This window comes from Klebsiella sp. JB_Kp004, assembly GCF_040065795.1.
GTDB lineage: Bacteria > Pseudomonadota > Gammaproteobacteria > Enterobacterales > Enterobacteriaceae > Klebsiella > Klebsiella quasipneumoniae.
The window spans coordinates 1-57,671 of sequence record NZ_JBEAKW010000002.1 but is presented as its reverse complement, the minus strand read 5'-3'; the positions used below and the strand labels follow the sequence as shown (position 1 = coordinate 57,671).

Sequence of the window (57,671 nt, the reverse complement as noted above, 5' to 3'; positions counted from 1 at the left end):
ACAGCACCATCGGCTCTTCAGAACCGCCGCGACTCAGGATGTTATCGAGGAACGACTGACCGGTTTCACGGTTGAAGATCCCCTCTTCTTCGAAGCGTGAGAAGGCGTCTGCCGCCAGCACGTCAGCCCACAGGTAGCTGTAGTAACCCGCCGCGTAACCGCCGGCGAAGATATGGCTGAAGGCGTGCGGGAAGCGGCCCCAGGTTGGGCCCGGCACCACGGCGACCTGCTTTTTAATCTCCGCGAGGGTCTCAAGGATTTTCGCCCCCTGCTCCGGCTTGTACTCCGCGTGCAGGCGGAAATCGAACAGGCCGAACTCCAGCTGGCGCAGAATAAACATCGCCGCCTGGTAGTTTTTCGCCGCCAGCATTTTCTCCAGCAGCGCCTGCGGCAGCGGTTCACCGGTTTCATAATGACCGGAGATAAAGGCCAGCGCTTCCGGCTCCCAGCACCAGTTTTCCATAAACTGGCTCGGCAGCTCGACCGCGTCCCACGGCACCCCGCTGATGCCGGAAACCCCGGCGGTATCGATGCGGGTCAGCATGTGGTGCAGACCGTGGCCAAACTCGTGGAACAGGGTGATCACTTCGTCGTGGGTGAACAGCGCCGGTTTGCCGTTGACCGGACGGTTGAAGTTACAGGTCAGGTAGGCGACTGGCTTCTGCAGGGAACCATCCAGCTTACGCATCTGGCCGACGCAGTCGTCCATCCACGCCCCGCCGCGCTTGTGCTCGCGGGCATACAGGTCGAGATAGAAGCTGCCGCGCAGCTCGTTGTGTTCGTCATACAGCTCGAAGAAGCGCACTTCCGGATGCCACACGTCGACATCGGTACGCTCTTTGGCGGTAATGCCGTAAATGCGCTTCACCACTTCGAACAGACCGTTAACGGCTTTGTTTTCCGGGAAATAGGGGCGCAGCTGCTCATCGCTGATGCTGTAGAGATGCTGTTTCTGTTTTTCGCTGTAGTAAGCGATGTCCCACGGCTGCAGCTCTTCGACGCCGAACTCGGCTTTAGCGAAAGCGCGCAGCTGGGCCAGCTCTTTTTCGCCCTGCGGACGGGCGCGTTTTGCCAGGTCGGTGAGGAAGTCGAGCACCTGCTGCGGATCCTCCGCCATTTTGGTGGCGAGGGATTTAAAGGCGTAGCTGTCAAAGCCCAGCAGCTGCGCCAGCTCGTGGCGCAGGGCGAGGATCTCCGCCATCACCGGGCTGTTATCCCATTTACCGGCGTTTGGCCCCTGGTCGGAGGCGCGCGTGGAGTAGGCGCGGTACATCTCTTCGCGCAGCGCCTGGTTGTCGCAGTAGGTCATCACCGGCAGGTAGCTCGGGATATCCAGGGTCAGCAGATACCCTTCCTGCTCTTTGGCCTGGGCCTGCGCCTGAGCGGCGGCCAGCGCGCTTTCCGGCATACCGGCCAGATCGGCGACGTCGGTCACCAGCTTGTTCCAGCCCATGGTGGCGTCAAGGACGTTGTTGCTGTACTGGTTGCCCAGCTCAGAGAGGCGCGCGGCGATTTCACCGTAGCGTTTCTGCGCCTCCGGCGGCAGGCCAATACCGGATAATTCGAAATCGCGCAGCGCGTTATCCACCGCTTTTTTCTGCGCGGTATTCAGCGTGGCGTAGTTATCGCCATCGCGCAGATCGCGGTAGGCTTTATACAGCCCTTCATGCTGGCCGACCCAGGTGCTGTACTCGGAGAGCAGCGGCAGCGTCTGTTCGTAGGCCTCACGCAGTTCCGGGCTGTTTTTTACCGAATTGAGATGGCTGACAGGCGAGAAGATGCGTCCCAGCACATCGTCCACTTCCGCCAGCGGCTGGCAAAGATTTTCCCAGCTATACGGCGCGCCGTGCGCCACTGCGCTTTCCACCGCGGCCCGGCAATCCTCCAGCGCTTTGGTGACCGCTGGGACCACGTGCTCTGGTTTGATCGCAGAAAAAGGCGGCAGGGAAAAAGGCGTCAGTAATGGATTGGTCATATGCGCTGTCCTGTTGAAAAGGGTGAGTGAAGCGCGCGTCCGGCGCTTATGCATGAGATCTAGAATGGGGGATAGTTGGGGGAATTTCAATGACGGGCGGTGCGTCAGCCTGGGTATTGCTGCGATAAGTCCGCCCGTTGCCGGAAAAGCGCGACACGCGGCGCAGCGTGTCGGAAACCGCATTAATGCCTTTTTTGCGCCATCTCCCAGGCCGCCGACAGATTCAGCCGCTGCCAGAACTGCTGTTCGGGGGTGGCGCCGGACAGCGGGTAGCCCGCCGGCAGCGCGGTGTTGACCATCAGCGCCAGGCGCTGGGCCGCAGACAGCTGCGGCAGGGCAGCCTCCAGCAGCACTTCCGCCCCCTCCGGCGCCTGCAGGCGCGGCTGCGGCCCCTTCTGCCGCGGCAGGTCGTAGGTCATGGCGAAACGAGTGAAATCACGCATCGCCGGATCGCGCCAGGGATCGTCTTTCACGCTGCTCTTCGCGCACTCGGCAAGCGACGTACCGCAGGCTTTCGCCAGCACGGCGCGCAGCTGATCGCGGGCTTCGTTAAATAATACCCGGTAGCGCGGATCGTTAAGATAATGGGCCACGTTGCGCTCGGCCACCATCCGCGAGCCGATCACGTCCAGCGGATAGTGGACGCCCAGCACAATGCGCGAGTAGCCATAGCGGGCGCCGCGCGCCACCAGCGCGTCGTAGCGCTCCGGGATCATCGCCGCCAGCAGCAACGCATCGGTATAGCCAGTGTTGGTGTGGCCGCTGGGGAACGAGCCGCCGTCGGCGGTATAGGGCTGGTTATCCTTCACCACCACGTCGTCCGGCACCAGGTGAATGGTGTTGCCCTGGACCAGGAACGGCCGCGGATTGTGGAAGTGCTTTTTCGCCTCGCCGGTGCTGACTTCCGAGGCTTTGATCAGCGCCGCCGCTTTCCCCAGCGCGCCCTGGTCATAGGCGGTCAGAAACGCGTTGCCCAGACGAGGCCCCAGCGCGTCGCTGAGGAAATAGAGGTAGCTAATCCCTTGCGCATCGGCCAGCGCCTGACGGCGGGTGGTCTGCACGGCGTCGCGGTTGATGGCGGTCACCGTCGCCAGATTCTGCTTCACGACGGTCTCCGGCAGACTGCTGAACGCCGACAATAGCGCAATATCCGCCTGCTGGTTTGCCCGGGTCTGGAAGTCGTAGCCGCTGGCCTTCAGCCAGGCGGTATCGGCCTGGGTTTTGTTTTGTTTCGTGTGCGCCAACCGATCGCGGGTCAGCGTCGCGGCATCCCCTTGCAGCGCGTGGCGCAACTGCGCCAGCGCCTGTTGCTCAAGATCGTCATACGCCTGGCTGGAGGCAGCCGGCGTCACGCTATTGGCGAGGGCCGCCGCCCTGTTCAGCGGGATGTCTTTAGCCAGAACCGGTTGCGCCAGCAGCAGCGCAACGGCCAGCAGCGAGAGTTGCTTTTTCATTATTTTTCCTTTTATTCAAACAATTACCTTGCCTGTATCCGACGCTAGCGCGCCCGTTTGACGCTTTTATGACAGCGTTATGTTTTGCAATGCTTTTGGCAGAAATGAAACAGCGCGGCGGCGCAGCGGTAATCTCGGCCGATCTGCGGTAAACTATCGGTTAACTTGTTTATTTCCCGGAATCTCTGCATCCATGCTCAGTTATCGCCACAGCTTTCACGCAGGCAACCACGCCGACGTCCTCAAACACACCGTTCAGAGCCTGATCATTGAAGCGCTGAAAGAGAAAGAAAAACCGTTTCTCTACCTGGACACCCACGCCGGCGCGGGCCGCTATCAGCTGAGCGGCGAGCACGCCGAGCGTACCGGCGAGTATCTCGAAGGCATCGCCCGCATCTGGCAGCAAGACGACCTGCCGGCAGAGCTTGAGCCCTATATTTCGGTGGTCGAACACTTCAACCGTAACGGCCAGCTGCGCTACTACCCGGGTTCTCCGCTGATCGCCCGCCAGCTGCTGCGCGAGCAGGACAGCCTGCAGATGACCGAGCTGCACCCGAGCGACTTCCCGCTGCTGCGCGCCGAGTTTCAGAAAGACAGCCGCGCGCGCGTCGATAAAGCCGATGGCTACCAGCAGCTGAAAGCCAAACTGCCGCCGGTCTCGCGCCGCGGTCTGATTCTGATCGACCCGCCGTACGAAATTAAAACCGACTATCAGGCGGTGGTGACCGGAATTAACGAAGGCTACAAACGCTTCGCCACCGGCACCTACGCGCTGTGGTACCCGGTGGTGCTGCGCGCGCAGATCAAACGCATGATCAAAGACTTAGAAGCCACTGGCATTCGCAAGATTCTGCAGATTGAGCTGGCGGTACGTCCTGACAGCGACCAGCGCGGCATGACCGCCTCCGGGATGATCGTCATCAACCCGCCGTGGAAGCTGGAGCAGCAGATGAACAATGTGCTGCCGTGGCTGCACAGCAAGCTGGTGCCGGCCGGTACCGGTCACACGACCGTCAGCTGGATCGTGCCGGAGTAATCGCAACCATCGGTGGAACCTTTTACGCCTCGCGTTACAATCGCGGCAATCAACGATTAAGGACATATGGGCATGAGCAAACATTATGATTACCTCGCCATCGGCGGCGGTAGCGGCGGTATCGCCTCGATTAACCGTGCGGCCATGTACGGCCAGAAGTGCGCGCTGATTGAAGCCAAAGCGCTGGGCGGCACCTGCGTCAACGTCGGCTGCGTGCCGAAAAAAGTGATGTGGCATGCGGCGCAGATCCGCGAAGCGATTCATCTTTACGGCCCGGACTACGGTTTCGATACCACCATCAACCATTTCGACTGGGAGAAGCTGGTCGCCAGCCGCAGCGCCTATATCGACCGCATTCATACCTCCTACGACAACGTGCTGGGTAAGAACAACGTCGACGTGATCAAAGGCTTTGCGCGCTTTGTCGATGCCCACACCGTGGAAGTGAACGGCGAGACCATTACGGCCGATCATATCCTGATCGCCACCGGCGGCCGTCCGAGCCACCCGACCATTCCGGGCGTGGAATACGGTATTGATTCCGACGGTTTCTTCGAACTGCCGGCGCTGCCGAAGCGCGTGGCGGTGGTCGGCGCGGGCTACATCGCCGTTGAGCTGGCGGGGGTGATTAACGGCCTCGGCGCTGAGACCCACCTGTTCGTGCGCAAGCACGCGCCGCTGCGCAGCTTCGATCCGCTGATCGTCGAAACGCTGGTGGAAGTGATGAACGCCGAAGGTCCGCAGCTGCATACCAACGCCATCCCGAAAGCGGTGGTGAAGCATGCCGACGGCAGCCTGACCCTTGAGCTGGAAGATGGCCGCAGCCAGACCGTTGACTGCCTGATCTGGGCGATTGGCCGCGAACCGGCGACCGATAACTTCAACCTGGCGGCTACCGGCGTGAAAACTGACGATAAAGGCTACATCGTCGTCGATAAGTTCCAGAACACCAGCGTGCCGGGCATCTACGCCGTGGGCGATAACACCGGTGCCGTTGAGCTGACCCCGGTGGCCGTGGCCGCAGGCCGTCGTCTCTCCGAACGCCTGTTTAACAACAAACCGGAAGAGCATCTGGACTACAACAACATTCCGACCGTGGTCTTCAGCCACCCGCCTATCGGCACCGTCGGCTTAACCGAGCCGCAGGCGCGCGAGCAGTATGGCGACGACGCCGTGAAGGTCTACAAATCCTCCTTCACCGCGATGTACACCGCCGTCACCTCGCACCGCCAGCCGTGCCGCATGAAGCTGGTGTGCGTCGGCCCGGAAGAGAAGATTGTCGGTATCCATGGCATCGGCTTCGGAATGGATGAGATGCTGCAGGGCTTTGCGGTGGCGTTGAAGATGGGCGCCACCAAAAAAGACTTCGACAACACCGTCGCCATTCACCCAACGGCGGCAGAAGAGTTTGTCACCATGCGCTAAGGCGCGCAGCCCCGTCTCCGGACGGGGCTTTTTTATTGCGCCGCCAGGTGACGCAGGATCTGGTGGCCGATATAGTTGCTCCAGTTAAAGCTGTTTTGCAGCACCACCACCGCATTCTGATTCGCTTTATCAAAACCGATATAGCTCGAATAGCCGCCGATGTACCCCACCTGATAGGTTAATTGCTGCTCGCCGAACGTGTCTGTTACCCAGGCGATATTCGCCGCTTCAATCCGTCGCGGATAATAGTCGACGCTAACGTCGCGGAACGCCTGGTCCAGCGCCGCCTGACCGGTGGGCGCGAAGTGGGCGCGGGCATAGTGAATCAGATCCCCGGCGTCGCTGTACAAACTCGCCGCGCCGACCATGTTATGACGGAACTGCCAGTCCGGCGTCAGCGCGCCGCGGGGTTTAAACTTCGGCTGATCGCCAGCATGGCCCAGCGCCCGCCACGGATAATCACGCAGCGTTTGCGGCAGGAAGCTGGTGTTCCCCATCGCCAGCGGGCGGAAGATCATCCGCGAGGCCAGCGTCTCAATCGATTCGCCAGTCTGGTACTGGAGAAGATAGCCGAGGATCGCGTAGCCGAGGTTGGAGTAACTCGGCGCCGGTTCCGCCGGGGCCTGGAAATTCTGCAGATAACTCAGTACGCCATCGGCATCGAGCTCATGGTAGAAGTTCTCGCCATCGTTGAGATAGGCCAGCAGGTGCTCAAGCGACAGCATATTCATCGGTTGCCGCGGCAGCCCTGAGGTATGCGTCACCAGCTGCAGCAAGGTTATCTTACGGGCATCCTCACTCAGCGCGGTACCCGGCGGCAGCAGGGTCTGCAGCGTGTCGTGCCAGTGGAAACGGCCCTCGTTCACCAGCATCGTGACCACTTCGGCGGTAACCCCTTTGCTCAGCGAGCCGAGGGCAAACAGCGTATGCGGGGTTATCGGGTAGCGATGTTGGTCATCAGTCACGCCGAAGCAGTGAAACTCCGCCGGGCCGTTATGATGAATAATTGCCACCACCATGCCGCTGACCTGCTTCTCGCGCATGTAATGCCTGACATAATCATCGACGGAAAGCCGCTGACCGTTGCGCCCTGTCAGACTGGTTTCATTGCTGGGCGGGCTCATTTGCGACAGCGTGCCGGAACAGCCTGAAATCAACAGTAATGCCAGTAGCACAAGGCCTAACCGTTTTTTCAAACTGCACCTGCCTGCCACACGTTATTTGGGATGGGATAAAAAATAGACGCGGGATCGTAGCGGCATTACCCCGCCAGTGCAAAGCGAATACGCTGAAAAATCGATAAGGCCCTGGCCCGTTCGCTACGCCACGCCGTTATTTCCATGGCGCATAAACGCCGGGCGCTGATTGAGCGCCATATACCAGCGCTCCACGGCCGGCATTTCCGGATGGGCAAAGGGCGTCATCTTCCAGCGATGCACCGACAGGCCCAGCACAATATCAGCCAGGGTGAAGTGCTCGCCGGCGACCCACGCCCCGGTCCGCTGCAGCTGCGCTTCGACAATGCGCACGCAGTGGGTCCAGGCGGCAATGCTCTCTTTAATCGCCGCCGGATCCTGAAAGCGGGGATCTTTACGCACCAGCCCCATAAAAGCATGGCGCCAGGCATTATTGAACTCGGTCGCCTGCCAGTCCATCCAGTGCTCCACCTCGGCGGCGGGCTGCGGCTCGGCGGGCAGCAGATCCCAGCGCTCCGCTTTTCGCGCCAGATAGCGGCAGATACTGTTCGACTCCCAGAGCACAAAGTCATCGTCCAGCAGCACCGGCACCAGGCTGTTAGGATTCAGGCGCTGAAAATCGGGGGTGTCCAGGGGCTTAAACCCGCTGCCGTAATCCTCCTGCTGGTACGCCAGCCCGATCTCCTCGCAGGTCCACAGCACTTTCCGTACATTGATTGAAGAGCGTTTGCCCAGAATTGTTAGCATCGTCAGCGATTCCTCAGCCATAAAAGAGAGTTCATTCACTCTACTCTATTGCCAGCCAGCAACAAGGCAGAGCGCTGGATAATGTGTATAGTTGATTCCAGCCTGTTTGCCGAAAAGGAACCCGACATGTTGACCCCTTTTACCGTTTTGATGCCTGCAAATATTCGTTTTGGCCGCGGTCAGGCCCAGAGCGCCGCCCCCTGGCTGGCGCAGCAGGGCGGTCCTGTTCTGCTGGTGCATGGCGCCAGCCCGCAGCGGGCGGCATTTCTCCGCCATCAGCTGGAGGCGCTGCAGCTGGCGGTCACGACGCTGGCGATAAGCCGCGAACCCTGGCTTATCGATATTGAGCAGGGCGTCCAGCTGGCGCGCGAGAAAGGGATCAGGGCGGTGGTCAGCCTCGGCGGCGGCGCGGTGATTGACGCCGGTAAGGCGATTGCGGCGCTGGCGCCCGCCACCGGCCCGCTGGTCGACTATCTGGAAGTCGTGGGAACCGGCCGTCAGCTGGAAGCCAGCCCGCTGCCGTTCGTGGCGATCCCCACCACCGCGGGCACAGGCGCGGAAGTCACTAAAAACGCGGTGATCAACGTCGTGGAACAGCAGCGGAAAGTGAGCCTGCGCGACGACCGGATGCTGCCTGACCTGGCTATTGTCGACCCGGCGCTAACCGACAACGCGCCGCGCAGCATCACCCTGAGCTCCGGCCTCGACGCCCTGACCCAGGTGATCGAGCCCTGGCTCTGCAGCCGGGCCATCCCTTTCACCGACGCCCTCTGTCAGCAGGCGATCCCGCGCGGCATCCGCGCGCTGAAGGTTCTGATGGAAAAAGAGTGCCCGGCCAGCCGCGACGAGATGGCCTGGGTCAGCCTGTGCGGCGGAGTGGCGCTGGCGAACGCCGGGCTGGGGGTGATCCACGGCCTCGCCGGCCCGCTGGGCGGCCTGAGCCGCGCCTCGCACGGCGCCTTATGCGGCAGCCTGCTGCCGTTTGGGCTGGCGCTGAATGAGTCGCAGATAAACGACCCCGCCCTGCGCCAGCGCTTCAACGACGTTCGCCGCTGGTTGGCCGACGGGCTGGAGGTCCCGGCGGATCGGGTCTGGGACAGCCTGCGGGAATGGAGCCATCGCGCCGGTCTCGGCACCCTGCGCGACCTCGGCGTGGCGCGCGACGCCCTGGAGCCGGCGGCGCTGGCCGCCAGCACCTCCTCGTCGATGAAGGCTAATCCGGTCAGCCTGAGCAGCGAACAGCTGCTGGAGATGCTGGAGGCGGCGTGGGAGTGAGCGCGCCGGGATAAAATTTTGTTGCATAATGAATGCTCCGAATTTTATCTTCACCTAATCGCGAACTTATTATTATTTATCAAGGTGTTAATTAGAAATCACCGCGTCCCCTGCCGGCGGAAAAGCGTGATCTAACGCACAGTTTACTTCACACTCACCGAAGCGACTGTCTACGCTTAAAAGACAAGGCCGGGTACGCCCGGCCGCGAACTCACGCTATCCGGAGGTCCGTATCGCTATGTTCAGCCAGAAATTACGCCACGTTGAAGACGACGAGTTAAGGATCGACATCGATCCCTGCTACGAAGCCGATCCGTACGAATTAAAGCTGGATGAGATGATTGACGCTGAACCGGAGCCTGAGGTGATCGAGGGGCTTCCGGCCTCCGATGCCCTCACCCCGGCGGATCGCTATCTTGAGCTGTTTACCAACGTGCAAAAATCACGCATTTTTGCCGACAGCAAAACTTTTCCCGACTGCGCGCCGAAACACGACCCGCTGGACATCCTGCGGAATTACCGGAAGGTCAAACGCCAGCCCGATTTCGACCTGCGGCAGTTCGTTGAGGATAATTTCTGGCTGCCGGAGAGCCATACCGACGTCTACACCTCCGACCCCAGCCTGACGCTGAAAGAGCATATCGATAAACTATGGCCGGTGTTGACCCGCGAGCCTCAGGATCATATCCCCTGGTCATCGCTGCTGGCGCTGCCGCAGGCCTATATCGTGCCCGGCGGTCGCTTTAGCGAAACCTATTACTGGGACTCTTATTTCACCATGCTGGGGCTGGCGGAGAGCGGCCGGGAAGATCTGCTGAAATGCATGGCCGATAACTTCGCCTGGCTGATTGAAACCTACGGTCACATTCCGAACGGCAACCGCACCTACTACCTCAGCCGCTCGCAGCCCCCGGTGTTCGCCCTGATGGTCGAACTCTTTGAAGAGGACGGCGTGCGCGGCGCGAAGCGCTATCTGGATCATCTGAAGATGGAGCATGCCTTCTGGATGGACGGCGCCGAGTCACTGATCCCGCATCAGGCGTATCGGCACGTAGTGCGCATGCCGGATGGCTCCCTGCTCAATCGCTACTGGGACGACCGGGACACGCCGCGGGATGAATCGTGGCGCGAGGACGTGGAGACCGCCCGACACTCCGGACGGCCGGCTAATGAAGTCTACCGCGACCTGCGGGCGGGCGCCGCGTCCGGCTGGGACTACTCCAGCCGCTGGCTGCGGGATATCACGCGACTGGCCAGTATCCGCACCACGCAGTTTATCCCCATCGACCTGAACGCCTTCCTGTTCAAGCTGGAGACGACCATCGCCAACCTCTCCGGCCTGAAGGGCGATCGCGAGACGGAAGCGGCCTTCCGCCAGAAGGCTCAGGATCGGCGGGCGGCGGTTAACCGCTATCTGTGGGACGATGAGAACGGCTGTTTTCGCGATTATGACTGGCGCCGCGAACAGCTGGCGCTGTTTTCCGCCGCCAGCATTGTCACCCTTTACGTCGGCCTGGCGACCCACGAACAGGCGGAACGCCTTGCCGATGCGGTGCGGGCCCGCCTGCTCACCCCCGGCGGGATCATGGCCACCGAATACGAGAGCGGCGAGCAGTGGGATAAACCCAACGGCTGGGCGCCGCTGCAGTGGATGGCGGTGCAGGGATTTAAACGCTACGGCCAGGATCCGCTGGGCGATGAGATCGCCTGGAGCTGGCTGCAGACGGTCAACCACTTCTACAAGCAGCACCACAAACTGATTGAGAAATACCATATCGCCACCGGCGTTCCGCATGAGGGCGGCGGCGGGGAGTATCCCCTGCAGGATGGCTTCGGCTGGACCAACGGCGTCGTGCGCCGGCTGATTGGCCTCTACGGCGAGCCAACCTAGTCGGGCTGTTCCCCGCGGCCTTCTCCTGCTATGTTCAGAGGATTCGCCCTGCCCGGAATGACGCTTATGCCTGAACTTCTGACGCCGCGCCTGCGCTGCTCACCGCTGCAGCTGGACGACTGGTCGTTTTTTCTTTCCCTGCAGCAGGATCCGCAGGTCATGCTTTACGTGGCCGACCCCAGGCCGCAGGCGGCCATCCGCGAGGCGTTCGATTCGCGGCTGCCGCCGTGGACGCCCGGGGATGAACACTGGCTGTGCCTGGTGGTGCGCGACAGGCTGACCCATACCCCGCTCGGCCTCACCGGTTACCAACATCATCAGCGCGACATTGCCGAGGTCGGCTTTCTCTTCGCCCCGGCGGCGCAGGGTCGTGGCTACGGCTACGAATCGCTGCGCGCGCTGTGCGACTACGCCTTCACCACCGGCGGCGTCCGCCGCCTGACCGCCAGCGTCACCGCCGGCAACGAGGCGTCCAGGCAGTTACTGCTCAAAGCCGGCTTCCGGCTGGAGGGGGAGCTGCGGGAGAACTACTGGCTCAACGGGCGCTGGCACAACGACTGGCTGTTCGGTCGGCTGCGCGCGGAGGGCGATGCGCCCTAGCGCACCGCCGCTCACGGTCTGACGACAGCGGGGTTCAGAGGAACATCCCTCCCGAGACTTCCACGCGCTGCGCGTTCATCCACGCCAGCTCATCGCTGAGCAGGGCGGCGATGGCGTCGCCGATATCATCCGGCAGCCCGACGCGCCCCAGCGCGGTCTGGGCGGCGATATGCCGATTCACCTCGGCGTTATCGCGCACCACCCCGCCGCCAAAGTCGGTCTCAATGGCCCCCGGCGCGATGATGTTCACCGATATCCCCCGTCCACCCAGCTCTTTCGCCTGATAGCGGGTCAGAACCTCCATCGCCCCCTTCATCGCGGCGTAGGCCGCATAGCCCGGCAGGGCAAAGCGCGCCAGGCCGCTGGAAACGTTGAGGATGCGCCCCCCGTCCTGCAGGAGGGGCAGCAGCCGCTGGGTCAGGAAAAACGGGCCTTTGAACTGAATGTTCATAAGCTCGTCAAACTGCGCTTCGCTGGTCTCGGCGAAGGGGACGTTGAGGCCGATCCCGGCGTTGTTCAGTAAATAATCAAAGGTGGTGCGTCCCCACTTCTGCACCAGCACCTGCGTCACCTCGCTGGCGAAAGCATCGAATGTTGAAGGATCGCCGACGTTCAGCGCCAATGCTGCCGCCTTCACCCCTTTTTGCTCAATCTCCGCCACCACCTCAAGCGCCGCCTGGCGGTTGCTGTGATAGGTCAGAAGAATGTCGGTTCCCTTCGCCGCCAGCTTCAACGCGGCGTTTTTACCCAGACCGCGGCTGCCGCCGGTCACTAAAGCGATACGTTGTGTCATCAGAAGACCCCTTTCAGGTTGCGTTGTGATTGTGTTCCAGCTTATTAACTGCCAGTGAAACAATAAATACGCTACATTACGTTTTACTGTTTCATTCACAACAACAATAGGCCATCGGCATGGATAAAATTCATGCAATGCAGTTATTCATTCGCATAGCGGATCTGGAGAGTTTCTCCCGCGCCGCCGAGACCCTGGCGCTGCCGAAAGGCAGCGTCTCGCGGCAGATTCAGGCTCTGGAAAGCCATCTTGGCGTGCGCCTCCTGCACCGCACCACCCGCCGGGTTCAGCTCACCCAGGATGGAATGGTCTACTACGAGCGGGCGAAGGATCTGCTGAGCAACCTCGACGAACTGGACGGTATGTTCCAGCACGATCCGGCGAGCATCAGCGGCCGGCTGCGGGTGGATATGCCGGTCGGTTTTGCCAAAAAGCTGGTGATCCCGCACCTGCCGGCTTTTTTGCAGCAGTATCCGGGCATCGAACTGGAGCTGAGCAGCAGCGACCGGCTGGTGGACGTGATCCGCGAGGGGTTTGACTGCGTGGTGCGCGTCGGCGCGCTCAAAGACTCCGGGCTTATCGCCCGCCCGCTGGGCAAGCTGACGCAAATTAACTGCGCCAGCCCGGACTACCTGACCCGTTTTGGCTACCCGCAATCCCTGGAGGATCTGGCGGATCATGCCCTGATCCACTACGCCAGCACCCTCGGGGTCCGTCCTTCCGGCTTCGAGGTGGTGATCGACGGCGCCGTGCGCTGGGTAAAAAGCGGCGGCATATTGACGGTCAACAGCACGGAAACCTATCAGGCGGCCTGTATCGCCGGGCTGGGAATTATTCAGGTGCCACGCACCGGCGTGCGCGAGGCGTTACGCGCCGGCGAACTGATTGAGATCCTGCCCCAGTACCGCGCTGAGCCGCTGCCGGTCTCGCTTATCTACCCGCACCGGCGCAATCTCTCCCGCCGCGTGCATCTGTTTATGGAGTGGCTGGGCGGGCTGATGAAAGATTACGTCGATTGATCCGCGCGGAGGGTGAACGAGGGGCGGGCAGATGCGTTCCTGCAGAATACGGCATTTAAGGTATACTTTTTGCTGAATCTCGCGGTAAAAAAGGAAGAAATCACGTATGACGCCGGAAAACGACGATCGACGCCCCCCACAGGAACCGGACACGCAGCCGGAGAAAAACAAAAGCCCCCTCGACGCTCTCAATGACACGGCCGTCGGGCAAAAAGCCAGCCAGGCGCTGAAGACCGTCACCGGAACGGCGGCCAAAGTGCAGCGCAACCCGGTAGTCGCCCACCTGATACGCGCCGCAGAGCGCTTCAACGACCGGCTGGGCAATCAGTTCGGCGCGGCCATCACCTACTTCTCGTTCCTGTCGATGATCCCGATCCTGATGGTCTCGTTTGCCGCCGCCGGCTTCGTGCTGGCCTGGCATCCGACCCTGCTGCAGGACATTTTCGACAAAATTCTGCAAAACGTCAGCGACCCGACGCTGGCGGCGACGCTGAAAAACACCATCAACACCGCGGTGCAGCAGCGCACCGCCGTCGGCCTCGTCGGCCTGCTGGTGGCGCTCTATTCCGGTATTAACTGGATGGGCAACCTGCGCGAAGCGATCCGCGCTCAGTCGCGCGACGTCTGGGAGCGCCGGCCGCAGGACGAGGAGAAAATCTGGATAAAATACTTCCGCGATCTTATCTCGCTGATCGGTCTGCTGGTGGCGCTGATTATTACGCTGTCGATCACCTCTGTCGCCGGTTCCGCCCAGCAGTTGATTATCTCCGCGCTGTATCTGGACAATATTGAATGGCTGAAACCCGCCTGGCGGCTGATCGGTCTCGCCATCTCGATTTTTGCCAACTATCTGCTCTTTTTCTGGATCTTCTGGCGGCTGCCGCGCCACCGTCCGCGGCGCAAAGCCCTGTTTCGCGGCACGCTTATCGCGGCGATTGGCTTTGAAATCATCAAAATCGTCATGACCTGGACGCTGCCGGCGCTGGTGAAATCCCCTTCCGGGGCGGCGTTCGGATCGGTGCTGGGGCTGATGGCCTTTTTCTATTTCTTTGCCCGCCTGACGCTGTTCTGCGCCGCGTGGATCGCCACCGCGGAGTATAAAGACGACCGGCGGATGCCGGGCAAAACCCACCGCTGAGGTATTGCGAGGATGAATAAAAGAGGCAAAATTCATCCTCGCGCTTGATTTCAGCAGATAAATCCAGGACGTAACTTTTATTTAACGAAAAACTGGTTTTATTCTCTATCTTTTTAATTGTGTGAAGCATTTCATAGAACTCTTTTTTCTGGCGTAAAAATTATCCGCTTTTTGCCTCTTTTTTGCTCATTTTCCGCGTTTGTTACAGATTGAAATGTCCCGATGGCTGTGGCTATATGGCTTTTCGTTCGCGCAAAAATAAGAAAGATCTATGCAAGCCACAGCCACCACACTCGAAAACACGCAGGAAACCGCCCCGGTCAACTCACGCAATAAAGTCGTTGTCGCCTCGCTCATTGGCACCGCCATTGAGTTTTTCGACTTCTACATCTATGCCACTGCCGCGGTCATCGTCTTCCCGCATATCTTCTTCCCGCAGGGCGATGCCGCCGCGGCCACCCTGCAGTCGCTGGCCACCTTCGCCATCGCCTTCGTCGCCCGGCCAATCGGCTCCGCGCTGTTTGGCCACTTCGGCGATCGCGTCGGCCGGAAGGTCACCCTGGTGGCCTCGCTGTTAACCATGGGGATCTCCACTGTGGTAATCGGCCTGCTGCCCGGCTATGAAAGCATTGGCATTGTCGCGCCGATGCTGCTGGCGCTGGCGCGCTTCGGTCAGGGACTTGGCCTCGGAGGGGAATGGGGCGGCGCAGCGCTGCTGGCAACGGAAAACGCCCCGGCGCGCAAGCGCGCCCTGTATGGCTCCTTCCCGCAGCTGGGCGCGCCGATCGGCTTCTTCTTCGCCAACGGCACCTTCCTGCTGCTCTCCTGGCTGTTAACCGATCAGCAGTTTATGGAGTGGGGCTGGCGCGTGCCGTTTATCTTCTCCGCGGTGCTGGTGATCATCGGTCTGTATGTTCGCGTTTCGCTGCATGAGACCCCGGTCTTCGCCAAAGTGGCGGCGGCGAAAAAACAGGTCAAAATCCCGCTGGGTACCCTGTTGACCAAACACGTCCGCGTGACGGTGCTGGGCACCTTCATCATGCTGGCAACCTATACCCTGTTCTACATCATGACCGTCTACTCGATGACCTTCAGCACCGGCGCGGCGCCGAATGGCCTGGGCCTGCCGCGTAACGAAGTGCTGTGGATGCTGATGATGGCGGTGATTGGCTTTGGCGTGATGGTGCCGATCGCCGGCCTGCTGGCGGACGCCTTTGGTCGTCGTAAGAGCATGATTATCATCACCACGATGATTATTTTGTTCGCCCTGTTCGCCTTTAAACCGCTGCTGGGTTCCGGTAACCCGCTGCTGGTCTTTGCCTTCCTGCTGCTGGGCTTAAGCCTGATGGGACTGACCTTTGGCCCGATGGGCGCGCTGCTGCCGGAGCTGTTCCCGACGGAAGTGCGCTACACCGGGGCGTCGTTCTCCTATAACGTGTCGTCGATCCTCGGCGCCTCGGTCGCGCCGTACATTGCCGCCTGGCTGCAGGGCAACTATGGCCTCGCGGCGGTCGGCACCTATCTGGCGGCGATGGCGGCGCTGACGCTGATCGCCCTGCTGCTGACCCACGAGACCCGCCACCAGTCGTTGTGATCCTTCGCCCTGACGCCGCTGGCGTCAGGGCTCTCCCCTACTTTTTCATCTGCGACAATATGGTCCGGCACTGGTTGCTATCGCCCTCCGCCGGGGAGATCAGCGCCAGCAGCGCGGCAGCCGGCGTCACCAGAGTAGCCAGCGCCGCCGCTACCGCGCCGCGGACAATCAGCGGCCCGGCCTTCACCCCCGCCTGCGGCGATTTAAAGGTGCCGCGAACATACAGCGGGGAACGCAGAGTGATCACCCGAAAGCCTTTGCTTTCCGGATCGATGGTCAGGTCCAGCTGCTCGGAGGCGAAGCTGGCGGTCCCGGTCACATTGATCAGCGCGTTTTCCGTATCGAAGGCAAAAATCTGCGGCCGGGCGACGCCGTTGGTCACGTCGATATTGGCCGCCGCGCAGTTCACCCGAACCTCCTCATCGCCAAAAATCTGGCCGATCAGGTAGTTGCCGACGTTAAGGCCGAGAATTTCCATCAGGTTGCGACTGATCAGGCCGTCATTCATCAGCAGCTTCAGGTTGCCGTTGCTGTTGCCGAGCAGGGCCGCCACCGAGTTGCCGCTGCCGCGCAGCTGAACGTCGCCATTCATCTCGCCGAGGGTTTTCTGCATCATCTCGACGTTCGGCATCAGCGCCTTCAGCTTCAGTCGCCGCGCCTGCAGATTGGCCTCACCCTGCAGCGGCTTTTTATCGCCCTGCAGGTGCACGCTGCCGGCAATCGACCCGTTGGCCAGGCCAAAGCGCACCGGCTGCAGGCGCAGGTCGCCATCCTCCAGGATCACGTGGGTCGCCAGATCGCTGATCGGCAGCGTACCGCCGTGCTCAATTCTCCGGCCCTTAAAGCGCACATCGGCATCCATCACCTGCCATTTATCGGTTTCAAAGCGGTCCGCCGGCAGCACTTTACCCGCCGGCTGCGGCCGATCGCCCGCCTGGCGCGCAGCGCTTTTCTTCGTCCCTTTGCCGGAGTCGACGCCGATTAACGGCCCGAGATCCGCCAGCCGCAGCTGCTTCGACTCCATGTCGCCGCTGAGCTTCGGCCGCGGTTTGCCAGTGGTATAGGTCAGAGAGCCATGAATGTCGCTATCGCCGATCCGGCCGTTAAAATTCTGATAGTCAAAGCGCATGCTGTTTTTCTGCTTAAAGTCGGCGCGCAGACGGCCGTCGGTGGAGAACGACGGCGTCTCCGGCAACAGCACGCCGGTCAGGTCGTAGAGATCGCGCAGCGAATCGCCGGCGAATTTCAGCCGCAGGTCAATGCCGCCGACGTTGAGCGGATCGCTGACCGTGCCGCTGAACGCCACCCGCGTATTGCCGGAGCGGAAGTCGCCCTGCAGCGGGAAAGGCGTGCTTGCGCTGCGCAGAGCCAGCATGCCGCCGATTTTACCGTTGCCGGTGACCGGCTGGTCCTTATAGCGGCCCTTCAGCGACAGGCCAAAGACGTAGTCGCCTGGTTTCGCCGCGCTATGCCGATCCTTCGTGCCAGTGACTTCGCTGAACGGCAGCGGTTTGCCGAGGGGATCGACGAGGATGGTGATATCGCTGCGGGTGATCTTGTCATCAATGGCGATAGTCCCGCGATCGAAGAGAATGTTATCGAGGCGGAAAGACCAGCTGGAGGGGGCGCTGTCCCCCGAGGCACGCTGATCGCCAGCCAGCTGAAAGGTCCAGTTATTGTTGTCTTCCGCCAGGCGGATCAGCCGCACGTCGGGCTGTTCCAGCTTGATCCACGGCAGATACACCGTTTTGCTCAGCAGCGCCAGCGGGGCGAGGGTCGCCTCCACCCGCGGCAGGTGGATCATGGTCACCTGGGGAATGGCCGGCGGGTTGCCCAGCACGATATCTTCCGCGTGCACATGGGGCCACGGGATCCAGCTGCGCCAGCCGCGCTCCTCCGGCTGCCGCTCCCAGACCACGCCGAGATCGCCGCGGATGGCGAACGGGCGGTTCAGCTCGGCAGATACTTTCTGATTAATCGTCGGCTTCAGCCGGTTCCAGTCGAAGGTGGCCAACACGATAAAGAAGAGAACGATCAGCAACAGTATCGTTCCTGTGATGATAACCAACGTTTTACGGGTTCTGCTCATCCCTACTCCGCTCCTTTTGCATCACGTCAGTCCTGAATATAGTCAAAAAGCGGCGTTTCTCCTGGAAATGCGCTTTTCGTCACATTACGCGCGTCAGGTCAAAAAAATAATGGAACGATGTTTTAATATGATTGACCAGCAAAACAGCGCAGCGCACACTAGCGCTTATATCGATTCCATTGCAGGTTCTGGCTATGTCTAAAAAAATTGCCGTCATTGGCGAATGCATGATTGAGCTGTCAGAGAAGAACGGGGCCGTTAACCGCGGCTTTGGCGGCGATACCTTAAACACCTCGGTCTATATCGCGCGGCAGACGGATGCCAGCGCGCTGAGCGTCCACTACGTCACCGCGCTGGGAACCGATGCGTTCAGCCAGCAGATGCTCGACAGTTGGCAGCAGGAAAACGTCAACACCAGCCTGATCCAGCGGATGGCCGACCGCCTGCCGGGGCTGTATTACATTGAAACCGATGACGCCGGCGAGCGCACCTTCTACTACTGGCGCAACGAGGCGGCGGCAAAATTCTGGCTGGAGAACGATCGCGCGGCGGCGATTTGCGAAGAGCTGGCCACGTTCGACTATCTCTACCTGAGCGGCATCAGCCTCGCCATTCTCAGCCCGGCCAGTCGTGCCAGGCTGTTCACGCTGCTGCGTGAGTGCCGCGGCAACGGCGGCAAGGTGATCTTCGACAACAACTATCGCCCGCGCCTGTGGGCCAGCCAGGCGGAGACGCAGCAGGTCTATCAGGAGATGCTCGCCTGCACCGATATCGCGTTTCTGACCCTCGATGATGAAGACGCGCTGTGGGGGGAAAAACCGGTCGCCGAGGTGATCGCCCGCACCCACGCCGCCGGCGTGGAAGAGGTGGTGGTGAAGCGCGGAGCGGATGCCTGCCTGGTCTCGGTGAGCGGGCAACCGCTGCGGGAAGTGCCGGCCGTCAAACTGGCCAAAGAGAAAGTGGTGGATACCACCGCCGCCGGCGACTCCTTCAGCGCCGGCTATCTGGCCGTGCGCTTGACCGGCGGCGATGCTGAATCCGCCGCCAGACGCGGACATCTGACCGCCAGCACGGTGATCCAGTATCGCGGGGCGATCATCCCCCGGGAAGCAATGCCGCAATAATCCTCACCTGTAAGCGCTCTCCGGCCGCCGCTGGCGCGCCGGAGAGGCATCAGGTTACTGCCCCGACGGGATGTCGCTGGCCTCGCTGTGGGCGTCAACCGTATCGGCGCTGCCGCTGGTCGCTGCGGTCGCCGGACTCGGCGCCATCAGTTTTTCCCACGTGGCCTGCAGCTCCTTCATGTTGTATTCCGGTTCGCCTTTCGGCTGCTGCAACACCAGCGCCATATCCTGAGACAGTTGCTGACGCAGGTACTGGTTCAGCATGTCCACCGTCAGGGAGTTGAGGAACTCCTGACGCAGCTTCTGGTACTGCTCCGGCGCAATATCCACCACCTGATTTTGCAGGGAGCGCATGCGCTGGCTCATCAGAATGTCGGTATCGGTGCGCGCATAGGTGGCAAACAGCTTCTGCAGCTCGAGGCTTTTCTGAGCGATAAGCGCATCAAACTCCTCCTGCGGCAGGCCGTTGTCGCGCACTTTCGCCAGCTCGCGCGAGACCACGCTCAGGTTGTTATTCAGGCGCTCGCCCGGCGATTCGATATTGATGGCGCACTGCGCGCGCTGATAGAGCACCCGGCAGTCAAAACCAAGACCAATATCCTTGACGTTATTTTTGCTCAGGCTCTGCTGCACGTGCCAGAACAGCGCTTCGCGGGCGAGGTCGTCGCGCCAGTAGCGCTGCAGCGCCGCGGAGTCGCGGATCGGCTGCCAGGGGGCGTCCCACATGATGGACAGTTTGTCCTGGCGCACGGCGCTGGTCATGATGCTGACCGGCACGGTGGGCAGCGGCGATAAGGTCGGCACCGCCGCGGGCGTTTCCCGCTTGCCCTTCAGATCGCCAAAGGTTTTGCTGATTTGCTCAGCGACGCTACGGCTGTCGACGTTACCCACCACGATCAGCGTCATGGCGTCGGGGGTGTACCATTTTTGATAAAAGTCTTTCAGATGCGCCACGTCGATCGGCTGCTTCAGCGGCGCGGCGGGATCGTGGCCCAGCATGGTGGAGCCCTTGAGGCGATAGCGCCACCAGCCCTCTTTGGTATCCAGCGGCCAGGTCGCCACCATGTCGTTGCCCTGCAGCGCGTGATTGATCGATTCAGGCGTAATGGTCAGTTTACCGCTGGCGTCCGCCAGCCAGCTCAGCGCCTCTTTCAGCAGATCGTTGCGGTTATTCGGCAGGCTGAGATTAAACATCGTGTAATCGTAGGAGACGATGGCCGGCGGCAGAGGACGCTTCGGGTCAATACTCTGCTGCCACAGCGAGCGTGCCTGCATCGTCGGCAGGCTGCCGCTTTGCGTCAACGCCAGACGGGGAATAAAACGGCTGAAACCGCTCTGCTGAGTGCTTTCGCTCAGCGAGCCAATATTCACGGACAGACGGACTTCGATACGGTCGCTGGGACGCTGCGGCGTGGCCAGCACCTGCCACGACAACCCATTCGCTAAGGTCCCTTGTTGCCAGGCCGGATCAGGCTGGAGCGCTTCTGCCTGCACATAACCGGCCGCCGCTACCATCAGCAAACCGCCCGTTAAGAGTTTAATTGTTGTGCCCTGCATGTGAACCCCTGATGAACATTCCTGGTTACAACAGCATCCCACTGACGGGCTGCCGAAAAAAGTGAGAGTGAAATACGTCGGTTAGACCACACGGAGACGAAAATGTCGCATGACAACGTAAAATAATCATTTCGTGTCATTCCCGCCGGGCGGAAATGACCTCTAATTATGCGCAGGAGCCCGTACTCCAGCAAGGGAGTACGGGCCTAAGAGGAGGATTTAAGAGGATAATTCGTGCGTTTTGTTCGCGGGAACACGGTTATTCAGCACATCATCCATCTGTTTGGCATCGAGTTCTTTAACCCATTTCGCTACTACCACCGTGGCGACGCCGTTACCTACCAGGTTAGTCAGCGCACGGGCTTCGGACATAAAGCGGTCAATACCGAGGATCAGCGCCAGGCCAGCCACCGGCAAATGCCCGACGGCCGAGATGGTCGCCGCCAGCACGATGAAGCCGCTGCCGGTCACTCCCGCCGCCCCTTTCGAAGAGAGCAGCAGCACCACCAGCAGGGTGATTTGATGGAAAATATCCATATGGCTGTTGGTCGCCTGGGCGATAAAGACCGCCGCCATCGTCAGATAGATAGAGGTGCCGTCGAGGTTGAACGAATAGCCGGTTGGGATCACCAGACCCACCACCGATTTACGACAGCCGAGCTTCTCCATCTTGTCGAGCATGCGCGGCAGCGCCGATTCGGATGAGGAGGTCCCCAGCACGATCAGCAGCTCTTCGCGGATATAGCGGATAAATTTAAAGATGCTGAAGCCGGTGGCTTTGGCGATTGACCCCAGCACCACCACCACGAACAGGATACAGGTGATATAGAAGCAGATGATCAGCTGGCCCAGCTGCACCAGGGTGCCGACGCCATATTTACCGATGGTGAAGGCCATAGCCCCGAAGGCGCCGATCGGCGCCAGGCGCATGATCATATTGATGATGCCGAAGATGACCTGCGAGAAACTTTCAATGACGTTGAAAATCAGCTGGCCCTTGCTGCCCAGACGATGCAGGGCAAAGCCAAACAGAACGGCGAACAGCAGAACCTGAAGGATGTTGCCGCTGGCGAAGGCGCCAATGACGCTGCCCGGGATCACATCCAGTAAAAAGGCCACTACCCCCTGGTCTTTCGCCTGCTCAGCGTACACCGCCACCGCTTTCGCATCGAGCGTCGACGGGTCGACGTTCATCCCGGCCCCCGGCTGCACCACGTTGACAATAACCAGACCGATAATCAGCGCGATGGTGCTGACCACTTCGAAATAGAGCAACGCCACCGCCCCGGTACGGCCAACGGCTTTCATGCTCTCCATTCCGGCGATCCCCGTCACGACGGTACAGAAGATAACCGGAGCAATCACCATTTTAATCAGCTTAACGAAGGCGTCGCCGAAGGGTTTCATTTGCGCGCCCAGTTCCGGGTAAAAATGGCCCAGCAGAATACCGATCGCTATGGCCGTCAGAACCTGGACATAGAGGCTTTTAAAGATAGAGGTTTTCATAGGGTGTCCTTTGGGAATAACCACAGAGCAAGAAGGGATATTTGACGTCTGTGGCTTAAAAATAACACCCTGGAAACATTTCAGAAATAACTAACGCCGAAAGTGCAACGCGATTGTTAAAATCTTTGAGCTGACTCGCACAAGTCAACAAAACATTTACAAATTTGCATCTTCGCGGACCGGAGATAAATAGCGGGCGCTGAACGCCTCCTGCGGTAAAGCGCAACCGAACAGGTGGCCCTGGAGCACCTCGACGCCGGCGGCTTGCAACCAGCGATACTGGTCTTCCGTTTCCACCCCTTCCGCCACAATGCGCAGCGACAGGCCGCGCGCGAGCTGGATTATCGCCGGCACCATGCTGACATCCTCCGGCAGCATATCGATGAATACCTTATCAATTTTCAGAATATCCACCGGCAGAGCCTTCATCTGCTGCAGCTGGTGCAACCCGGCATAACCCATGCCAAAATCATCCAGCGCAATCCGCACGCCGGCCTCGCGCAGAGGCCGCAACCGCGCCATCACATCCTGCGGATCGTCCATCCGGCAGCTCTCCGTCACCTCAAGGATGAGGGTGCCCGGCGCAATGCGGTAGCGGGCGATCAGCTTCAGCATCTCCTCGCCACGGTCGTGCTCCAGCAGCTGGAGCAGGGAAACATTGACCGACAGCGGCAGCATAATGCCCTGGCTTTGCCAGGCGGCCAGCTGGCGGCAGGCCTCTTCCATCACCCAGTAGCCGACCGGGATAATCAGCCCGCAGGACTCAATGCGCTCAATCAGCGCCGGCGGTAGCGACCAGCTGCCATCCGCCTGCCGCTGGCGCAGCAGCACCTCGGCGCCGCAGAGCTCGCCGCTGGCGCAGGCCACCTGCGGCTGCAGCCAGATCGCGAACTGCTGGTTGTCGAGGGCGGTCATAATTTCGTGCTCTTCCATCAGGCGGCGCTGAGCCTTTTCCATCTGCTCGGGATCGAAGAACTCAATCTGATTTTTACCTTTGCGTCTTGCGGTGACCGCGGCCGAGACCGCGCGCCGGTAAAACTGTTCGGCGCTGAGACCGGGATGGAACATGGCGATCCCCACGCTGGCGTAGGGCCGCAGCTGCAGACCATGCAGCGGTAAACGTTCATTAATAATAGTGAGCACTTGCTTACTTATCGTCACCGCCTGCCAGGATTCGGCGAGGCCATCGGCGAGAATGGCGAAGTCATAGCCGCTTACCTGGGCCAGCACCATCTGCGGCGGGATCGCGGCGCGCAGCTTCTCCACCAGCGTCAGGAGCAGCATTTCGCGCTGGCTCTCCTTGAGCACGCCGGCGGCGTCCTGCAGGGTTTCACAGGCGACGACGATCAGCGCGGCGCTCTGCGGGCGGGCCACCGTCTGCTCCAGCATCGCCAGCAAAAAGGCTTTATTCGGCAGCTCGGAGACCGGGAAGCGGGTCGACTGGATGGACAGCTCATCATGCTGGCGCACCAGGCTCTGCTGGTTGCGGTTATAGCTGCGCACCAGCATGCCGATCTCGTCGTCATGGTGCAGGCGCGGGAGGGTCAGCTGATGGCCAAGACGCTCCTGCTGGGAGAGATCGTTCAGCTCGCGGGCGATACGCCGCAGGGGGCGAACCATCAGCCGGTTGATGCACCAGGTGAGCGCCACCGTCAGCATCAGCACCAGAAGTAAGTAAGCAGTCACTAACGTAGCAAGGGCGCTCATGACGAATTTATACATGCGATAGGAGTCGGCCTGCAGCACCAGATAGGCCAGCGGCTGCGGGTTGGCCGGCCGCTCCAGCGAATAAATGGGCAGCGAAATCTGCACCGGCAGCTCAAACAGCCGGGTGATGGTCACCGGCACCGACCGCTCAGGGATAAACCGCATCCGCAGCGCCTGGAACTGGTTGGGCAAGACGACATCCGCCCGGCTGACGATGCCAGCAGGCTGGATACGGCTTAAAATGGCTTCCGCTTCCGGAATATCGGCTTTCAGAATAGCCGCAGACAGCGGTTCGCGAACGGATCGCGCGATACTTTCTAACTGCGTGGCCGTGGTAAAGCGACTCTGTTGCACAAAGTGAAACAGCAAAATAGTGCAAAAAACCAATACAAAGGCCATGGACACGCTCGCGACCATCGCCATCTGTTTGATTGTAAGTGAACGGCTGACGCGCAACGGTGTTCTCCACTGATACTGAATGCATACCCGGCATTAATCCTTCAATCCCGGTCGTTTCAGGCTGATTATATACTTAAATCCTTCGCCCACGCCCGCGAGGGATGAAGTGACGGGATAGCTCCGCGCGGTGGCGCAGACGCCGGAGAGACCTCCCCGGCGGCCGACGGTGGGCAACGCCTCACGAGTATACGCGAAGCGCGCCGTGGAGTGGTGCTCTGTGACGTAATTCAGCCTATTCTGCTACCAGTCGGCGTAAGGCACCAGCGGCTGGGGCGGCATATCCAGATCCCCCTGCCAGCCGGCCGCCGAATAGCGCACGTAAAGCAGCGCATGGCTCGGGGTGTAGTCCTTCGCCTGCTGAATATCGACCGCGGCGCCAACGAACCAGTTGCTGGTCACCCGCCGCTCCACCAGCGCTCTGGCGGTGTAACCGAATCCCTGGCTGCTGCCGCCCTCCTCCGTCAGTTCGCTGGCGCGCTGTCGGTAGTCGGACGGGATCAGGTTCAGCAGCGGATAGCGGGCTTGCGTCTGGGTACGCGAATGGGACCATGATACCGATCCGCCGAGTTCCCAGGACCAGTTCTCCGTGCGCTGTCGCCAGGTCACCGGCACAGCGAACGAGAGATACTCCTGCGGGCTGTAATAGCCACCCTGGCCGAGGGTGTAGCCGCTGAGATCTTTGTCGTAGTGCCAGATCATATTGTTGAGGCCGACGGTGACGCGACGATTATTCTCGTTAATCACCTTATAGTAGTAGCCGGTCATCCAGCGCACGCGCCAGTTATCCGCCACGTTTTTACCGGTCAGCGAGTCGGCCCCCAGCGAGGACCAGATACCGTGCGCTTCGCCCCGGTCATAGCTGAGGCTCACACCGCCGCCGTCGGCGCGAACGCCGCCCCAGGTGGTACCGGTATGGCTGTTGCTGTCTTTCTGCCCGCCAAAGGAGAGCAGCGAGCTGGAGATGGGACGCCGGTGCACGTTGACCGTGTATCCCACCGGCCCGACGTCGCTGCTGTAGCTCAGGCCGCCGACCACATCGACGACATTGAAGCCCATCGGCGTGGTGCCGATATCGCCGCTCCAGGTGTCATTCTTCCAGCCGACCGCTACGCTGGCCCCACTGTCGGTCTGATTTTTACTGCCGCTGGTACAGGCGATCTCCCCGCAGGTGCCCCAGCTGGGCGAGTAGCTCCCGTCGCTGTGGGTGGAAAAGCTGCCGGCATCCATATTGACCAGGTCGGTGCGGAAGAACATCCGGCCATCCGCCAGCGGGGCATCCACCTGCAGCATGGTGGTATGCGCCTTGAGGTCGGAATAGCCGCCGGTGCCGCTGGATCCCCAGAAGTCGTGTTCCAGGGTGACGTTCAGATCCTGCTGGCGATAAAGGTCGGCGGCATCGCTGCGGATCCCGCGCTTCAGCCAGTCATCCCGGCTGTCGTTGCGCGTCAGCCGGGTAAAGGTATCGTTATCCTGCGGCGGCGCGGGGGTGATGCCGGAGGCCACCATCGCCTCCCGGTAGTGGGTCAGCGCCTGCTGCGGCTCCCCGTTCCGGGTGGCAAAGCGCGCGGCATCGCGCAACACCAGCGCGCTCTCCATCGAGGGCGGCTGCGCCTTCGCCTGCGGCACAATCTGGTTAAAAATCTGTTGGGCGTCAGCGGTATCGCCAAGGCCGGCTCGCGCCAGGGCGACCCGCCGCTGCATATTCATGGATTCGGCCTCTGCGCCTTTCAGCTGCATGACCTGCGCCCGGGCGGCCTGTTTATCGCCCTCGGCCAGATAGACTTCCGCAAGGCCGAGGCGCGCATCGCCGTTGTCGGCTTCCTGACGCAGCACCCGCTGATAGTCGGCAATCGCCGTCTGGTTGTCCCCGCGCTGCTGGGCCCAGTCGGCCAGCGTCAGGTCATAGCGCACCGAGGCCGGCTGCTGTTTGATGAGGGCGATCGCCTGCGCTTCCTCGCCGCTGTCGCGCAGCTGGTTCGCCTGGCGCAGCACCCGGTCGCTTTGCAGACGCGCCTCCAGTTCACGAATGTTATCCGTCCATGCGCTGCGCGGCAGGGCGGCGATTTGCGCCAGCGCCAGATCGTCCTGGTCGTTCCCCGACAGGTAAAGCCCCGAGGCGTAGACCCGTTCAGCATCCTGCGGCTGGCGGTTGACCATCGCCCGCATCAGCGCATCGGCTTCCTGCCGTTCGCCGGCGCTGACCAGATCCCGCGCCAGACGATAGGTGATCCACACGCTGTCCGGATCGAGCGCCAGGCGCCGACGCTGAACTTCCGCCGCCTGCGCCCAGTTGCCCTGACTCTCCAGAGCCTGCGCCTGTTTCTCCAGCCGGTCGTTGTTCAGGCTGCGTTCGATATCATCGATGCTGCGCCGCTGGGCGGCAGGAAGACCAGCGATCCAGGCGCTGGCTTTCTCGGGCGATTCAGCGCGATAGAGGTTGGCCAGGCCGCGCACCGCCAGATTATTCCCGCGATCCAGGCGCAACGCCTGCTGATAATAGCGCTCCGCCGCCGCCGACGCTTCGCGCGCCGCCGCGACGTCGCCCAGCCCCAGCACGGCATAGCTGTCGGTCCGATCGACCCGCTGCGCCTGGGCATAATAATTCTGCGCCTGTGAAAGCTGACCGGCCTTCAGGGCGTTATCCCCCTGCTTGATCAGCAGCCAGTAGCGGTTGGTTTGCAGCAGGCTGTCCCATTTGCCGCGATTCGGGCTGTCGGGATCCATGGCAATCGCTTTATTGAGCTGGGCCACCGCCCGCGCGCGGTCGCCGCGCTGGGAATAGGCCTGGCCGAGGGCGCCCACCGCATCGCTGTCGCGGCTGTCGGCCTGAACGGCTTTCTGCAGATCCGCCACCGCCTGCGAGGTATTTCCGGATTTGACCGCCGCCAGCCCTTCCGAGCGGGCGCGGAACGTCGGATCCTGCAGCTGCGCCTGCTGCTGGTCAAGCAGGACGCGGGCGTTCGCCGCCACCGAGCCGGTAGGAAACTGCAGCAGGAATTGCTGCAACGCCTGCACGCTGGCTTTGCTCACCGGCATGCTTTTCACTTCGCTGAACCACATATCGGCGGCGATACCGCGTCCTGAGGCTGAGCGGGCCATTTCCGCCAGATAGGCGAACCCTTCCTGCGGTTTGTTATCGGCAAACATCTGCTTCGCCAGCGCCGTCAGCAGGCTGACGTTGCCCGGCGCGCTGGCGTTCAGTTTTTTCAGCTGGCTGACGCCTTCGCTATGACGGGCCGGCAGGCGCGCCACCAACGTCCAGTATTCAATAGCGGCATCAACATCATCCGGCACGCCGCCGAACAGTTTTTCATAGGCGGCGATGGCTTCATCGACCTTCCCGGCCACGCCCAGCAGTCGCGCCTGCTGCAGCGCCTGACGGCCCTCGCCGGTGTTGCTTTTCATCTCATTGCGCGACGCCTTCAGCTCAGGGGAATCCGGCGCCAGCTTCGTCAGTCGCTCCAGCTCTTTTTGCGCCCCGGCGGTATCCCCCTGGCGCAGCAGATAGCGCATCCGCGCGGCAATCAGGTCCGGGTTGTTGGGGTCGATCAGCTCCAGACGGTATAGCGACTGGCGCACCAGGTCTTCACGATTGCTGGCCTCGCCGAGGCGCACCTGCTCCAGCAGATGTTCCTGGGCGGGCGTCGTCGTCGCCTGCGCTAACGGCAGCAGCGCAACGCCGAGGGACAGCGTGAGTAAACTTAGTGAGAGCTTGCGCATTCCTGGTTCCAGTCAGGTTGTAATTCGCCACCCGCAGTGAAACGAAAACGGTGTTGATCCCAACCCTGACCGAACAGCGTCAGGACCGCGCTGTAGTAGGCATCCGCGCCGGGATAGTTATCGGCGACGCGCTGTCGTTGCACCGACCGGGCCTCGTCGTTCTGTAAAAACGGCAGCATCACCGCGGAGAAGCCCACCGGCCCCTGGCCGCTGGTTTTACCGGTGGCGATATTCACTTTCTCCGGCGGTACCCCCAGCTCCGTGGTCTGCGCCGCCATCGGCGCAAAGCGGGCCAGCAGACGCGCTTTTTGCTTATCGCCATCATGAAGCATGCCCACCCACAGGTAGACGCGAATCGCGTCATAGCTGCCGATCAGCGGCTTCTCCGTTTTCAGCTGCCAGCCTTTCCCTTTCTCATAGCGCACCCAGTCCGGGGTAAAGCCTTTCGGCGCGGTCTCCAGCAGCAGACGCAGGTTCGTGTCGCGCAGGGTGGGCCACGGCGCGCCAAAACGCACAAAATAGGTGGCCAGCTGCGGCGGAAGATAGCTGGGGTTAAACCGCCAGCCGCTGTCGTCGGCAAAACCGACTTTTCCCGGCAGCAGCATCGTGCCAAGGCCCGGCACCGCCACCGTCTCTTCGTCGACAATCTGCGCCAGCAGCGCTTTCCCGGTCTCGGTGTACTGCGGCTGCTGCCACAGGCGGCCCGCCTCCAGCAGCGCCCAGGCTATCCACAGATCCGAGTCGGATGCCGAATTGCTGTCCAGCAGCGTCCACTGTTCGTCGTCCTTTTTCCCCCACAGCCAGCCCGGCAGATGCTGCCGCAGGTCGCCCTCCGCCAGGTTGTTCTGCGTCCAGGTCAGCAGCTTGTCGAACCCCGCGCGATCGTTGGCCGCCAGGGCAAAGAACAGGCCATAGCTCTGTCCTTCGGAAGTGGAAATTTTGCGCGCATCGCTGGGGTCGATCACCCGCCCCTCGGGGCTGACGTACGCTTTCTTAAACTGCTCCCAGGCGGGCCACTGGCAAGCGGCGCTCGCCTGGCCCGCCGCCAGTACCAGCGCGGAGAGCACCGCGCCGCAAAGTACTTTCATCATCGTTTATTCATCATCCAGGCTAAGGCGGCGGCGGCTGATAATGCGCAGCATGCGCCACAGCACCCACGCCAGCAGCACGATACTGACCGCGGCGAAGATCGCCAGCAGTATCGGGTGATTAGAGAGCGCGAACCAGATGCGCTCGAACCAGGGCAGATGGCCAACATAGTAAACATCGCCCACCCGCAGGCTGTTGACGCCGGATTCACGGATCACCGCCACCGAGCCAAACATCGCCGCCCGCTTACCGCTGTCGTTGAGGGCGTTGGTCAGCAATTCATTACCGCGCGGGCTGTCGGCCAGCAGGGCCACCACGCTACGCTGATCGTTGTAGGGCGACTGGAAGCCAATCACCGCCGCCATCGGTCCGGAAGAGGTGATGTCGGTGCGGGTGTTGGGCGTGCGGGCCTCGTCATCGGGATAAATGCTCGCCAGGTCATAGTGGCGCATCGGCATTTTCACCCAGCTTTTGGTCGCCTCGACCAGCAGGTTGATTTTGGTATCGTCCTTGAGAGACGAAGGGATCGCGCCGATCAGCAGCAGATCCGCGTCTTTATTCTTGATCTGGTTGCCATCGTCGGTCATTTGCAGATTAATCGCCGCCAGGCCGGTCTGCGAACCGATGCCGCCCAGCGCCTGCAGCAGCGTCGCCACCTGGCCCTGGGTCGGCGCCTTCGGCACCACCACCAGGGTGTCGGCGAGGTCAGCCATTCGGCTGTAAGGGAAGCCCGCATTGGCGAAGACGCGCAGGTCCGGCAGCGCAATAAAGTGATAATACTTCGAGAAGTCGATGGTCGAATCGTCGCCGATCACCACATGGTTCTGCACCGGCTGGAAGGTAATACAGTTGTCGATGGAGCCGCCGGGCATCGGGTTCATGTACTGGAAGTCAAAGCGCAGCTGGTTCACCGCTCCAAGACGCAGCGCGGGGATGGTGACCTCCGATTTGCCGTCCAGCAGCCCCTGCAGCACCGGCAGGCGCAGGATCAGTTTGTTCACGTCCTGGGAGCTGTTAAGGCTGAACGACTGCAGGAACTGGTCGTTGAGGCTGATATCCATCCGCGAGCTGTCCTTCACCGGCGGCATGGTGTAGCGATATTTCAGATCCATATCGATGCCGTTGGCCCGCAGCAAATAGAGATCCGGCGGCAGGTTAAGCGCCACGGTGATGGCATCCGGCACCAGCCCGCTGGACTGCAGCTGTTGCTCATAGGTTTTCAGCTCAGCAAAGGTGACCGAGCGGTCGGTGCGCACCCAGTTTGGCGCATCGTATGGCTGCCGCGGCTGCAGGGTTTTGATGCCGTCCACGGTAACGCTGCTGCCGCGGAACAGAATATTGCCCTGGGCAATCCCCTTCGCCGCCAGCAGCAGGTCTTTATCATCGCGGCCGAAAATCACCAGCAACTTGACGTAAGGATCGTTCGGGTTGTCGATCATTTCGATGGTCGGCGCGTTGACCGGCGGATGATCGCGCAGGAAATCCGGACGCTTGTCGTTGGTGGCGAAGACAATGGCGTTACGATCCGGCAGTTCGTTGAAATAGACCGGGAACTGCTGGCCGCGCCAGCCGGCCTTGCTGCCGAACCATGAGGCGATAATCGCCGCCGCCTGCTGCTGGGCCACCGCCGGCGAACCCGGGAAAATCATCGGCAGCGTCAGCGGGCGGTTGTCGCGCGGATCGTAGAACGGCACCGGGAAGTGCGACAGATCGTTATGCACCTTCAGCGACTGGTAGGTGAGATCCAGATAGCTTTCGCGCCCGACGTCCAGCCACAGCGTGCTGCTGGCCGGGTTTTCGCAGACATCGCGATAGTGGCCGACAAACTCCAGCCGTATGCGGTTGAAGTCGGTGATATACAGCGGGTCAATCGGCAGCTGCGCGCGGATCTTTTTCCCCAGCTGCTCTTTGGTGACGGGCAGGACGCCCATCAGCTCATCGTTGAGATAGACTTTCAGCTGCGACTGCACGGGCAGCAGCGAGGGCGACGGGGTATATTCCAGATTGAGCAGCGCGTTGGCGACCAGCTCATCGCTGCGCATGCCGAATTCGACCGAGGCGTCAGGCCGTGAGCCGCGCAGCACAATGCTGCCCGGAGGCGGCGCGATGGTGGCAAAGGTCAGCTTCACCTCCCGCTGCGGGATATTCTCGGCGACCACCGCCGGTGCGGTCGGTTCGGCGAGGGTCGCCGTCGGCTCGCCAATCGTCACCGGCGCGGGCGCGGGCGCGGGCGGGGTGGCCGCCTGCGGCTGAACGCCAGGAGCCGGGTTCACCACGGCGGCCGGCGCCGCGTAAGAGGCCAGCGGATACCAGCTGCACATGCCCACCGCTACTGCACACATCCAGGAAAGTTTTCTTTTCATCGCATTATCATCATTGTTGAGCCATTGCCGGGTCTGCGGAGAGCGTCGGCGCGGCGCGTTCAGGGCGTCGGGGTACAAACGACACTATCCATGCCACCAGCGAGGTGAGCGCGCGGAAAATGACCTTCACCGACGGCGGCGAAAACTCCGCCAGGTGACGGTAACCACGGAATCCCAGCTTGAGGATATCCAGCAGGCTTTCCATCGGCTTATCTTCCGGGAAGCTATCCTGCCAAAGCGCCCACGTATCGGCGCGGGCAAACGTACACTGCACAAAATCGATATGCTGCTGGTTGGTCAACGGCAGCAGCTGCAATCCCACTTCGTTGCCGTTTACCCGCGCGACCCGCACCGGGAAGACATACTCCTGCTGTCCCCGTTTGAGCAGCAGCCTGGCGTTCTGCCCCTCCAGCACCTGCGCGTCGCTGTGAATTTTGATCCCCAGCCCGCCGTCGGAATAGTCGTGAACGGTGCAGGAGAACAGATGGCCGTCATCGCGGGCGATGGCCGCCGGCATGCTCATTTCGACACGATGCGACCGGCGGACCTGCTTGCTTTCGACCGAGACCGCCACCGCGCCGCCAAGAATAATCAGGTTGTAGAACACCCAGACAATACTCACCCAGACGGTGAGAATTTCGTTTTCCGGGCCGTACATAAAGCGCCAGATCCCCACCGCGACGCCGACCAGGTTGAGCAGCACGAGGTAGATATAGGGCCGGGAGATCACCCAGTCGACATACTCCTCTTCCACCAGCCCACCCTTCGCGGTGACGTTGAATTTGCCTTTATGCGGGTTAATCAACGCCACAAAGGTGGGCGGCGCGATATACCAGGCGAGCACCGTCTCGTAGATTTCACTCCAGAACGAATGGCGGTATTTGCCCTGAATCTTCGAGTTGGTCAGGCTGGCGTGGATCATATGCGGCAGCACGAACAGCGCGATCATCAGCGCCGGCGCATAAATGATATAGGCATGGAGCAGCAAAAAGGCCAGCGGCGCCGTGAGGAAGATGAGGCGCGGAATACCGGAGAGGAAGTGGAGCATGGCGTTGGCGTAGCAGACGCGCTGCGCCAGCTTCAGCCCCTTGCCAAACAGCGGGTTATCGAGACGGAAAATCTGCACCATGCCGCGCGCCCAGCGGATGCGCTGGCCAATGTGCGCCGACAAACTCTCCGTCGCCAGCCCCGCCGCCTGCGGAATACGCATATAGGCGGAGGTGTAGCCGCGTCGGTGCAGGCGCAGCGAGGTGTGGGCATCTTCGGTCACCGTTTCGACGGCAATGCCGCCAATCTCGTCCAGCGGGCCGCGGCGGATCACGGCGCAGGAGCCGCAGAAGAAGGTGGCGTCCCACATATCGTTCCCGTCCTGCACCAGGCCGTAGAACAGGGTGCCTTCGTTCGGCGTTTTGCGAAAACGGCCAAGGTTGCGCTCAAAGGGGTCTGGCGAGAAGAAATGGTGCGGGGTCTGCATCATCGCCAGCTCTTTCTCTTTCAGGAACCAGCCCATGGTCATCTGCAGAAACGAGCGCGTCGGCACGTGGTCGCAGTCAAAGATCGAGACAAACTCCCCTTTGGCGTATTTCAGCGCATTGTTGATGTTACCGGCCTTGGCGTGCTCATGGCTGGTACGGGCGATGTAGTGCACCCCGACATCTTTGGCAAACTGGCGAAACGCTTCCCGTCCGCCGTCGTCGAGGATCCAGATGTTGAGCTTGTCCTTCGGCCAGTCGATGCCCTGCGAGGCATAGATGGTGTTTTTCACCACGTTGAGATCTTCGTTGTAGGTGGGGACGAAGATATCCACCGTCGGCCACAGATCCATGTCCTCCGGCAACGGCACCGGTTGGCGGTTCAACGGCCAGACCACCTGGAAGTAGCCCAGCACCAGCACCACCCAGGCGTAGGTTTCGGCGAACAGCAAAATAATCCCGCACACCAGGCTTACCGGGTCGTTCCAGTTCAGCGTCGAGGTGTAGCGCCACCAGATATAGCGGCACGAGACCGTCAGCGACAGCACGATCAGCATCAGCGCCGAGAAGCGGCCGGGGATGCGCCGCACCAGCAGCGCCACGCCCCACAGCAGCATCAGGAAGATAAATTGCGACAGCGGGTTAAAGGGCTGCGTAATACACATCAGCGCCAGCACCAGCGAGCAGCAGGTCACCACTCCGAGGATTGCCCGGCGCAGTTTAGGATTGAGGTGCGCCAGCTCTTTCTGTTTATCCAGATGGCGGGTGCGGGCGTTAACCTGCTCAGGCAGTTTCTCCATCCATTGCGCGTAGCGACCGTGCACCCCTTCCAGCGCCGCCAGCGAACGCCAGTTGACCTTTTTCTCCGGCTCCGGCACGCGGGTCGCCAGCAGCCACAGGGATTGCAACAGATAGCGCAGCGGATCCAGGAGCCGTGGCCGGTGCGGATTAATATGGGGGAAATAGGTGTCATGGTGCGCCAGAATCGCCTGCCAGCGCGGCGTCTCCAGCGGCATGAGCGCCCAGACCAGCGATGCCCACAGGCAGCCAAGCGACGCCGACAGCCAGGAGGCGCCATGCTGCCGGTAGTCGTCATAGCGCGCGCGCAGCCGTTCCCCCACCGGCGGGGCCAACAGCAGCGTGCTGAGGCGGATCATACCGGCCTCCCGCCGGCATAGTGGATCAGGCACCAGTTCGCCAGGGTCAGCACCTCTTCCGCCGCCAGAGAGTCCTGGCGATACTCCCCAAGGGGCTGTTTCGCCGCCAGGCACTCGGCCATCGCCTCGTCGCGGTGAATGGTCACCGGCAGGATCCGCGGCTGGCTCTCGAGCCACAGCTGATAGAGATCTTCCTGCAGCTGGCTGCCGACCCGCAGATCGTTAATCAGAATATCGCTGTTGGCCGGAAAGGGCTGCTGGTGCAAACGGATATGGCTGTTGGCGTCGGGATGGACCACCACCAGCGAGCGGTCGCAGAGCGTCAGCAGCTCGCGGGTCAACGGCGAATAGCCCGCCGGCAGATCCAGCAGCAGCCAGCGGTACTGGCCCTGCAGCTGCTGCACCGCCTCCGTCATCGCGCCCAGGGTGGGCAGCAGCTGGTCGACGTTTTCTCTTTCGCCCGCGCTGAGCTGGCCAAACGGCAGCAGATCGATATGTTGCGTATAGCGCAGACCCGCGTCGCGCCAGTCACGGCCGTCAAGCAGCGACCGGGCCCAGCCGTCCTGATGATGGATATCGGTGTTGAAAAAAAAGCGCAGCATATTATCCGGGCTGGCGTCGATCGCCAGCACGCTTTCACCGAGCAATTGCAGCGCCCAGGCGAGTGCAGCCGTAATGGACGTGACGCCAGTTCCCCCGCGCACGCCCTGTAACCCCAGAATAGCCATCTCCGGCTTCCTTATTTTTTCTCTGCAAACTCTGCCAGCAGCGGCCAGCGCTTCAGCGCTGCGTTCAGCTGTTCACGCCTCGAAATATCATGATAATCAATATCCGGCAGGGAAAATGCCCGGCTTAGCGCCAAAAAATCATTTTGAAAGGTGTACCCCAGCGTGGCGTCCGTGGGTACGACAGGATCTTTTGCTGGCATATCTCTGTCCGTTCGAAATTTATTATTAAACCAGAGGACGTATACAGCGCATCCTTAAAAAGCAGGTGTACATGCTAAAACTGATGACCTTTAATTTCAATGTTAGGTTTACTCTGTCAGTTTCGCTAGTAAACTTATCCAGTGTGAATCAGGGCGCACGAGGGATGCCGTGGATAGTGTATTTACTTTGGGTATTTCATCATTATGGGATGAAGTGTGCCATATGCCGGTCGGCGGGGTATGGTGGCTCAACGTTGACCGTTATGCCGATGCCGTCAGTCTGGTTAATCAGACGCTGGCCGCGCAGGCGAAAAACAGCAAAGTTGCCGCGCTGGTCATGGGTGATAAACCTGATGATATCATTTCATTAGATAGCATTCATGGCCCGAATAATATCGCGCTGTTTACCCTGCCGAATCGCCCGGAGGCGCTGGAAGAAATACATCGTGATTTAGTCTGCTCCCTCGAGCCTGGCAATTATTTGTTTATTCTGCTATGCGCTGAAAATGCCTGGCAAAATATAAATAATGAAAAGTTATGCGCCTGGGTGGAAAAAACCAGTCGCTGGGCGCAATATCATCGCTGCGCGTTCTTAGCGATCAATCCCGCCCAGGATATCGATCGGCAACTCACCCCATTATTACGCGCGTACCGATCCCTTTCCGGTCTGGCAAGTATTCGCTACCAGGGCGACCGCCATCTTTTTGATATTGCCTGGTGGGGAAGCGATAAAGGCATCAGCGCCCAGCAGCAGCTGATGGTGCAACACGACGACGCCGGCTGGCGATTAGCGCAGGATGCTGAAACCAGCGTGCAGCCGCGTAGCGACGAAAAAGCGATCCTCAGCCATGTGCGCGTCCTCGAAGGCGCCCCGCCGCTCTCGGAATACTGGACCCTGTTCGATACCAATGACGAGGTCTTCAACGCCGGGCGCACTGCGCAGGCGGCGACGATCCTCTTCTCCATTACCCAGAATACGCAAATTGAACAGTTGGGGCGCTATATTCATACCCTGCGTCGTCAGCGCGGCACCGCGCTGAAAATTATTGTCCGCGAACAAACCCCCAGCCTGCGCGCGACCGATGAGCGGCTGCTGCTCAGCAGCGGCGCCAGCCTGGTGATCCCCAACAGCGCGTCGCTTTCCCGCTGCCTGACGCTGATTGAAAGCGTACAGAACCAAAAGTTCTCCCGGCGTATCCCGGAAGATTTTGCCACCCTGCTCACCTGGAGCCAGCCGTTAAAGCTGCGGGGCTATCAGAAATGGGACGCCTTTTGCGAAGCGGTGCACAACGTGATGACCAATACCCTGCTGCCGGCCGACAGCAAAGGCGTGATGGTGGCCCTGCGCCCGGCGCCGGGGCTGCGCGTCGAGCAGGCGCTGACGTTATGCAAACCCAACCGGATGGGCGACATCATGACCATCGGCAATAACCGGCTGGTGCTGTTCTTGTCATTTTGCCGAATCAATGACCTCGACACCGCGCTGAATCATATTTTCCCGCTGCCGACCGGCGATATTTTTTCTAACCGCATGGTGTGGTTTGAAGACAAACAGATCCTCTCGGAAATCGTGATCATGCGCGGCGTCGAGCCGGCGCGCTGGAACACGCCGCTGCCCCTCTCGGTCGGTAAAAACGAGACCATCAACGCCACCCACGATGGACGCCACTGGCGACGCTATCCCGAACCACACCGGTTAACCACCCGTGAGGAGCAAGCCTGATGATGTCTATCGCCGATATTCTGCAACTGGTGGTGCTCTGCGCCCTGCTGTTTTTTCCGCTGGGCTACCTGACGCGCCACTATCAGCGCCGGATCCGCACGACGTTAAGATTGATGTTCTTTAAACCCCGTTACGTGAAACCGGCAGGGGTATTACGCCGGGGAACAACGGTTAAGCAAGGCAAAGCGAATAAATGACAAATAAAAAAACGACCGCGGCACCGCTTCCGCTCTGGCAGTACTGGCGCGGCCTTGGCGGCTGGAACTTATACTTTCTGGTCAAGTTTGCCCTGCTGTGGGCCGGGTATCTCAATTTCCACCCGATGCTGAACCTGGTGTTTCTCGCCTTTCTGCTGGTGCCGATCCCGCGCGAAAAGCTGCACCGCATCCGCCACTGGATCGCCATTCCGCTCGGCTTCGCGCTGTTCTGGCATGATACCTGGCTGCCCGGGCCGGAAACGCTTCTTAGCCAGGGCTCGCAAATCGCCGGCTTCAGCGCCAGCTATATCTGGGATCTGATTGTCCGCTTTATCAACTGGAGCATGGTCGGCGCCTTCTTTGTTTTACTGGTGCTATGGCTGTTTATCAGCCAGTGGCTGCGCGTTACCGTGTTTGTCTCCGCGATGGTCGTCTGGCAGGCGGTCAGCCCGTTGCTGCCGGCCTTTACCATTTGGCCTGCCGGTCAGCCCACCACCGCCGCCGCCACCGCGCCGGCCAACGTCGGGACCAACGCCGCCGCTGGCGCCGCGTCCAGCCCGGCCAGCCCGGCCAGCAGCGATATTCCGCCGCAGACCGAGCCGCCGACCTCGGCCAACCTCACCAACTGGCTGAACGGTTTCTATGCCGCCGAGCAGAAGCGCAAGACGCCGTTCCCGGACCAGCTGCCGGCGGATGCGCAGCCGTTTGACCTGCTGGTGATCAATATCTGCTCGCTCTCCTGGTCGGATATTGAAGCCGCCGGGCTGATGGACCACCCGCTGTGGAAGCATTTCGATATCGTCTTCAAAAACTTTAACTCCGCGACCTCCTACAGCGGACCGGCGGCGGTGCGCCTGCTGCGCGCCAGCTGCGGCCAGCTGTCGCATACCAACCTGTATCAGCCGTCCGGCGCCGATTGCTACCTGTTTGAAAACCTGGCGAAACTCGGCTTCAACCAGCAGCTGATGCTCGGCCACAACGGCCTGTTCGGCGACTTCCTGAAAGAGCTGCGTTCACTGGGCGGCATGCAGAGCCCGCTGATGGACCAGAGCGGTCTGCCGGTCAGCCTGCAGGCGTTTGACGGCTCGCCGGTGTACGAGGATCTGGCGGTCCTCAACCGCTGGCTGAAGACCGAAGAGGCCAGCAGCAATCCGCGGAGCGCCACATTCTATAACACCCTGCCGCTGCATGACGGCAACCACTTCCCGGGACAAAGCAAAACCGCGGACTACAAAGTGCGCGCGCAAAAGCTGTTTGACGACCTGGATAACTTCTTCACCGAGCTGGAAAAATCGGGGCGGAAGGTGATGGTGGTGGTGGTGCCGGAACACGGCGGCGCGCTGAAGGGCGATAAGATGCAGGTGTCTGGCCTGCGGGATATCCCGAGCCCGTCGATCACTAACGTCCCGACGGCGGTGAAATTCTTCGGCATGAAGGCGCCGCATGAAGGCGCGCCGATTATCATCGATCAGCCCAGCAGCTACCTGGCGGTGTCGGAGCTGGTGGTGCGCGCCCTCGACGGCAAAATGTTCAGCGAAGAGAGCGTCAACTGGCAGCAGTATGTCGCCAACCTGCCGCAGAGCGCGGCGGTGTCCGAAAACGCCAACGCCATCGTTATCCAGTATCAGGGCAAGCCGTATGTCCAGCTGAATGGCGGAAGCTGGGTGCCTTATCCGCAATAAGCGACAAGGCCGCCCATGCTGGCGGCCTGACATCGTGAGACGTTCCTGCTTTTCCCTCTCAGCCCGCAGGCATACGGGCTGAGAGGCCTGCAAAGCCATCACCGCGCTAGCGCTGATCCTGTTTCGCCAGCCAGACCAGCAGCTTGAGGCTGGCGGAGTAATAATCATCCTTGTCGTCAATCTGTGGCGCTTCCTGCGGTTCGCCAAGCGTTAAATCACGCACCGCCAGCAGGCCGCCGGCCATATTCCACGGGGCGACCTCGTTGGTGCTAACGTTGATCCACGCCGGGGTTTGCAGACGCGGGTAACTCTGCATCCAGGCTTTCCATGGCGCGAGCAAGGCGCTATGCGGATCGACCCACGAGATATACAGCGGAATACGGATCGCATCGAAACTCATCCGCGGCGGCCACTCTTTGGCCGGCAGCATCTTGCCATCCGCCCGCAGCGCCACCCAGTCGCTGGGCAGGTGCGATTTCCCCCAGCCCATCTGCCCCAGCAGCGCCTGCCCGTCACTCTGCAATGTCCGCCAGGCGGTCAGGTGCGTCCGCTCCGCAAAGGCGCGCCAGGCCGGGAAGATGAAATAGGAGGGGTTAAGGTTCAGGTGGTCGTTGCGGTTGAACCCCTTCACCCCCGGGAGCATCACCTGGCGACCGGCGAAAGTCACCACCGTATATTTCAGCAGGGAGGCGGTGATGGCATCGGAGGCCGTCGCGTAGCGCTTGTCCTGCCACTGCTTTTGCGCGCGCAGCAGCGCCCAGGCGATCAGGGTATCGCCATCGGTGGCGTTGTTTTTATCGGCGATCGGGTCCGGCGCCACCGGGTTATAGCGCCAGTAAAACAGCCCGTTAGACTTGTCGCGCAGGGTGCTGTCCGTCCACTGCCACAGTTTGTCGAACGCCGGGCGATCGTTATTCGCCACCGCCAGGAGCATGGCGAAGCCCTGGCCTTCCGTATGCGACACATTGCCATTGGCGGTATCAATGATACGACCGTCCGGCATCATAAAACGGGCCTTATAGCGCTCCCATGCCGTATCCGCCCACGCCCGGGGCACCAGCATCACTGCCGTTGTCACTATCACCGCCACTAAAGCACGCAGGGGCATAAATTCACTCTTTATGGATGGTAGTAAAGAAACTGAACGTCAGAGACGGAGAACACCCGCTCACGCTGCAATATCACGTGAGCACTGCCTCCCTGACTCTGCAGCCAGCGAGAATATAACCCCTCGAGTATGGCACAGAACGCGTTGCACCAGCGCACGCGCCCCGCGTCGTCGCGGCTGACCGGCAACGCCTGATGGCGCAGGCGCAGGCCATCCTCGCCGACGTCGATGGTCACCACCCCCCAGTGGAAATGGGTCAACAGCCGGTTGATATTCGCCTCCAGCTCCCCGACGGTCTCCGACGCCGGCAGCGGATGGGTCTCCGCCAGCGAAGCGCCCATCTGACGCAGGAACGGCTGGCTCTCCAGCTCACCGGCATTATTGAGCATACCTTCGACCATAATAATCAACAGATCGAACCATCCGGCAGGCGTCTGCTGCTGCTGAAACCAGGTCATCACCACCGGGTTATTGTTCTCCGTCATCATCAATGATCTCCTAACATATAGCGAATATAGAGCCCGGCGGTGCTTTCGTTATAATCCCCGAAGGTGTCATAGCCAATCTGGCCCCCCAGCGTCATCTGTTTGTTGACCTTGTAATCCGCCCCGGCGCGCAGGGTATAGCCGATGCCGCTCTTCGAGGTCGCGGAATAGTAGGCTTCCTTGGCAAACCCGTTGCTTACCGCCGTCTCCAGGGTTTGCTGCCACTCCGAATTGGTCGGGAAATAGGCGCTCTTATCCTGGCTGTAAGACTGGTAGCCCACCGAGCCGCCGAGCTTCATGGTCCAGTTATCATATTTCTCCGTCAGACTGACCGGCAGCGACACGCTGACGTAGTTCTGCGGACTAAAGTAGCCCCCCTGGCCATAGGTGAAGTAGCTGAGGTTTTTGGAGTAATCCATATAGCTCATGCTCAACCCGGCCTGCAGCTGGCGGTATTCGTCATGATAGGGCCGCAGATAGACCCCGGCATTGGCGTTGATGCTGGTGTTGCTGGCGACGTTCTGTCCGAGATAGCTGTATCCGCCGCCGCCAACGTAGAAGCCCGCATCGCCGTCGTCATAGCTCAGCTGCAGGGTGCCGCCGTTTTTCGTCACCTGCCCCCAGTTTTTCCCGGAATAGGCATCCTTCAGACCGACATAAGAAAGCAGGCTGTCGGTCAGCGAGCGGCGTTCGCCGGTGAGGATCAGCGACAGATAGTTGGTCAGCTTGGGCGACCATTTCACCCCGCCGACAACGGTATTAAGATCCTGGCCCAGCGGCGTGCTGCCGATATCGACCCGGTAATCGTCGCCGCTTAGCGCCAGCGCCAGTTCGACGCCGTTGGCCTTCTGCGAATCGGTCGAGCCGCTGGTCTGGTCAACGTTCGGCTTGCGGCTGGACGAGGAGAGATAGCTGGCCACCTGCCCCGAATCATAGCTCCCGAGCTTGGCCAGGTTTTCCATCCCGCTGCTGGTGGTCGGATTGAAATCCGCCGCGTTCAGGGTGCCGAGGCCGCTTAACGCCTCCGCGCCCGGATTGCTGGCAAAATAGGCCGTCCGCTCCGCCTCGGTCATCGCGGCGATCGCCGCCTGTTCGCTGGTGGCGGTACTCACCATATTGGAGACCGCATTGGCCAGCGGGTTGGCGCCGTAGCGACGCCAGGCGTCGCCGCTGGCGGTCCCGGCGTTTAACGACACCGGGGTGACGGTAAAGTCAAAGCGCGAGTCGCCAAACGGCGAGGAGGACCAGGTCAGCGGCGTTCTGAGCTCCGTCAGCTTGCTGGTGCCCGATTCGCCGTCGCGTCCGCGCACGTCCATTCCCCCCTGCAGCCAGCTGCCGGTTTTCTCCTGCAGCGACTCCATCATGGTGTCCACCTGACGCAGCATCCGCGTCTGGGCGGTGTCCACCGGCAGATCGGTGCGCTGGATCCCCGGCAGCGAGGAGCCGGGCGCGGCGGCCGACTGGGCGACCTGCCACGGCATATACTGGCCGTAGGCAGAGGCCGTCCGCGTCGGCGCCGACGTTTGCGACACGCCGATAAAGGGGTTATCCGCCGCCAGCACCCCGCCAACGGTCGGCGTTTCGCTGCTGTTGGTGCTTTGCATGCCCAGCAGTTTGCCGCGGGCGCTGCGCAGGTAGGTCATCGCCTGCTGATGATGACCCTGGGCCTCCGCCACTCTCGCCAGCAGCAACAGGCGATCCGGGGAGTTATCCTGACGCAAGCCGCCGGCCAGCTGTTCAGCGCGATCGTTGTTCCCCGCCGACAGCGCCACGTCGATGGCCCCGGCGCGCGCATCCTGGTTCGGCGTATCGCGCGTCATCAGGTAGTCATAGACCACCCCGGCCTCTTTGTTCATTTTGCCGCTCTGGTACAGCCGCGCCATGGCGAACATCAGATCGGTGTTTTGCGGATCGCTTTGCATGGCGCGGATCAGCTTGTCATACGCCGCGGCGTAATTGCCCTGCTCGCGCAGGCGATCGGCCTCGTTGATCACATAGCCATTGCGAATGCTCGCCAGCTGCGTCGGCGTACTGCTGGCCTGCAGCTGCGGATTGCTGATCAGGTTCTGCGCCTCGCCGGTCAGCCCGGCCTGGTTCAGGACGGCGATCTGATCGGCGTAATCGCCGGCGTTGCCGGACACCCCGCCGCTGATATTGTTGCGCACCAGCGATACCGCGGTGGTCAGGTCGCCGCTCTCGGCCAGCAGCCGCGCCAGCTTGCCGGCGTCCGCCGGGGCTTTCGGCGGCGTAGAGGCCATCGCCCGCAGGGTATTGCTGGCGGCGATGGTATTGCCCTGCGCCAGGTAGTTTTCGGCCGTCACCAGCTGCAGGTTGTAGTTCACCCGCTGACGTAAATCGCGCATGTCGCTGGTCTGGCTGCCGCCGGGAATGCGCGACAGCAGCGTCTGCGCCTGCTGCCAGGCGCCGTTTTCGCTGGCGAACAGCGCGGCGGCATACAGCGCGCTGTTGCTGGCGCCGGGGCGATAGGCCGCCGACATCAGCGAAGAGGCCTCGCTGGCGTTACCCGATTTTTGCAGCAGTCGGGCCAGATCGAGACGCAGCCAGGGATCGTCCGGATAGCGGGCGACGCCCTGGCGCAGGATGGCAATGGCGCCGGCTGGGTTACCGCTGCTGACCTGCGCCTGGGCCTGACGGCGCAGAGCGTCGCCCGGGACGCCGGCCACCACTCGCGGCTGCAGTTTTTGCTGCAGACTCTGCGGCAGCGTCTGCAGCATCGCCTGCGCCTCGGCGGATTTATTCTGCTCGCGCAGCACGTAGTAGAGGTTTTCCCGCGCCGCCGCATTCTGCGGATCGTCGTTTAACAGTGAGCGCAGCGTTTGCTCGGCCTGGGGTAAATCTTTGTTATGCCGCAGCACATCGGCGCGAAACAGCTTCGCCGAGGCGCCCCGCGCCCCGCTCTGCTGCGCCAGCGGCGCGGAGAGCGCCAGCGCCTGGCTGATATTGCCCTGCTTATAGGCCTGCTGGGCCTGCGCCAGCTGGCCGTAGAACAGGGCATCGGCCGCCTGCTGACGGCGGGTCGCCGAGGCGTCGCCGCCGAGATCGGCCGCCCGGCTCAGATATTGTGACGCGGCCTGGTAGTCGCCGCTGCGCTGGGCGATATAGCCCATGCCCGCCAGCGCATCGGCATCCTGCGGGTTGGTCTGCAATACCTCTTCAAACTGCTGTTTCGCGGCAGCGGTATTGCCGCTGTTGAGATTGGCGTAGCCCTGGCCGCGGGCCTGACCGCTGCGCCGTTCACGAAAGTAGTTCTGAACTTCGCTATCCTGCGGATGCCGCTGCATCCAGGTATCGTAATACTGCTCATCCCCGGCCTGCGGGCCCAGCCAGAGCAAGGCCTGACGCAAGCCGCTGTCCGCCTCTTTATTGCCGCTGGCCATCGGCTCGAGCAGGGCGATCCCTTCCCGACGGGTCTCTTCCCGCCAGGTTAACGCTTTGCCCAGCGCCACCCGCGGGGCGTTCTCCTGCGGATGCTGCGCCACGTACTGCCGCAGTTCGCTGATGGCCTGCGGATAAAGCGATTTGTCGCTGGCCATGGTCAGGTAATATTCCGCCGCCAGCCCGGCGGGCGGCGTATTGCCATTGAACATGCTGCGCCAGGTCGCCAGCGCCCCGGGGATATTGCCGCCGCGCGCCTGCTGGCGGGCCAGGCTGAGCTGGCCCTGCGGCACCTGCGACATCTTTTTGGCATTGTCCAGATCCTGCAGACCCGGGCTATCCGGCGCCGCTTTCGCCAGCCGCGCGCGCCACTGCGCCGCCGCCTGCATATCGCCGCCCTGCTGCGACCAGAGCGCCATCAGATACAGCGCCTGGGTGTTGTTGGCATCCACCGAGAGCACCTTCTGCAGGGACTCCATCGCCAGCTCGTCGTGGGATTTCTCATGCCAATAGTTGGCCTGGGCGAACAGCGCCTGCAGCGCCGCGTCGTTACCCGCCGCCAGCGCGCCGCCAGAGGCGCCGAGAGCCAGGGCGCCGGTGAGGCAGAATGTGGTGAGCCGCCGGGAGCTTTTCATCGTTATCGTTATCTTTCTTTTCATTGGTTATCCCCCGAACCCAGACGCTTACGGGCGTGACGTTTAAACATCGCGGTCAGCGCCAGTCCCATTATCGAGGTGGCAATCAGCCCCAGCAGGGCGAGGAAACCGGAGTGCTGGCTGGCATACCAGACCGCCATCATGTACCACGGCATCTGACCGCTGGGGAACGGCGTACTCACCTGGAAACTGCGCACCCCGTTATCGCTGGTGATCACCGCGGTATCGCCACGGATCCCGGCGTTGATGCGCGGCGAGTCCAGATCGTTTTTCAGTCGCGCCAGCTGGTCATCATTGCTGGCCATCGCCACCACCACCAGGCGGGCGGGGTTCCACGGCGAACGATAGCTGATAAACCCGCGCCAGGCGCTGCTGGACGAGAAATAGCGATCGGCGTCGAGGCTGGCGGAGGTCCAGTCGCCGGTGAGCCGGCGCTGCGCTTTTTGCCACAGATCGGGCTCGCGGACGCTCAGCACATTATCCACCGGGCGGTAGGGTGAATCGGCCAGCAGGCTCTGGTTGAAGGCCTGCTGATCGAGAGCGGTGACCGCCAGCACGTCACGTTCGCGCAGCGACTGCAAATCCCCGCCGCCGGTGGGCATCCCGAGAACGACGCGGTTATTCGCCAGCGCGGTGCCGGTCGCATTCCCGGAGCGCGCGGCCAGATTCAGCAGGGTCGCCACCTGGGTCTCAGACGGTTCCGCCGGCAGCAGGAGCGTCGTTTGCGAATAGTCCGCCAGCCGCGAGAAGGGGAACGAGGCGCCGACGAAATAGGAGAGGTTTGGCAGCAGCGAGAAGTGTCGCGTCTTGCTCAAATCAATCCAGGAGTCGTCAGTGATGCGGCTCTTGATATTGTTATTCAGCAGCACCTGGCACGGAACATCGTCCTTAGGCACCACATTGAAGTACATCGACAGCTGGTTATCGCCGTAGATCAGGTAGGGGGCCAGCGGGATGGTAAAGCGCTCCTGGCGCGCATCCCCGCCGAGGTGGCGCCAGACTTTCTCCAGCGGCCCCTGCTTGTTCATCGGCAGGTTGTTGAGGAAGGTGCCATTGAGCGTGACGCTCAGCAGGGACTTATCCTCATTGATCCAGTTTTCCGACGGGAAGCGGTAGCCAACCTGCAGCGGGATCGTCTCGCCATCCCACAGATAGAGGTCCGGGGCGGCGCGGAAGGCGATACGTAAAGGTTCATGCCAGACGCCGCTGACGGTCGGGCTTTGATCCTTACGCAGCAGTTCGCTGAGCCTGACCGGACGATCGGTGGGGATCCAGCGCGGGGCATCATACGCTTTGCCAACCGGGATGGTCTGCGGCTCGACATCCAGCGTCGCGGTTTGCGGCACAAAGTTACCGCGGGTTAACCGCCAGGCTGCCATGCGCAGCGCGGTATCGTTTTTGCCGACGATCAACAGCAGCTTATAGGCCGGATTGGCGGGATTGGCGATGATGCGCAGCAGCGGCTTATCGGTTTCCGGCAGCGTCATACCGCCCACCTGCTCGCCCGGATGGCCAATCACGATGCCATGGCGTTCCGGCAGGCGGTCGCGCAGCGCGCTGAAGGCGATGCCGCGATAGTCCGCCTGGATACCCAGCCAGGAGGAGACCAGCGCCGCGGCGCTGAAGACGTCGGCCGACGGCTTCGCTCCATAGGAAACGGCGATGTCCGCCGGTGTCATCTGCATGCTGTCGAAGAAGGGACGCGGGAAGTGGCTCAGGTCATCGCTGATGTTCAACTGCTGGCTTTCCCAGCTGAAATGCGACGTGGGCAGCACCGTGACCCGCGACGAATCATGAATGTCACGCTGGCACTGCAGGGTATCGCCATCGTTGATCTTCACGCTCAGATTATTGCTGGAGACCATCAGCGCGGGCGGGATATCCAGCTGATAATGGGAGACATCCTCGCCATCAGCGCCCAGCGGCAGGGTGCCGAGCGGTTGACCGTTGAGCATCAGCTGCAGGGTGGCGTTGCGGCTCGCCATTTCCGGCGATACGCGAACGGCAAGGCTGAGCTGCGAATGGATCACTACCTGATCGGAAGGCAGGGTAAAGCTGACGCCCCCCTGCCGCTGACCGCCGCTGAGGATAATGCCGTCCGGCATCCCCATCTGCGCCAGATTCAGGTCGCCTCCCCAGACCGGGGCGACAGGAATGACCTCCGGCGCGGCCGTACCGCTCACCGGCGGGGGTAAGTCCGGCATCTCCGGTGCAGGGGCCGTCGCCGCCGCATCGCCGTCGGTGGCGGGGGCTGCCGGAGAGGCGCCCTCCTCCGGCGAGGCAGCCGGAGGTTCGTCGCCTGGCTCGCTGTCCGCCGCGCCGTTGAGCTGCGGGAAGCTCAGCGGGGCGGCGGCGCCCGGTTCTTCACTGTGCAGCGCAGGCGCAGAGAGCATCCCTGCCAGCAGCGCCAGCGTCGTTAATCGCTTCATAACGTGCCATCCTCCTGCGCCGTTTTCGCCACTGTTGCCCGATTGCGCTGGCTGCGACGGGTTTTCCACGTCAGCCAGAACAGTTCGAACACGCAGCGTAAAATGGTGAAGAAGGAGCGGAACGGGTTATCCTGCGGGCGCGGCGGATTAATCCAGGCATCCGCGCGGGCCAGCACCACGCGCACCAGTTCACGGCGGCGCGAAAGCGGAATATCTTCATCAAACTTGAGGCGCAGGAAGCGCTCGTCAGAGGTGACCAGCTGCGCCGGGATCGAAATAGCCCCGGACTGCAGGATCAGCTCAATCTCTTCGATATCATCCTCCAGATGGCGCGTATCCGGCGCCACCACGCGGCAGCCGCCCATCGACAGATCCTCGGTATGGCTGCGGGAAACGATGCCGCTGGCGTAATGGATCACCACCGGAATATCGACATCGATACGAATGGTTTTCCGCACCTGCCGCGTTTCGCGCGCTACGGCAATCGCCGCCAGCAGGAAGATCAGACTGTAGATCCCCCATCCGACGTTGAGGGCGATAACGTTGGGGTCCGAGCCAAAGTAGTCATGACCAATCGCCCGGACGATGCCGACGATCACCCCCAGCGCCAGCAGGCAGGCCACCACCAGATGCGGGCGCACCACGGTGAAATCGAAGTAGCCGACGTCCAGCAGGCCGCCCTTATCGGTGACGTTGAATTTGCCGCGCTTGGGGAAAATCATCGTCACCAGGGTCGGCAGCACCAGGTGGAAAGCCAGCACAATATCGTAGATTTCCCCCCAGAAGCTGTAGCGATAGCGGCCGTTCATTCGCGAACCGACGTAGATGGCGAGAAACAGGTGCGGCAGCGCATAAGAGACGATCAGGCTCGCTGATGAGTAAATAATATTGAGGTTAAACAGCAGGTAAGCCAGCGGGGCGGTGACAAACACCACCCTCGGTAGCGCGAACTGGTAGTAGAGCATGGCGCTGAGATAGCACAAGCGCTGCTGGAAGGTCAACCCGCGGCCAAACAGCGGGTTATCAACGCGAAAAATCTGCGTCATCCCGCGCGCCCAGCGGGTACGCTGGATAACGTGCACCACCAGGCGCTCGGTGGCGAGGCCAGCCGCCAGCGGAATATCGAGAAAGGCCGATTTCCACCCAAGGCGCTGGAACTTGAGCGCCGTATGGGCGTCCTCGGTGACCGTTTCGACGGCGAAACCGCCGATCTGCGCCAGCGCCTCGCGGCGGATCACCGCGCAGGAGCCGCAGAAAAAGGTGGCGTTCCAGTTATCGTTGCCCTGCTGAATCGGGCCATAGAACAGCATCCCTTCGTTCGGAATATTGCGCCCGACGGAGAGGTTGCGCTCGAACGGATCCGGGGAATAGAAGTAGTGCGGCGTCTGCACCAGCGCCAGCATCGGATCTTTCAGAAAGCCGCCGACGGTGGCCTGCAGAAACACGCGCGTGGCGACGTGGTCGCAGTCGAAGACGCAGATAAGCTCTCCCTGGGTCAGGGTCAGCGCGTGGTTGAGGTTCCCCGCTTTGGCGTGCTTGTTGTCGTTGCGGGTAATATAGCCCACTCCGACGTCGGCGGCGAACACGGCAAACTCGCTGCGCTTACCGTCATCCAGAAGATAGATTTTCATTTTATCTTTTGGATAATCAATACATTGTGCCGCGAGGACGGTGTCACGCACCACCTCCAGCGGTTCGTTATAGCTCGGAATATAGATATCGACCGTCGGCCACTTGCTCATATCATCCGGCAGCGGAACAATGCCGCGCTTCAGCGGCCAGACCGTCTGCAGATAGTTAAGCAGCAGCATCACCCAGATATAGACTTCCGCCAGAAAGAGCCCCATGCCGAGAATGGTTTCAATGGCTGAGTTGAAGTGCAGGGTCTGCGTGAGGCGAAAATACATGTAACGGGTGGACATCAGCAGCGAAGTGACGACCATGATCACCGAGATGCTGCGCCGTTTGCTGAAACCCATCAGAAACAGAATACCAATGCTCAGCAGACCAAAGATGTACTGCTTCTGGCTGTCCATCGGCGTGATCACTACCAGCACGGCGACCGGAGAGAGCACCAGCGCCAGCAACCAAAAAAGAGATTTTTTCATTCAGCAGCCCTGCAATAAGTTAAAGCCCTGACATGCGTGGCTGGCTGTGCACCGTGCCATCGCCAATATGGATACCCAACAGCGAAGATATTTTTTTAGCAATAATTTCAATATCGAAGGCCGCTGCCGAGGAGGCGTTAAAGTCCAGAATCGACTTCTGCGACGCATTGGCCTCCACCACGCTTTCATCACGATGTACAATGCCAAGCAGTCGTTCGCCCAGTTTTTCTTCCATCAGGCTGGTGACGTCCCGGCTGACCTGGCGACGGCTATCGCTTTGGTTAATGACGAAATAGTGCCCATGCTTGTGATTCAGCGCCGCGCCGGTCAGGCGCTGTTTTTCCACGTGCGCCAGGGTCGACATCGAGGCGGTATCCGCCAGCAGCGGGATCAGATGCAGGTCCGCCAGCCCCGTCAGCGCCTTTAGCGCCGGCGAAGGCCCTGGCGGCATATCGGCGATGGTGATAAGTCCGGGATAATTCAGCAGTGCGGACAGTCCGCGCTGGAGAAAATGGTCATTGTGGGTCAGCTGCTCATCAAACGCCTGACGCTGCGCTTCGCTCACTTCGCCATACGGCAGGACGAAAATGTTGCTGCCGGCGCTCAGCACGCACTGGCTCCAGTCGTGCAGCTCCAGCGCCTTCGCCACATAGCCGCGCTCATCGTTCAGCGGCACGCCAAAATGCAAACGCAGCGCGTTCTGGACATCAAAATCCAGCGCCAGCACTTTGCTGCCGGTCCGCGCCAGCGAATAGGCTAAATTGGCCGCCAGGGTCGTTTTCCCTACGCCACCTTTCGGTGAACAGACGCAAATCAACGGCATGTTGCGATCCTTTCCAGAAGTGATTTCAAAGGCTGGTCTTTATTTTTCGCCACCGGCTCTGCGCTTTTCGTCGCGAACAGGTGGGCATAGTTCTCGGCGGCGGGCGCGGGTCGGGGGGCCATTCTCGGCGGCGGAGCCATTGCCGGTTCAGGCGCCGGGATGGGAGGCGCAGGGGCCACCGCAGGCTCCTGCCTGACCGGCTCCGGCGCGGCTGCGGCGGTCTCCACGACCGGCTGCGGGGCCGCTGGCGCGGCAGACGCAACAGGATCAGAGGCTGGCGCCACTGCTACGGCCGCCTCTACCTGGCGGAACAGATCTGCAGGCACCGACTGCGGCAACGGCGCGGAGACCGAGCCTCCCAGCGCCAGGGAAGAGGGTTTCTCTGCACCGGGATTGAGCTGATTGAGGATCGCCCAGTCTCCATGCTCCCGCGTGGCGGCTTGCGATGAAAGATCCTGAAAGTTGAGGTTTTGCGTCCGCGTTTTTTCCTGAAAGCGCTGCAGATCATCATAATGGTTCATTGATAACCTCATGATTTTAAAAATTTCATATTAAGTTTGTTGTTATTTTCTGAGTATATTTAAAATATCGTGACGTCTCTGGTATGGCAGAAAAAGCGCCGGTGGAGACGTACCAATACACACGATTGACAGGGTTATAATAGTTTAGATTTTGATTTTCGGTGTGATTCCACGGCAGAAGTATCGCTACACTAACATTTCCCTTTGAGAAGAATAGCCCCATTTTTTAGGTATGCGTACATCCTCAAGCCCCGCAACCACCGCGCTTCCCATTCGTTTTTATATAAAGGTATTTCGCGATGATAGAATCATAGCGTCAGATAAGCGAAAGAATAAACCTGAACCATTTTAATTTCTCTTTAATTCTATAAAAATGGACTGAAAGTCTTATTTTTTCGGATAATCGACGAAGAATGCTCCGAGAGCATGGCATTCACTGCGATAAAAGGCGATATCGTCGGATTTCATCTCCGGCGGGAGAGAAGCTCCCGGTCATCGGACCGGGAGCGTGCCATCAGGCGTGGGGCTGTTGCGGATTCTCATCCTGGTCGACGGCAAAGCAGGCCACCAGCTGGCCGCCGTAATCCTTCAGCTGCGGCTGAAGCTGGGTGCAGGGGCCGAAGCGCCGGCGGCAGCGCGCGTTGAAGGCGCAGCCCGGCGGCGGATTCAGCGGGCTCGGCAGCTCGCCGGTCAGCTTAATCCGCTCGCGACGGTCGTCCGGGTTCAGACGCGGCGTCGCCGACAACAGCGCCTGGGTGTATGGATGACGCGGATTGTTAAAGATCTGCTCCTTGGTGCCCTTCTCCACGCAGCGGCCGAGATACATCACCATCACTTCATCAGCGATATGCTCGACGACCGACAGGTCGTGGGAGATAAACACGTAGGACAGCCCTAAATCCTGCTGCAGATCCATCATCAGGTTCAGCACCTGAGCGCGTACCGAAACGTCCAGCGCGGAGACCGGCTCATCGGCAATCACCACGTCCGGATCGAGCATCAGCCCGCGGGCAATGGCGATACGCTGGCGCTGACCGCCGGAGAACATATGCGGGTAGCGATCGTAATGCTCTGTTTTCAGGCCCACTTTCGCCATCATCGCCAGCGCTTTTTCGCGGCGCTGCTCTTTGCTCAGGCTGCTGTTAATCAGCAGCGGCTCTTCCAGAATCTGCCCCACTTTTTTACGCGGGTTCAGAGAACCGTAGGGGTTCTGGAACACAATCTGGATTTTTTGCCGCCGCAGCTTCTGCGCCTGCGGGTCGTGCTTAAGCAGATCCTGCCCCTGATAATAGAGCTCGCCGCCGGTGGGAATTTCAATCATCGTCAGCAGACGACCGAGGGTCGATTTACCGCAGCCCGACTCCCCCACCACCGCCAGCGTTTTACCGCGCTCAAGGGTAAAGGAGACGCCGTCCAGCGCCTTCACCAGCCGTTCCGGGGCGAATAACCCCTTCTTCACCGGGTAGTGTTTTTTCAGATCAATGGCCTGCAACAGCGGTTGTGGCGTGGCGGCCTTTTGCGTACTCATAATCCAGGCCTCCCGGCATCATCGAGTGGGTAGTGACATTTAGACTGGCGGCCGCCAGTGAGATCCGCGAGCGCCGGCTCTTCGCTACGACATTTATCAGTAGCATAGGGGCAGCGCGGGTTCAGCAGGCAGCCGTTGGGACGGTCATATTTCCCCGGCACCACGCCCGGCAGCGACGCCAGACGCGCTTTATCCTGGGCGAACTCCGGCAGCGCGCGCAGCAGCGCCTGGGTGTATGGATGGCGCGGCGCGCGGAAAATATCCTTCGCATCGCCAGTCTCCACCACCTGACCGGCATACATAACGATAATTTTATGCGCGGCCTCAGCCACCAGCGCCAGGTCGTGGGTGATCAGCACCAGCGCCATATTCTCCTGCTGCTGCAGATCCAGCAGCAGCTCGATGATCTGCGCCTGAATGGTCACGTCCAGCGCGGTGGTCGGTTCATCGGCAATCAGCAGTTTTGGCCGACAGGCAATCGCCATCGCGATCATCACGCGCTGGCTCATCCCGCCGGAAAGCTGATGCGGATAGACGTCCAGCCGCGACGCCGGATCGGGAATGCCCACCAGGTTCAGCAGGTCGATGGCCCGCTGGCGGCGGGTTTGCTTGTTGCCGCCCTGATGGACTTTAATCGCTTCCATAATCTGGTAGCCGACGGTATAGCACGGATTGAGGCTGGTCATCGGATCCTGGAAGATCATCGCCACCTCCGCCCCCACCAGCTGGCGCCGCTCTTTTTCAGAGATGCGCTGCAGATCGCGGCCGTTAAACTCCAGTTTGTCCGCCATCACCCGGCCGGGGTAATCAATCAGGCCCATAATCGCCAGCGAGCTGACGGATTTACCGGATCCAGACTCCCCGACGATGCCGACCACTTCGCCCTGCTTCACGCTATAGCTGATGCGGTCCACGGCGCGGAACGGCGCGTTTTCATCGCCGAAATGCACCGATAATTTATCTACATTCAATAACGCCATCTCGAACCTCTTACTGCTTCAGTTTGGGATCGAGCGCGTCACGCAGACCGTCACCCATCAGGTTAAATGCCAGCACCGTCAGCAGGATCGCCACGCCCGGGAAGGTCACCACCCACCAGGCGCTCTGTGCGAACTGCAATACGTCGGAGAGCATGGTGCCCCACTCCGGCGTCGGCGGCTGCGCGCCCATGCCGAGGAACCCCAGCGCGGCCATGTCGAGAATGGCGTTAGAGAAGCCCAGCGACGCCTGAACGATCAGCGGCGCGAGACAGTTAGGCAGAATATTGACGAACATCTGGCGCATCGCCCCGGCGCCCGCCACGCGGGAGGCGGTCACGTAGTCGCGGTTGACCTCCACCAGCACCGCCGCGCGCGTCAGACGCACATAGTGCGGGAGCGCCACGAAGGTGAGCGCCAGCGAGGCGTTAACGATGGAGGGCCCGAAGATAGCCACCAGCACCAGCGCCAGCAGCAGACTCGGCAGCGCCAGCATAATATCGACGACGCGCATGATGACCGAATCCACCACCCCGCCGAAATAGCCCGCCACCAGGCCGAGCACCACGCCAAGGATCAGCGACAGGACCACCACCAGGCAGCCCACCAACAGCGACAGGCGCGCGCCATACATCAGGCGAGACAGAATATCGCGGCCCACGTCGTCGGTGCCGAGCAGATGCGCCAGGCTGCCGCCCTCCTGCCAGAACGGGGGCGCCAGCAGCGAATCACGGAACTGATCCGCCGGGTTATACGGGGCGAGGAAGTTGGCGAACACGGCGATAATGATCATCACCGCCACGTACACCAGACCAACCACCGCCCCTTTATTGCGCTTGAAATAGTGCCAGAACTCCTGCAGCGGGGTCATGGGCACCGGCGCAGTGATAACTTTATTTTCAGTAACTTGTGACATGATGGCCCCTTACTTCTTATGCCGGATACGCGGGTTCACCACGCCGTACAGCAGGTCGACCAGCAGGTTGACGAGGATAATCATCGTCGCCACCAGCAGCACCCCGCCCTGCACCACCGGATAATCGCGACGCTGCAGCGCGTCGATCAGCCAGCGGCCTAAACCAGGCCATGAGAAAATGGTTTCCGTCAGGATGGCGCCCGCCAGCAGCGTGCCCACCTGCAGGCCAATCACCGTGACCACCGGCAGCATCGCGTTACGCAGCGCGTGGATCACAATCACCCGCATCCGGGTCAGGCCTTTGGCGCGCGCGGTACGGATGTAGTCTTCGCCGAGCACTTCCAGCATCGACGACCGGGTCATACGCACGATCACCGCCAGCGGAATGGTGCCCAGCACGATGGCGGGCAGGATCATATGCATTAAGGCGTCAATAAAGTCGCCCTGCTCGCCCCAGATGGCGGTGTCGATCAGCATAAAGCCGGTCAGCGGCAGGGTATCGTCAAGGAACACCGTATCGCTGATGCGCCCGGAGACCGGCGTCAGGTTCAGCTGTACCGAAACCAGCATAATCAACATCATCCCCCACCAGAAGATAGGCATCGAGTAGCCGGTCAGCGCCAGGCCCACCGCGGTGTGGTCAAAGATGGAGCCGCGTTTTACCGCAGCCAGCACGCCCACCGGAATGCCGACGGCGACGGCGAAGATCATCGCGCAGACGCCCAGCTCAAGGGTGGCTTTAAAGCGTGGGACAAACTCCTGCCACACGGGAATGCGGCTTTTCAGCGAGATGCCTAAATCGCCGTGCAGCACGCCCCAGATATAGTGGGCATATTGCTGCCACAGCGGCTTATCAAGGCCCATTTCGGCCAGCAGCTGCGCGTGACGTTCGGGGGAAATACCACGTTCGCCCGCCATAATCATCACCGGATCGCCGGGGATCATATGGACGAAGGCAAAGGTGAGAAGGGTGATACCGATAAATGTCGGGATGACAAGTCCCAGACGTCGGAGAATAAACTGCAACATAACCCGGATTCTCTCTAGTGACGCCCCGCCTGGCGACAGGGCGTCTGTATTGCTCACAAAAGCATTCCCCGGAATAGCGGGAATACGCCCCCCACCTCTCCCACGCGGGGAGAGGGGGTCAGGCATCGTGCTTATTATTCGACAGAGACGTTATCGAAGTGGTGTTTACCCAGCGGATCCACCACATAGCCTTTGACTTCTTTACGCACTGGCTCGTAAACGGTGGAGTGAGCGATGATCAGCGCCGGAGCCTGGTCATGCATCACTACCTGAGCCTGTTTGTACAGTTCAATACGCTTGTTGTGGTCGTCGGTGGCGCGGGCCGGCTGAATCAGATCTTCAAACGGCTTATAGCACCAGCGCGAGTAGTTGGAGCCGTCTTTCGCCGCGGCGCAGCTGAACAGGGTCGCGAAGAAGTTATCCGGATCCCCGTTGTCGCCGGTCCAGCCCATCATGACGGTCTGGTGCTCGCCCGCTTTCGCGCGTTTCAGATACTCGCCCCACTCGTAGGTGACGATCTTGGCCTGGACGCCAATCTTGGCCCAGTCGGCCTGGATCATCTCCGCCATACGGCGGGCGTTCGGGTTATACGGACGCTGTACCGGCATCGCCCACAGGTCGATAGTGAAGCCTTTTTCCAGGCCCGCTTCTTTCAGCAGTTGCTTCGCCTTCTCCGGATCGTAGGTGTAGTCTTTGACGTCGTCGTTATAGCCCCACATGGTCGGCGGGATCAGGTTCTTCGCCGCCTGGCCTGCGCCCTGGTAAACCGCTTTGATGATCGCTTCTTTGTTAACCGCGTAGGTCAGCGCCTGACGAACTTTCACCTCGTCCAGCGGTTTCTTCTCGGTGTTGAAGGAGAGATAACCGACGTTCAGACCCGGCTGTTCCAGCAGGGTAATGTTTTTATCTTCCTTCATGCGCGCGATGTCCGCCGGGTTAGGATACGGCATCACCTGGCACTCATTTTTCTGCAGCTTGGCGTAGCGCACGGAGGCATCCGGGGTGATGGAGAAGACCAGACGATCGATCTTCGGCTTGGTGCCCCAGTAGCCCGGGAAGGCTTTATACAGAATGCGGGAATCTTTCTGGTACTGCAGCAGCTGGAATGGACCGGTACCGATAGGATTGAGGTCTACTTTTTCCGGCGTGCCGGCTTTCAGCATGTTGTCGGCATACTCTTTAGAGAGAATGGAAGCGAAGTCCATGGCCAGGTCAGCGAGGAACGGCGCTTCCGGGCGGGTCAGGACGAACTGGACGGTTTTATCGTCCACTTTCTTCACTTCGCTAATCAGGTCTGGTAATCCCATCCCTTCAAAGTATTCATAGCTGCCGCCAGAAACTTTATGGTACGGGTTATTGGTATTCTTCTGACGATCGAAGGAGAACACCACGTCATCGGCGTTCAGGTCACGGGTTGGCTTAAAGTCTTTATTATCCTGCCACTTCACGCCCTGACGCAGGTGGAAAGTATAGGTTTTACCGTCCGCACTAACTTCCCATTTCTCAGCCAGTCCCGGAATAACTTCCGTCGTACCGGTTTTGAATTCGACCAGGCGGTTGTAGATGGGTACGGAACTGGCGTCATAGGTGGTGCCAGAGGTGAAGAGCTGTGGGTTAAAGCCTTCCGGCGAGCCTTCTGAACAATAAACCAGGGTTTTCGCTTGCACGCTGGCGGCGACGGTCATGGCGACCAGGCTCAGACCAAGCTTCAGCATCCCTGATTTCTTCAAGGAAATACTCATTATTCTGCTCCAAAACTGTGATGTTGTTTGCATATATCCGCCAGACCTTTATTTATTTTTATTCGTCATATTTCGAACCACGGATGCGTTGGCTGCGCTCGATTATTCCAGTCACATCGTTATCTATGTTCCTGGGGATTCACAAACTTGCCGCCTTCCCGCAGCGCGAACTATTTAGAATATACCCGGTCCGGTCGGTGGTGCCCGAAGGCGTAGAGAGAGATGGGGATTCCTTTCGCAAAAACGACTGAGTTGCAGTACGGATTCTCCATGAAATGCCCCTCATGCCCTACAATCTGTCAACAGAATGGGGAAACGTCAATACAGCCAGCCGGGTTTTACATCCAGCGTGAGAAACGGCAGGCAAAGATTAAAAAAACTTCAAGACGCTATTTTCAGCAGAGAAATTTATGCTACAGGCGAATATGCAGAATAAAGACCTTATTAAGGTGCGACACCCAGTGGGAAACAATGCCAGCAAATGAGAAAAATTTCTTACTATGTGACCAATATGTGAGCGATTAATAGCGTGAACGTTAAAACGCACAGCGGAAAATGCTGCATTTAGCCATAAGCTTCGCGAAAAAAGATCTGTTCATCGATAAAAAAATGCAATGGAAGATGTCACAAAATAGCGAACAGCTGGCTGGAAATGGGGATAAAGACGTTTTTTGTGATTTTGATGGGGTTTTGTCCAGTAGCCACTGATGATGCCCGGCGGCGCTGCGCTTGCGCGGGCCTACGGAACACAAGTCGAACCTCCTGCCCCGGAGGTTCTCATCCTCACAGGCTACAGATGCAAAAAAGCCTGCTCGTTGAGCAGGCTTTTTGAATTTGGTCGGTGATAGAGGATGACTCGCCACTTTGTGGCTCGCCCTGCGGGCCGTTGCTGACGCAACGTTCTCTCGCTGCGCTCGAGTCGAACCTCCTGCCCCCGGAGGTTCTCATCCTCACAGGCTACAGATGCAAAAAAGCCTGCTCATTGAGCAGGCTTTTTGAATTTGGTCGGTGATAGAGGATGACTCGCCACTTTGTGG

38 protein-coding genes, 1 other RNA gene and 2 pseudogenes (1 of these 41 running past the window's edge) are annotated in these 57,671 nt (G+C 60.6%); 12 read left to right on the top strand and 29 right to left on the bottom strand.

Features of this window, described 5'->3' with window-relative positions; translation table 11 throughout:
- Positions 1-1,975, bottom strand: the 5' portion of a protein-coding gene (gene prlC / locus ABLX76_RS02360) for an oligopeptidase A (protein ID WP_023291276.1). It extends 68 nt beyond the left edge of the window; only the first 1,975 of its 2,043 coding nucleotides appear in the window; it begins with the start codon at positions 1,973-1,975; the stop codon falls past the left edge of the window.
- 182 nt (positions 1,976-2,157) lie between these two features.
- A complete protein-coding gene (locus tag ABLX76_RS02355) occupies positions 2,158-3,429 on the bottom strand; it encodes a phosphatase PAP2 family protein (protein WP_065882859.1) in 1,272 nt (423 codons plus the stop codon).
- A 193-nt stretch (positions 3,430-3,622) separates the two neighbouring features.
- Here ABLX76_RS02355 and ABLX76_RS02350 point away from each other — a divergent pair, with 193 nt between their 5' ends.
- Both ABLX76_RS02350 and gorA read left to right on the top strand, forming a co-directional pair.
- On the top strand, positions 3,623-4,465 hold the full coding sequence (locus ABLX76_RS02350) for a 23S rRNA (adenine(2030)-N(6))-methyltransferase RlmJ (RefSeq protein WP_004204945.1): 843 nt from the start codon (positions 3,623-3,625) through the stop codon (positions 4,463-4,465).
- Positions 4,466-4,537: 72 nt separating this feature from the next.
- Positions 4,538-5,890 (top strand): glutathione-disulfide reductase, encoded by a 1,353-nt coding sequence (gorA, locus tag ABLX76_RS02345; protein ID WP_032454297.1) that lies wholly within the window; start codon positions 4,538-4,540, stop codon positions 5,888-5,890.
- Between the two features lie 32 nt (positions 5,891-5,922).
- Here gorA and ABLX76_RS02340 read toward each other — a convergent pair whose 3' ends face one another.
- Together ABLX76_RS02340 and ABLX76_RS02335 are read right to left on the bottom strand one after the other, a co-directional pair.
- A complete protein-coding gene (locus tag ABLX76_RS02340; RefSeq protein ID WP_064158034.1) occupies positions 5,923-7,014 on the bottom strand; it encodes a serine hydrolase domain-containing protein in 1,092 nt (363 codons plus the stop codon).
- A 195-nt stretch (positions 7,015-7,209) separates the two neighbouring features.
- Positions 7,210-7,833, bottom strand: a complete 624-nt coding sequence (locus tag ABLX76_RS02335; protein WP_218810532.1) for a glutathione S-transferase — start codon at positions 7,831-7,833, stop codon at positions 7,210-7,212.
- A 126-nt stretch (positions 7,834-7,959) separates the two neighbouring features.
- Here ABLX76_RS02335 and ABLX76_RS02330 point away from each other — a divergent pair, with 126 nt between their 5' ends.
- The 3 genes from ABLX76_RS02330 to ABLX76_RS02320 all read left to right on the top strand — a co-directional run bounded on the left by ABLX76_RS02330 (position 7,960) and on the right by ABLX76_RS02320 (position 11,599).
- Positions 7,960-9,108 carry an iron-containing alcohol dehydrogenase gene (locus ABLX76_RS02330; protein ID WP_348873904.1) on the top strand — a complete coding sequence of 383 codons (1,149 nt, stop codon included), beginning with the start codon at positions 7,960-7,962 and terminating at the stop codon, positions 9,106-9,108.
- Between the two features lie 238 nt (positions 9,109-9,346).
- Positions 9,347-10,999, top strand: coding sequence for an alpha,alpha-trehalase (locus tag ABLX76_RS02325; RefSeq protein ID WP_023291282.1), 1,653 nt, complete (start codon positions 9,347-9,349; stop codon positions 10,997-10,999).
- Between the two features lie 66 nt (positions 11,000-11,065).
- Entirely contained in the window at positions 11,066-11,599 is a 534-nt protein-coding gene (locus ABLX76_RS02320; RefSeq protein ID WP_086076077.1) for a GNAT family protein, read from the top strand.
- Positions 11,600-11,633: 34 nt separating this feature from the next.
- Here ABLX76_RS02320 and ABLX76_RS02315 read toward each other — a convergent pair whose 3' ends face one another.
- On the bottom strand, positions 11,634-12,392 hold the full coding sequence (locus ABLX76_RS02315) for an SDR family oxidoreductase (protein WP_243805928.1): 759 nt from the start codon (positions 12,390-12,392) through the stop codon (positions 11,634-11,636).
- 119 nt (positions 12,393-12,511) lie between these two features.
- Here ABLX76_RS02315 and ABLX76_RS02310 point away from each other — a divergent pair, with 119 nt between their 5' ends.
- From ABLX76_RS02310 to ABLX76_RS02300, 3 genes are all read left to right on the top strand, one after another.
- Positions 12,512-13,411, top strand: a complete 900-nt coding sequence (locus tag ABLX76_RS02310; protein ID WP_243805930.1) for a LysR family transcriptional regulator — start codon at positions 12,512-12,514, stop codon at positions 13,409-13,411.
- Positions 13,412-13,517: 106 nt separating this feature from the next.
- The gene (gene yhjD / locus ABLX76_RS02305) at positions 13,518-14,549 is read left to right on the top strand and encodes an inner membrane protein YhjD (protein ID WP_023291286.1); all 1,032 of its coding nucleotides are present in this window, start codon (positions 13,518-13,520) and stop codon (positions 14,547-14,549) included.
- A gap of 271 nt (positions 14,550-14,820) precedes the next feature.
- Positions 14,821-16,143 carry an MFS transporter gene (locus tag ABLX76_RS02300; protein ID WP_017900001.1) on the top strand — a complete coding sequence of 441 codons (1,323 nt, stop codon included), beginning with the start codon at positions 14,821-14,823 and terminating at the stop codon, positions 16,141-16,143.
- Between the two features lie 37 nt (positions 16,144-16,180).
- Here ABLX76_RS02300 and ABLX76_RS02295 read toward each other — a convergent pair whose 3' ends face one another.
- Positions 16,181-18,232: an AsmA family protein gene (locus ABLX76_RS02295; protein WP_117136574.1), complete on the bottom strand. Its 2,052-nt coding sequence runs from the start codon at positions 18,230-18,232 to the stop codon at positions 16,181-16,183.
- 194 nt (positions 18,233-18,426) lie between these two features.
- On the opposite strand from ABLX76_RS02295, the gene ABLX76_RS02290 reads away from it, so the two are divergent.
- On the top strand, positions 18,427-19,356 hold the full coding sequence (locus tag ABLX76_RS02290) for a sugar kinase (protein ID WP_060589817.1): 930 nt from the start codon (positions 18,427-18,429) through the stop codon (positions 19,354-19,356).
- 54 nt (positions 19,357-19,410) lie between these two features.
- On the opposite strand, the gene ABLX76_RS02285 is transcribed toward ABLX76_RS02290, so the two are convergent.
- From ABLX76_RS02285 to bcsR, 9 genes are all read right to left on the bottom strand, one after another.
- The gene (locus ABLX76_RS02285; RefSeq protein WP_023291289.1) at positions 19,411-20,913 is read right to left on the bottom strand and encodes a pitrilysin family protein; all 1,503 of its coding nucleotides are present in this window, start codon (positions 20,911-20,913) and stop codon (positions 19,411-19,413) included.
- Between the two features lie 219 nt (positions 20,914-21,132).
- Positions 21,133-22,419 (bottom strand): dicarboxylate/amino acid:cation symporter, encoded by a 1,287-nt coding sequence (locus ABLX76_RS02280; protein WP_023291290.1) that lies wholly within the window; start codon positions 22,417-22,419, stop codon positions 21,133-21,135.
- 156 nt (positions 22,420-22,575) lie between these two features.
- The gene (gene hmsP, locus ABLX76_RS02275) at positions 22,576-24,582 is read right to left on the bottom strand and encodes a biofilm formation regulator HmsP (protein WP_044525008.1); all 2,007 of its coding nucleotides are present in this window, start codon (positions 24,580-24,582) and stop codon (positions 22,576-22,578) included.
- Between the two features lie 243 nt (positions 24,583-24,825).
- Positions 24,826-28,305, bottom strand: coding sequence for a cellulose synthase complex outer membrane protein BcsC (gene bcsC, locus ABLX76_RS02270; protein ID WP_348873900.1), 3,480 nt, complete (start codon positions 28,303-28,305; stop codon positions 24,826-24,828).
- Positions 28,287-29,396 (bottom strand): cellulose synthase complex periplasmic endoglucanase BcsZ, encoded by a 1,110-nt coding sequence (gene bcsZ / locus ABLX76_RS02265; RefSeq protein ID WP_261901967.1) that lies wholly within the window; start codon positions 29,394-29,396, stop codon positions 28,287-28,289. Before bcsZ ends, bcsC begins: the two co-directional genes overlap by 19 nt.
- Positions 29,397-29,399: 3 nt before the next feature.
- Positions 29,400-31,757, bottom strand: coding sequence for a cellulose biosynthesis cyclic di-GMP-binding regulatory protein BcsB (bcsB, locus tag ABLX76_RS02260; RefSeq protein ID WP_101997030.1), 2,358 nt, complete (start codon positions 31,755-31,757; stop codon positions 29,400-29,402).
- A 10-nt stretch (positions 31,758-31,767) separates the two neighbouring features.
- Positions 31,768-34,386, bottom strand: coding sequence for a UDP-forming cellulose synthase catalytic subunit (gene bcsA / locus ABLX76_RS02255; RefSeq protein WP_023291295.1), 2,619 nt, complete (start codon positions 34,384-34,386; stop codon positions 31,768-31,770).
- A complete protein-coding gene (bcsQ, locus tag ABLX76_RS02250) occupies positions 34,383-35,114 on the bottom strand; it encodes a cellulose biosynthesis protein BcsQ (RefSeq protein WP_023291296.1) in 732 nt (243 codons plus the stop codon). The genes bcsA (ABLX76_RS02255) and bcsQ overlap by 4 nt, the downstream gene beginning before the upstream one ends.
- 11 nt (positions 35,115-35,125) lie before the next feature.
- On the bottom strand, positions 35,126-35,314 hold the full coding sequence (bcsR, locus tag ABLX76_RS02245) for a cellulose biosynthesis protein BcsR (RefSeq protein ID WP_023291297.1): 189 nt from the start codon (positions 35,312-35,314) through the stop codon (positions 35,126-35,128).
- A gap of 169 nt (positions 35,315-35,483) precedes the next feature.
- Here bcsR and bcsE point away from each other — a divergent pair, with 169 nt between their 5' ends.
- Genes bcsE through bcsG form a run of 3 tightly spaced genes read left to right on the top strand, consistent with a single transcriptional unit; the run spans position 35,484 to position 38,916 of the window.
- Positions 35,484-37,037, top strand: a complete 1,554-nt coding sequence (gene bcsE, locus ABLX76_RS02240; protein ID WP_101993034.1) for a cellulose biosynthesis protein BcsE — start codon at positions 35,484-35,486, stop codon at positions 37,035-37,037.
- Complete coding sequence (gene bcsF, locus ABLX76_RS02235) at positions 37,037-37,234, top strand: cellulose biosynthesis protein BcsF (RefSeq protein WP_004204976.1); 198 nt, start codon at positions 37,037-37,039, stop codon at positions 37,232-37,234. The genes bcsE and bcsF overlap by 1 nt, the downstream gene beginning before the upstream one ends.
- On the top strand, positions 37,231-38,916 hold the full coding sequence (bcsG, locus tag ABLX76_RS02230) for a cellulose biosynthesis protein BcsG (RefSeq protein ID WP_048298548.1): 1,686 nt from the start codon (positions 37,231-37,233) through the stop codon (positions 38,914-38,916). Before bcsF ends, bcsG begins: the two co-directional genes overlap by 4 nt.
- A 106-nt stretch (positions 38,917-39,022) precedes the next feature.
- Here bcsG and ABLX76_RS02225 read toward each other — a convergent pair whose 3' ends face one another.
- The 14 genes and pseudogenes from ABLX76_RS02225 to ABLX76_RS02160 all read right to left on the bottom strand — a co-directional run bounded on the left by ABLX76_RS02225 (position 39,023) and on the right by ABLX76_RS02160 (position 57,602).
- On the bottom strand, positions 39,023-40,024 hold the full coding sequence (locus ABLX76_RS02225; RefSeq protein WP_023291300.1) for a glycosyl hydrolase family 8: 1,002 nt from the start codon (positions 40,022-40,024) through the stop codon (positions 39,023-39,025).
- Positions 40,025-40,035: 11 nt separating this feature from the next.
- The gene (gene bcsD, locus ABLX76_RS02220) at positions 40,036-40,512 is read right to left on the bottom strand and encodes a cellulose biosynthesis protein BcsD (protein ID WP_004204979.1); all 477 of its coding nucleotides are present in this window, start codon (positions 40,510-40,512) and stop codon (positions 40,036-40,038) included.
- Positions 40,512-44,564, bottom strand: coding sequence for a cellulose biosynthesis protein BcsC (locus ABLX76_RS02215; protein WP_262963222.1), 4,053 nt, complete (start codon positions 44,562-44,564; stop codon positions 40,512-40,514). The genes bcsD and ABLX76_RS02215 overlap by 1 nt, the downstream gene beginning before the upstream one ends.
- Entirely contained in the window at positions 44,561-46,990 is a 2,430-nt protein-coding gene (gene bcsB, locus ABLX76_RS02210; RefSeq protein ID WP_348873896.1) for a cellulose biosynthesis cyclic di-GMP-binding regulatory protein BcsB, read from the bottom strand. Before bcsB (ABLX76_RS02210) ends, ABLX76_RS02215 begins: the two co-directional genes overlap by 4 nt.
- Positions 46,987-49,098, bottom strand: coding sequence for a UDP-forming cellulose synthase catalytic subunit (gene bcsA, locus ABLX76_RS02205; protein WP_023291304.1), 2,112 nt, complete (start codon positions 49,096-49,098; stop codon positions 46,987-46,989). Before bcsA (ABLX76_RS02205) ends, bcsB (ABLX76_RS02210) begins: the two co-directional genes overlap by 4 nt.
- Positions 49,099-49,117: 19 nt before the next feature.
- Positions 49,118-49,910 (bottom strand): annotated as a pseudogene (locus ABLX76_RS02200) (cellulose synthase operon protein YhjQ/BcsQ).
- Between the two features lies 1 nt (position 49,911).
- The gene (locus ABLX76_RS02195; RefSeq protein WP_065882872.1) at positions 49,912-50,442 is read right to left on the bottom strand and encodes a cellulose biosynthesis protein BcsO; all 531 of its coding nucleotides are present in this window, start codon (positions 50,440-50,442) and stop codon (positions 49,912-49,914) included.
- 316 nt (positions 50,443-50,758) lie between these two features.
- Positions 50,759-50,938 (bottom strand): annotated as a pseudogene (locus tag ABLX76_RS02190) (hypothetical protein).
- Positions 50,939-50,956: 18 nt separating this feature from the next.
- Positions 50,957-51,970, bottom strand: a complete 1,014-nt coding sequence (gene dppF, locus ABLX76_RS02185; protein WP_348873894.1) for a dipeptide ABC transporter ATP-binding subunit DppF — start codon at positions 51,968-51,970, stop codon at positions 50,957-50,959.
- A complete protein-coding gene (dppD, locus tag ABLX76_RS02180; protein WP_023291308.1) occupies positions 51,967-52,950 on the bottom strand; it encodes a dipeptide ABC transporter ATP-binding protein in 984 nt (327 codons plus the stop codon). The genes dppF and dppD overlap by 4 nt, the downstream gene beginning before the upstream one ends.
- A gap of 10 nt (positions 52,951-52,960) precedes the next feature.
- Positions 52,961-53,863, bottom strand: coding sequence for a dipeptide ABC transporter permease DppC (dppC, locus tag ABLX76_RS02175; protein WP_065882873.1), 903 nt, complete (start codon positions 53,861-53,863; stop codon positions 52,961-52,963).
- A gap of 9 nt (positions 53,864-53,872) precedes the next feature.
- Positions 53,873-54,892 carry a dipeptide ABC transporter permease DppB gene (dppB, locus tag ABLX76_RS02170; protein WP_002921786.1) on the bottom strand — a complete coding sequence of 340 codons (1,020 nt, stop codon included), beginning with the start codon at positions 54,890-54,892 and terminating at the stop codon, positions 53,873-53,875.
- Between the two features lie 134 nt (positions 54,893-55,026).
- Positions 55,027-56,634, bottom strand: a complete 1,608-nt coding sequence (gene dppA, locus ABLX76_RS02165) for a dipeptide ABC transporter periplasmic-binding protein DppA (protein WP_023291310.1) — start codon at positions 56,632-56,634, stop codon at positions 55,027-55,029.
- Between the two features lie 835 nt (positions 56,635-57,469).
- Positions 57,470-57,602: non-coding RNA, RtT sRNA (locus ABLX76_RS02160), on the bottom strand.
- Positions 57,603-57,671 lie beyond the last annotated feature (69 nt).

What these genes read in the sequence shown, in the direction of transcription:
- ABLX76_RS02355 (WP_065882859.1), bottom strand. Translation starts at nt 3,429, where the DNA reads ATGAAAAAGCAACTCTCGCTGCTGGCCGTTGCGCTGCTGCTGGCGCAA.
- ABLX76_RS02350 (WP_004204945.1), top strand. Translation starts at nt 3,623, where the DNA reads ATGCTCAGTTATCGCCACAGCTTTCACGCAGGCAACCACGCCGACGTC.
- gorA (WP_032454297.1), top strand. Translation starts at nt 4,538, where the DNA reads ATGAGCAAACATTATGATTACCTCGCCATCGGCGGCGGTAGCGGCGGT.
- ABLX76_RS02340 (WP_064158034.1), bottom strand. Translation starts at nt 7,014, where the DNA reads ATGAGCCCGCCCAGCAATGAAACCAGTCTGACAGGGCGCAACGGTCAG.
- ABLX76_RS02335 (WP_218810532.1), bottom strand. Translation starts at nt 7,833, where the DNA reads ATGCTAACAATTCTGGGCAAACGCTCTTCAATCAATGTACGGAAAGTG.
- ABLX76_RS02330 (WP_348873904.1), top strand. Translation starts at nt 7,960, where the DNA reads ATGTTGACCCCTTTTACCGTTTTGATGCCTGCAAATATTCGTTTTGGC.
- ABLX76_RS02325 (WP_023291282.1), top strand. Translation starts at nt 9,347, where the DNA reads ATGTTCAGCCAGAAATTACGCCACGTTGAAGACGACGAGTTAAGGATC.
- ABLX76_RS02320 (WP_086076077.1), top strand. Translation starts at nt 11,066, where the DNA reads ATGCCTGAACTTCTGACGCCGCGCCTGCGCTGCTCACCGCTGCAGCTG.
- ABLX76_RS02315 (WP_243805928.1), bottom strand. Translation starts at nt 12,392, where the DNA reads ATGACACAACGTATCGCTTTAGTGACCGGCGGCAGCCGCGGTCTGGGT.
- ABLX76_RS02310 (WP_243805930.1), top strand. Translation starts at nt 12,512, where the DNA reads ATGGATAAAATTCATGCAATGCAGTTATTCATTCGCATAGCGGATCTG.
- yhjD (WP_023291286.1), top strand. Translation starts at nt 13,518, where the DNA reads ATGACGCCGGAAAACGACGATCGACGCCCCCCACAGGAACCGGACACG.
- ABLX76_RS02300 (WP_017900001.1), top strand. Translation starts at nt 14,821, where the DNA reads ATGCAAGCCACAGCCACCACACTCGAAAACACGCAGGAAACCGCCCCG.
- ABLX76_RS02295 (WP_117136574.1), bottom strand. Translation starts at nt 18,232, where the DNA reads ATGAGCAGAACCCGTAAAACGTTGGTTATCATCACAGGAACGATACTG.
- ABLX76_RS02290 (WP_060589817.1), top strand. Translation starts at nt 18,427, where the DNA reads ATGTCTAAAAAAATTGCCGTCATTGGCGAATGCATGATTGAGCTGTCA.
- ABLX76_RS02285 (WP_023291289.1), bottom strand. Translation starts at nt 20,913, where the DNA reads ATGCAGGGCACAACAATTAAACTCTTAACGGGCGGTTTGCTGATGGTA.
- ABLX76_RS02280 (WP_023291290.1), bottom strand. Translation starts at nt 22,419, where the DNA reads ATGAAAACCTCTATCTTTAAAAGCCTCTATGTCCAGGTTCTGACGGCC.
- bcsC (WP_348873900.1), bottom strand. Translation starts at nt 28,305, where the DNA reads ATGCGCAAGCTCTCACTAAGTTTACTCACGCTGTCCCTCGGCGTTGCG.
- bcsZ (WP_261901967.1), bottom strand. Translation starts at nt 29,396, where the DNA reads ATGATGAAAGTACTTTGCGGCGCGGTGCTCTCCGCGCTGGTACTGGCG.
- bcsB (WP_101997030.1), bottom strand. Translation starts at nt 31,757, where the DNA reads ATGAAAAGAAAACTTTCCTGGATGTGTGCAGTAGCGGTGGGCATGTGC.
- bcsA (WP_023291295.1), bottom strand. Translation starts at nt 34,386, where the DNA reads ATGATCCGCCTCAGCACGCTGCTGTTGGCCCCGCCGGTGGGGGAACGG.
- bcsQ (WP_023291296.1), bottom strand. Translation starts at nt 35,114, where the DNA reads ATGGCTATTCTGGGGTTACAGGGCGTGCGCGGGGGAACTGGCGTCACG.
- bcsR (WP_023291297.1), bottom strand. Translation starts at nt 35,314, where the DNA reads ATGCCAGCAAAAGATCCTGTCGTACCCACGGACGCCACGCTGGGGTAC.
- bcsF (WP_004204976.1), top strand. Translation starts at nt 37,037, where the DNA reads ATGATGTCTATCGCCGATATTCTGCAACTGGTGGTGCTCTGCGCCCTG.
- bcsG (WP_048298548.1), top strand. Translation starts at nt 37,231, where the DNA reads ATGACAAATAAAAAAACGACCGCGGCACCGCTTCCGCTCTGGCAGTAC.
- ABLX76_RS02225 (WP_023291300.1), bottom strand. Translation starts at nt 40,024, where the DNA reads ATGCCCCTGCGTGCTTTAGTGGCGGTGATAGTGACAACGGCAGTGATG.
- bcsD (WP_004204979.1), bottom strand. Translation starts at nt 40,512, where the DNA reads ATGATGACGGAGAACAATAACCCGGTGGTGATGACCTGGTTTCAGCAG.
- ABLX76_RS02215 (WP_262963222.1), bottom strand. Translation starts at nt 44,564, where the DNA reads ATGAAAAGAAAGATAACGATAACGATGAAAAGCTCCCGGCGGCTCACC.
- bcsB (WP_348873896.1), bottom strand. Translation starts at nt 46,990, where the DNA reads ATGAAGCGATTAACGACGCTGGCGCTGCTGGCAGGGATGCTCTCTGCG.
- bcsA (WP_023291304.1), bottom strand. Translation starts at nt 49,098, where the DNA reads ATGAAAAAATCTCTTTTTTGGTTGCTGGCGCTGGTGCTCTCTCCGGTC.
- ABLX76_RS02195 (WP_065882872.1), bottom strand. Translation starts at nt 50,442, where the DNA reads ATGAACCATTATGATGATCTGCAGCGCTTTCAGGAAAAAACGCGGACG.
- dppF (WP_348873894.1), bottom strand. Translation starts at nt 51,970, where the DNA reads ATGAGTACGCAAAAGGCCGCCACGCCACAACCGCTGTTGCAGGCCATT.
- dppD (WP_023291308.1), bottom strand. Translation starts at nt 52,950, where the DNA reads ATGGCGTTATTGAATGTAGATAAATTATCGGTGCATTTCGGCGATGAA.
- dppC (WP_065882873.1), bottom strand. Translation starts at nt 53,863, where the DNA reads ATGTCACAAGTTACTGAAAATAAAGTTATCACTGCGCCGGTGCCCATG.
- dppB (WP_002921786.1), bottom strand. Translation starts at nt 54,892, where the DNA reads ATGTTGCAGTTTATTCTCCGACGTCTGGGACTTGTCATCCCGACATTT.
- dppA (WP_023291310.1), bottom strand. Translation starts at nt 56,634, where the DNA reads ATGAGTATTTCCTTGAAGAAATCAGGGATGCTGAAGCTTGGTCTGAGC.